This window comes from Psychrobacter sp. 1176_08, from assembly GCF_052850615.1.
In genome coordinates this window covers 461,374-519,044 of the sequence record NZ_VXCU01000001.1, presented here as the reverse complement: position 1 = coordinate 519,044, position 57,671 = coordinate 461,374, and the positions used below count along the sequence as shown (strand labels likewise).

Sequence of the window (57,671 nt, the reverse complement as noted above, 5' to 3'; positions counted from 1 at the left end):
CAATGGCAGCTGCGCCTTCATCAGCGCCTTCGATCCAATGCTCTGAGCCTCGGCACATATCGTTCCATTCCAGCTTAATGCCGTTGTAGCCTTCTTGACACGAGCGGAATTCTTCCAAATCGTCAGGCGTCGCCATGCCAGTGACGTTAAAGAAGTCTTCGTACTGACGAATGCGGCGCGTACGTGATTCGTCACTTTCGCCTTTTGGCGCGATACACCAAATGGTGACTTCAGTTTTATCAACGGCTAGTGGACGAAGCACGCGGATTTGCGAGCCAAACTGATCCATGATGTAGACGTTTGGATACAGGCATAAGTTACGCGACCGTCCAATCATCCAGTCCGCCATCGCCTCGCCATATTTGGCCACATAATCGTCACGATATGCATAGTTTGGACGGTCTTGTGGGTTTTCCCAATGTGTCCATAGCAGCATATGACCGTTTTCAAAAGAGTAAAACCCACCGCCTTGACGACCCCATTTCCCTGCATTCATGGCTTTGATGTTGTCCGCCTTTATCGCTTCTTGCTCTTTACGGCGCGCAGTCGTCGCCGCGTAGTTCCAATGTACGGCTGACACATGGTAGCCATCGGCACCATTTTCTGCTTGCAGCTTCCAGTTACCATCAAAGGTGTAGGTTGAGGTGCCACGTAGGACCTCGAGACCTTCTGGAGATTGATTGACAATCATGTCAAGAATTTTGGTAGAGCCGCCCAGCCACTCTTCGATAGGGGCAACGTCATCATTTAGGCTGGCGAATAAAAAGCCTTTATAATTGGCGAGCTTGACTGGTTTGAGATCGTGAGAGCCTTCTTTGTTGAAGCCTTCAGGGTAACCTGCGTGTCTAGGGTCTTTTACTTTGAGTAGTTTGCCTGAGTTATTAAAAGTCCAGCCGTGGAAAGGGCAGGTGTAAGTCGCTTTATTGCCTTTTTTGTGACGGCATAATTGTGCGCCGCGATGTGAGCACGCGTTGATCATACAATGCAGCTCACCTTCTTTATTACGGGCAAGGATGACGGGCTGACGTCCAATGTAGGAGGTATAGTAATCATTGTTATTTGGCACCTGACTTTCATGTGCCAGATAGACCCAATTGCTTTCAAAGATATGCTTCATTTCAAGCTCGAACAGCTCTTGATTGGTGAAGGCACTACGATGCAAACGATAAACGCCTTCTTCTTTATTTTCTTCTAAAAAATCATCAATGGTAATATCTGATCCTTCAGGTACTAGATTGATACGCTCGCTCATAATGGCCTTCCTTGTATAATAACGGTATGAAATAAGAGTAAGAGTCGACGCTTGATACGGCAGCTATGGACGTATCAAACGCAAAATGTGATGGTTTATTTATAGTCAATAATGAGTAGTCTTAAACGCTTGCTATTGAATGACACTATCAAGCGATCATTAACCTTGGGCGCGTCGGCGTTCGACTTCGCTGCCTTGGACGGATTGTTCGAGGTCTTTGACAAGATAAAAATCAAAATCAATACTGGCATAAGGCTTATCAACTTCTTTTTCTTCTAGCTTATCTGCATCTTCGACCATCGTGACTTCTGGTACTAAACCTTCACGGCTTGCAAAAGCGAAGTCATCCCATAAGTATTCATCGCCATCGATGTTGATCTGTGTGGTCAACTTGCGATAACCCTCTGCACTAGCAAAGAAGTGAATGTGGGCAGGGCGATGACCATGACGGCCTAGCGCACCGAGTACTTTTTGTGTCATGCCATCTGGCGGTACTGAGTACCCAAGCGGTACAATGCTACGAAACGCATACTTGCCGTTTTCGTCCGTGATGATACTGCGACGTAGGTTAAACGGTGTTTGTGACTCATCAAAGAACGAATAGTTGCCCAAGCTATTGGCGTGCCAGACTTCTACTTTGGCATTTGGTAGTGGCTGGTTGTCTTCACCATAAACCGTACCTTGCATAAATAACACGGTACCAATATCAAGATTCGTACCGTCATCTAGACGCGCAAAACCTTTTTCTTCTGGCGCACCAGCGACATAGAGTGGGCCTTCGATGGTACGAACAGTACCGCCATCCAGACCCGCTGCTTTTAAATCTTCTTCAATCATCAGATCCATAAAGTGATCGAAGCCAAGCCCAGGTGACAATAACCCTGCTTCTTTGCCCAAATCACCAATGAATTCCACACCAGACCAGTATTCATCGGCCGTGATTTTTAGATCGTTGATGGCTTGCATAAGGTCTGTGACGAGACGCAAAACGATCGCTTGTATGCGTGGATTGACTTGTTCAGGGAAGTCGATTTTGCCTTTGACGAATTGTGTGGCTAAAGCTTCAATTTGGCTGCGTTCCATGTCTCTCTCCTTGTTGAGGACTGTTTAAAAGGTCAGGTTATCGAGTATTCTTACTCAAATTTTGTTTGTCTGACTGACTGTTCGATCAAATTTTGGGTGATAAAGTACGCTTGGTCTCATATAGACCACGGCTGTTTAGTAATAAGAAATAAGAAGCTGTTAGTCAGCTGCGCTATTGAGGAGGTGTCTGGTTGTGATTACACCTATCGATAGCATTAGCAGTTATCAGCTATCGTCATCACGCACAGAAGATGGATGACGAAGTAGTGGCGTGATCTCAACTTTCATATAAGGATAAAGCGGCAAGGACATCATAATGTCGTGTAGCTCTTCATGACTCTCAACATCGAAGATGCTAAAGTTGGCATACTCACCAGCCAAACGCCAAATGTGACGCCATTTACCTTGCTCTTGTAGTTTTTGCGACAGGGCTTTTTCGGTGGTTTTAAGCTCATTGATCGTATCTGCATCCATATCGGTTGGTAGTAAAACATCCATTCTGACGTGATATAACATAGTTGTTTCCTTACATTTAATGAGGGGAGTGCGACTGATAATGGCTTTCTACCAGCCTTTATAGCTATTGGTATATTCTTATACCTGATAGTGCTCGGTTACACGGTCTCTCTATAAGCATTACTTGCATAATCTAACGACGATGACGTTGTTAGCATGGCTGCTGCCTGTTTGGCATAGTGATAGACTTTGTCGCTGTCAACTTCGATGCCCAGACCTGCACCTGTAGGGACATTTAGGCCAAAGTTTTGATAATCTAATGGCTGCGCTAAAACGTCTTCGGTCAATAAAAGCGGGCCGAACAGCTCTGTATCGAACCTTAAACTTGGATACGTTGAGAACACATGGGCTGATGCCGCTGTGCCAATAGGGCCCTCTAACATCGTACCGCCATACAGCTCCACGCCCGCCAAATGTGCCATTTGTCCAATCAGACAGGCTGCTTTTAAGCCACCTGCTTGGTTGATTTTTACCGCAAAAACATCTGCACAGTGGTCGGCGGCTAATTGAAACGCATTCTGTGGGTCTTGAACCACTTCATCGGCCATAATCGGCACATCAAAGTGATCGGTTAAACGTTTGAGCGCTGATTTATTACGCATCGAGATGGGTTGCTCGATAAGATCAACGCCGCCATTTTGTAATAGACTGATACCTTTCATTGCTTCAAGTTCTGTCCAAGCCTGATTGACATCGACCGTGATGCGGCAGTTGGGTAAGGCTTGTTTGATTGCCAATACATGTGCCACGTCGTCAAGTATAGGACGGCTGCCAATTTTTAATTTAAAAATGCGGTGTCTGTTTTGTGCCACCATTTGCTTGGCTTCATTGATATCGGTCGCGGTATTACCGCTGGCAAGTGTCCATGCCACTTCGATACGATCACGGACACGACCACCGATTAGCTCACTAACAGGCAGGTTCAGACGTTTGCCTTCAATATCGAGTAGTGCTGTTTCAATCGCGCATTTGGCAAAACGGTTGCCATTGATATGAATATTTAGCAATTGCATGGCTTTTGCTGCGCTAGCAGGCTGCTCTTTTAGTAATAACGGCGTAAAGTAGGTATCGATATTGGTTTTGATACTGTGAGGGCTTTCGTCAGCGTAGCTGAGACCACCAATCGTTGTTGCTTCGCCCCAACCTTCATAGCCATCTTCTGTTTGGATGTGTACGAGTACAAGTACTTGTTCGTTCATGACGGTACAAGCAAGCTTGTGTGCTCGGATAGTAGGTATTGGTACCAGCAAGGTATTAATTGAACGAATCATGACAGTCCCTAATTGATGAATGGTGCTTCCATATGCTTAATAAGAACTATAAATGTTAGATATCAGCATGTCTAAGACCTATTTAGTCTAATTTTAATACCTTTTAGGTATTTTGATATTCATCTTGCATCATGTTATGTTCTTTAGGTATGACGTCCATTATGTCTAATCTTACTCAGCTGGCATTGTTATCTATATCAAGGAAGAAAGAAGATGGAACTGAGGCACTTACGCTACTTTGTGGCAGTTGCAGAAGAAAAGAGCTTCAATAAAGCGGCAACCCGTCTGTTTATTTCACAGCCGCCGCTTAGTAGACAGATTAAGCAGCTAGAGGATGAGGTGGGTGTCACGCTTATTGATCGAGAAAATCGTCCGCTTAAGCTCACTGAGGCAGGCGAGTTTTTTTATGATCATGCCATTCAGATATTAAAAAAATCAGACGATCTGCGTGCGATGACCATTCGTAAAGGCAATTTTGATAATACGCTGTCTATCGGTTTTGTCTCATCGATTCTATACGGCATCTTGCCAAAGGTCATTGCCCATTTTCGTGAAGTCTATCCAAACATAGAGATCAAACTCTATGAGCTGAACTCTTGGCAGCAAACACAAGGATTGATAGAAGGGAAAATAGACGTTGGGTTTGGCAGACTGTTATTCGAAGATGCTTCTATCAGGCGGATGGTGCTTCGAGAGGAGAGCTTGGTTGTTGCGGTTCCTATTGGTCATCCTTTAGTAAAAGAAGGGCGCACCAGTCTCAGACTAATCGATCTGACCAACGAAAATCTATTGTTGTATCCAACCGCGCCGCGCCCCAGCTTTATAGATTACGTGCTGGAATTATTTGAAGCACGCAAATTAAAAGCCAATTATTTTACAGAAGTGCGTGAGTTGCATGTGGCGCTGGGACTGGTGGCGGCAGGTGAGGGTTTGACCATTGTGCCAAAAACGCTTGAACATTTGCGCAATCAAGAAGTGACTTATATCCCTTTTGAAGATGGATTGATTACGTCCCCAATTGTGATGAGCGTCAGACATTTCGACAAGTCGGAGCTATTAAAAACATTGCTAAATGTCACTTATCAAATCTACGATGCAGAAGGTTTTGATTATAAAAAAGAACGTATCTAGAGTCGTACAAGGTACAGTACATCAAAAATCTGCAATAAAGGTTTACCTAATAAAAACCCCTGACGACTCAATGATTGTCAGGGGTTTTTATTATCGTTCAGATGAGAGGATATTTTAAAACCAGCTGTTATTTAAAGACCATCACCAGTTAGAACCAGGCTTATAAATTTTGCTGAGCGTATTGGCGGCATCAACAATGGCTGGGGTAATATGCTGCTCAAAATGCTCCGAGGTAAAAGCTTGTACTGGAAAACTTACAGATAGGGCATATACCATTTTATTGGAAGACAAGTCCTTAATAGGTGCAGCACATGCAATCATGTCATTGTTGAACTTTTGCCAACTGGTTAAATGACTTTTGCCGCGAGCTCGCTTGACTGCTTGTAGTAATTCATCAAGGTTTTTAGGTGTTGCATCAGAGTAGACTTTCCAATCCGAAAAATCATCAAACCTTTTTTTAACTTCTTCATCTGGTAAATCACTTAAGAGCATTTGTCCAATGACAGTAGCATAAGCGGGCCATCTCAGTCCAGGTAGTATATTTGAGGTAAAACTACCCAAAGGTTGAATATTTTGTAAATTGACAATCTCTGTGCCATCTAAAGTAAAGAGATGTACGGCAGTACCCGTATCATCTCTGAGTTTTTCCATGACTGCATAGGCTTCTTGTTTGAATGAAATAGACGTAAGGTATGAGTGAGACAAATCGACCACTTTGATGTCTAACATGTAGTTTTTATTATGGTCTTTTTTGATGTACCCCATCTGTTCTAAGGTAAATAATAGTCTATATGCACTGGATTTATTGATGCCTAACTGTGCTGCTATTTCTGATAATGACATCTCCACGATCTCATTCTTGTTAAACAACTCCATCAACAAAAGCCCGTTTTTTAGGCTGTTTACCATATATTTATCATCAGGTAATGATTCGGACATTATATCGATCTCAAAAATTGGTTAGAAATATTCTATCATACAAGGTAATTTATCGCGTAGTCCACAAGACTTGATAATAAATAGACAATGGTGAGCAATTTATTGACCTATCTGCTTTATAATCCTCCCTGCCTCTGCATGTGCGAACAGTATTTTCTAACCAATTCTATAGATCAGTCATTCAAGTTATGCGGTTTATTGGTTTCAATCATGCGGCTACCGAACCATATCATTAATGTCGTCTTTGTTGTCTAAATCGTTCAAACCACGACTACTGATTTACTAATTTATAGGTCATAAAACGACTTTATCCACCTCAGTTACATTCCTCCTTTCTGCGTCAATTCGATAGTTTTTCTCCTACAAAAATGACGTCTGTTATTCTCGCCTTGCATCAAATACCTATAAATATTTTATAAATAAAAACTTTGTAAGTACAGGTAGTTGCAGATAAGTAACTGATTATAAAAAATATTTTATAGATTTTATTCATGTATGGGCTATTTAATCTGCAGTTGACAAGTGCAGAAAGTCTACGCTATATTAAGTTTTACACATTAAACAGTGTTTCATATACAAAACTAAGGACGGTTTACATGGATTGGTTACCCATATGCGATCTATCAGATATCAATGAAGATGAGCCTAAATCTGTAGAAGTGAACGGCAAGAAAATTGGGGTTTTTCAGATTGAGGACGCTTACTTTGCGCTAGAAAATGTGTGTCCACACGCGTATGCCTTGTTGACTGACGGTTTTATCGAAGATGAGACAGTAGAGTGTCCTTTACATGAGGCTATTTTTGATATCAAAAGTGGCAAGTTATTGAGTGGTCCTGCTGATCGCAACCTATGTACGTACGCTTTAAAAATCGAAGCAGACAAAATTTATATTCAAGACAAGGCTTAAAAAAATCTAAAGCAATGCGCCAAAAAGGAGAAAGAGGATGCAGCAATACAACGAAAGCTTGATCCGTTGGAAGCAACACAGTCCTAGCAAGGATGCAGGTATCAACAATATTCAAATGCCAGGGCAGCCAACATTGATGGTTTGGCAGACCCGCGATCATGAGCCGACAGACTATGAATTGTCTTTAGCAAAAAATTTAGTTATGGCATTTTCGTCTGGTGCTGAGACTGTAGAAGCAGTCGTCATCTCCCTGAATGAGCAAGGCATGCTTCATGGAGATGGCAGCGCTTTTACCACTGAGTCGTTTGAACGAGAAATGGCACGGTTGGGATATTAAAAAATCATCAAATAAGGAGTATAAGGCGATGAGACAGTTTCAGTCATTAGAAGAGTATTTGTCATTAGGACTAAGGAATCGCTGGCATCCAGTATTGTCTTCTTGGGAAATAGAGTCGAATCCAGTAGGTATCACGCGGTTGGGTGAAAACCTTGTGTTATGGAGAGATGAAGACGGCAAAGTCCATGCACTAGAAGACAGATGTCCGCATCGCGGTGCCAGACTGTCTTTAGGTTGGAATCTGGGTAACAAGGTTGCCTGCTGGTATCACGGGGTAGAAGTCGACAAAACGGGCACAGTAGTCGATGTCCCAGCGGTGAATGATTGCCCAATGAAAGGTCAGACCTGCGTACGGAGCTATCCAGTCGAAGAGTCAAATGGTGCCGTCTTTGTATGGTTTGGTTTAGAAGATGGTCAAGCGCCAACACCACTTGAATTACCAGAACAGCTAGCAAGTGATGATTGGAGTAGCTTTTTGTGCATGGCTGATTGGAAGGTCAATTATCAGTATGCCGTTGATAATGTGATGGATCCAATGCACGGCGCTTTTTTGCACGCGACTTCTCATTCCATGTCAGAGGGAGATAAACAATCTGATATGGAGTTCAGAAAAACCAAAGATGGCTTCGTATTCGAAAAAACAGGTCAAAAAGGCGTAAATTTTGACTGGGTAGAATATGGCGATACGGGTAGCCCTTGGTTAAGACTGTCTATTCCTTATAAGAAAGATTTTGGGCCTGGTGGTGTTTTCTGGATTGTTGGTTTTGCCACACCGATTGACGAGCACCATACCCGTGTTTTCTTTTGGCGCTGCCGTGAAGTGCAAGGCTGGCAACGTGATACGTGGCGCTTTATGTACCGTACTTATCTTGAAAAATTGCATTGGGATGTCTTAGAACAAGACAGAATTATTTTAGAAAATATGGCACCACAGGCTCAGGCTCATGAGTTTTTGTATCAGCACGACGTGGGGCTTGCTCGTTTAAGAAGAATCTTTCAAAAAGAAGGTAAGAAACAATTTAACCAGCTGCAAGCGTCAAAAGAGTTAAAAGAAGAGAAGGCCAGCGCTTAATTGGACTGCTTTTTAACTCTGGCATACGAGCAAAATACAAATTGAAAGGGAGTTTTAGCACTAATGAACAATCTATTACTCAATAAGAGAATTGTTGTATCAGGCGCGGCTCGTGGGTTGGGTCTGTCTTTTGCCACTTCTTGTGCCAAGCAAGGCGCAGACGTGGTCATGTTGGATATCTTGGCAGATGAGGTCCATAGTCAAGCCAACTTGTTAAAAGAGCAGGGGCTAAAGGCAACTGCTTGGCAGATAGATCTTGCAGAAGCATCAAACATCAAATCGACGGTTGATAACGTGATTGCTCAGAATGATCAAATTGATGGCCTAGTCAACTGCGGCGCATTAGCGACTGGGGTTGGCGGCAAAAACATGATGGATTATGACGAGAATCTGTGGGATCGAGTGATGCAGATTAATGTCAAAGGCACGTGGTTATTGAGTAAGGCATTGATTCCTTATCTCAGAGCTTCTACTGCGGGAAAGATCGTCAATATTGCCTCTGATACCGCGCTTTGGGGCGCGCCAAACCTGATGGCTTATACCGCGAGTAAAGGCGCAATCATCTCTATGACTCGCTCCATGGCGCGTGAGCTTGGTGAAGACAACATCTGTGTTAATTGTATTTTGCCAGGCCTTACCATCGTTGAAGCAACCGCTTATGTACCAAAGCAGCGCCACGATCATTATGTCAATGGTCGCGCGCTCAACAGAAAGCAATATCCAGAAGACATTGATGGTACTGCAGTATATCTATTATCTGATTTGGCCTCATTTGTCACAGGTCAAAACATTCCAGTAAATGGTGGCTTTGTATTTAACTGATGGTATTTAACTAGCAAGCTTGCGTCACAGCGAGTGACCAAAGCATTCCAATAAGGATTTCACATGATAAACGGAATTAAAACCTTAAAATTCGGTGTTGAAGACCGAGAAAAATGCCAAAACTTTGCAATTGACTTTGGGTTAGAAGCAGTCAGTTCAGAGATAGAGGGCACAACAAAATTTAGTATGGACAACGGTAGTGCTATTTATGTCTATGATAAAGATGATGCCAGACTGCCTCCTGCTTTTGAAGACGGCTCGACGCTAAGAGAAGTGACTTGGGCAGTCGATAATCAAGAGAGTTTTGACAAGCTAAAGGATAGCTTACAAGGTGTCGACGGTTATAAAGCAGAGACCGATATTTTGTATTGCTGTGATCCAAATGGACTGACGTTGTCTTTTGAAATCTGCGTCATGCAAACCAGCCTCGATAAAGCAAGCGCTGGCATCAATCAGTATGGTTCTATTAATAGAATCAATCAAGCCAGTCCAGTGTATGAACAAGCCTCGCCATTGGGTGTGGGTCATGTTGTTCTCTTTAGCCCCAATCTTGCAGCAGCACAAACATTTTACGAAAACAAATTAGGCTTTTATCTGTCGGATGCTTATAACAATCGAGGAGCGTTTTTACGATGTTCTGGCGAGGGCTGGCATCACAATTTGTTCTTATTAAAGCTACCTAATAGAGAAACGCCCGGTTTAAATCATGTGGCATTTATCGTGCGAGACATCCACGAAGTCATCGGCGGCGGCCTGCACATGAACCGAAAAAAATGGGATTCGTTTATCGGCCCTGGTCGCCATCCTGTGTCCTCCGCGTACTTTTGGTATGTCCATTCACCATTTGGCGGGGCATTTGAATACTACACCAACGACGATTACTTAACACCCGAGTGGCAAGCTCGTCATTATGATTACTCGCTGGATTTGTTTACAGAGTGGGCAGTCGAGGGTGGTATTGATGACACCACGAGACGGCAAATCAATAACATGTGAATGAACAAAGCTACATGAGTTATATGGAAAGAGATGGCACACAAACAAGGAGGTTTACCATGAATCAGATAGTCGTAATTGGTGCAGGTCAGGCCGCAATATGGGCGGCAAAAACCTTAAGATCTGAAGGTTATGCAGGTCGCATCACAATTATAGGTGATGAAAATCATGCCTTTTACGAACGTCCTCCTTTATCCAAACAAGTGCTATTGGGTGAAGCTACTCACGAGTCCTTAAAGATTTTTAAGGATGAGGTTGTCGATGAGTTCAATATTGAGTTATTAAAGCCAGTCAAAGTGACTCACATCGATCGTCAGAATAAGAAGGTCTATACCAATACTGACCAAGCAATTCCATACGATAAGTTATTGATTGCTACTGGCAGTAAGGCAAAAATCCCTGTTAAAGAATGGTCTTCTTTTCACAATGTTGTCAGCCTTCGCAATATTGAGGACAGTCTGCGCATTGAGGAAAAACTCAACCATATAAAAAAGGTCGGCATTATCGGTGGTGGCTGGATCGGCTTAGAAGTCGCCGCTTCTTTATCCAAAAGAAATATCGACGTGACCCTATATGAGATGAATGACAGATTGTGCGCCAGAAGCGTGAGTCAAGAGGTGTCAGATTATTTATTAGCGCTTCATGAGCAGCAAGGCGTCCATATCAGACTGTCTTGTAAACACCTTGACTTAAATCAATCAGATGAGGATCAAAGCGTCAGCATCCACGTTAGCAATGACACCGATACGGCTGTCTATGACTTGGTGTTTTTGGGCACAGGAGCGCATATCAATAAAGAGATTGCTGAAGTATCAGGGTTAGAAACGAGTGATGGCATTGTCGTTAATAAATACTGCCAAACCAGTGATCCTAATGTTTATGCGGCAGGCGATGTGGCGATTCACCCCAGTTTGGGATTCTGTATTCAATCTTGGTCAAATGCTCAACATCAAGGTGTTATTGCTGCCCAGTCTATGCTTTCTCAGCAGGTACCTTATGAAGAGACACCATGGTTATGGTCCGATCAATACGATAAAAACATTCAAATATTAGGTTCACCTGTCGATATCGACCACTGTCAATTGGTGGTTAGAGCAGATAAAGAGGGAGATTACTGCTTTTTTTATCTCGATCAAGAGAAAAAACTGCGTTACCTAGTCGCCGTCAACAACAACAAAATTGTCAAAATGGCCAAAAGGTGGATTAAGGCAGAATGGCCACTTGATCCAGATATGCTAAAAGACCAGTCATTCAATCTTATGAAGATAAAACCCAAATAGCTAATCACAGAAAATAGACCCTTATACATGCAGTGCTATTTTTTGAATAGGAAAGACGCTTCTACTAGACGATTTGAATGTTATTCAATCATTGATTGCATCATCAAATCTTAAGTCAATTCTCAAGGATGATAGAAATGGATATAACCGTAGACAATGTTGATGCTGTAGGCGCAAAAAGAAATAGACCGGGTGGTTTTAGATACTGGTTACCCGCCATTGTATTAATGATAACAGTGATACTGGCATTTTTTGACAAAATTAGTATCGCTGTCCTTTTCTCAGATCCTGCTTTTTTGTCTGACTTTGGGATTGCAGGCGATAAAACCAAACTGGGCTGGTTGATGAGTATCTTCTTATTGGCCTATGGTCTCTCATCCGTTTTTCTTAGCTTTGTGGGTGATATTTTTGGACCAAAAAAAATCCTACTGTGCGGTATTGCCAGTTGGGGCGTGTTGATGCTCCTGATGGGTTTGACCAATAATTTTTACATGCTCTTGTTCTACCGTGTGTTACTTGGCATTGCTGAAGGGCCGTTACTGGCACTCTGCTACAGCATTGTTAAGCAAAACTATACAGAATCTGAGCAGGCACGTGCGTCTACCTTATTCTTATTGGGTACACCGCTGGGTGCGGCGCTTGGATTTCCACTGACCGCGCTTATTCTACAAAACTACCACTGGGAAGCCACCTTCTTCTTCATGTCGTTTATCACCATATTCTTATTAATCCTCGTGTTTTTTGGCTTAAAGGGTATTACGTATGTGAAAGCGAATAGAAAGAGCGTTGACCATAAAACAAACTTCACAAAACTGTTAAGCAGTAAGCCGTTTTGGTTGGTTACCTTTTTCAATGTCGGGACGTTGGCCTACTTATGGGGTCTCAACAGCTGGATACCAACTTACCTAATAGAAGCAAAAGGCTTTGATTTAAAGCAGTTTGGTACTTTGTCCATGATTCCCTTCTTAGCCATGCTCGTAGGCGAAATCATTGGTGCCTTTAATTCAGACAGATATCCGCACAGAAGAGCACTGCAAGTCTTTGGTGGTTTGTTTGGCGCTGGCGTCACCATGTTCTTATTAATTTATCAACAAAGCGTGGTGAATGTCCTCATCTTTATGTCTGCCAGTGCTTTCTTATGGGGATTTAATGTGTCTGCCATTTTTGCACTACTTGCCAATACCACAGCAAAAGAAGTGGCAACGACTGCAGGCGGTATTTTTAATGGATTTGGGAATTTTGGTAGTGCCTTAGCACCCGTGATCATCGGCTATATTGTTGTTTATACAGGCAATATTGACTATGGAATCATGTTCTTAGCTGGTGTGGCTATCGTATCGTCTTTCTTCTTAGTGCCATTGCTTAAGAAATACTAGATGTAAAAAGAAAGAGCGTAAACAGCACAAAATTTTGTTAAATCAACCGATTAAATAGTGAGTGAAACCACAAGGAGTACAGTTATGAATACTAAAAACACTGAAACTTGGAAAAGACCAGAAGGCAGTACGCTAAAAGATTGGATATCAACCCGTGTCGCAAGATTTGAAAATCGCGAGTACGACTTTAGTGCGCTGAAGTTTCAAGCAGATTTTGATCCTAAATATAGACGCGCTCAAATGCGCTATATGGGAACAGGGGCGACTGGTATTTCTGGAGATAGCAATACCGTGCCAGCTGAAAACTTTACCTTTTCGACAATGTTGTTACCAGCAGGGTGTGAAGGCCCACCGCATGTGCATACAGATGCTGAAGAAGTCTTCTTCATGCTGCGCGGCTCCATTGAGTTGACGGTAGAAGAGAACGGTGAAGAAACTTCTTTGGTTTTGAATTATAGAGATTTGATCTCAGTACCGCCCAATGTTTATAGAGGGCTTAGAAATCATACGCAAGAAGATGCGCTGATGTGCGTCATGATTGGTAATCCAAAACCTGTCATTCCGACTTACCCAGATGACCATCCGTTGTCTAAGATTAAACGTTAGGTCTTGCGAACACGTCTTTGCTTCATCAATGGTCACGAGATGAATCGGCTCTGATTTTTGGATACATAAGGGAATCTGTATGAGAAATTTTGACAAAGAATATGACTCCATCAGTCGTATTGAGTTTATTCAAAATGATGGGCTGGGTGAGGAGACGATTGTCTTGTTACACGGTATCAGCTCAGGTTCTGATTCTTGGTCAAACCAAGTAGACGCCTTGGCAACTCACGCTTCTGTTTTAGCGTGGAATGCGCCTGGATATGGTAAGAGTGAGCAAATTGAACAAGAGATGCCCACTGCGCTTGATTACAGCCAGCGGCTATTGACGCTTCTCGAATCAAAAAATATCGATCGTATTCATCTCATAGGGCATTCCTTAGGTGCGCTTATCGCCGCAGGTTTTGCCTCCAAATACCCAGCTAAGGTAAATAAACTGATCTTGGTCAATCCCGCTCAAGGCTACGGAGAGTTTGAGGCAGTAAAGCAAGATGAGGTTGCCAAGATGCGTCCAAAACTATTAAGGACACTTGGCGGCGCGGAGATGGCAAGGCAAAGGAGTAGCGCTTTATTATTTGACGCCAGTGAGGACAAGGTCGCGCTGCTCGAAAAAATAATGGAACGCATTACGATAGAAGGGTTTGAAAAGTCATCACGGTTATTGGCACATGACAGTATTCACCATTATCTAGCAAAGATAGACAAACCTGTCGACTTAATCTATGGCACTGAGGATGGTATCACCACACCCAAGATTATGTTTGAGATTGCAGCGCGGCATAAAAATATCTCGTTGCATGCTATCGATGCAGCCAGTCATTTATCGTACTTGGATCAGCCAGCGCGTTTTAACCAAGTCCTTTTATCAATCATTCAAGGTGATGATTTATGAGTTTTAAAGTAAGAGATAAGGTAGTCATCATCACTGGTGGCTCCTCTGGTATAGGACTTGAATTGGTCAAGCTATTCCTAGCAGAAGGTGCCAAAGTCGCCTGGTGTGGTAGAAACCAAGAGAAACTTCAATCAACCTTTGACGCGTTGAGTACAGAATACGATGCAAATCAGATGTTCGTTCATCACTGTGATGTGCTCGACAAAGAGCAAGTAGCAGATTATGTCGCGTTAGTGATCAAAAAATTTGGTGCAATTGACATGCTTGTGAATAACGCCGGACAAGGCAAAGTGGCAGATTTTTTTGCCACCGAAGAGCAAGATTGGGTCCATGAGCTTAAGTTAAAAGTTTTTAGCGTGGTCAATATGATTAATGCGACGTTACCACATCTAAAGCAGTCCGATATTGCATCGATAACCAATGTGAACTCTTTGCTGGGTCTAAAGCCAGAAACTCACATGGTCGCAACCTCAGTTGCCAGAGCAGGCTTATTGAATCTAAGTAAAAACCTCGCTAATGAGCTGGTCAAAGAAAACATCAGAGTCAACTCTATATTGATTGGGTTGGTGGAGTCTGGACAGTGGCGCAGACGTTTTGAGGAACGATCAGACAAAAGCAAAAACTGGCAAGAATGGACAGCTCATGTCGCTGCCAAGAAGCAGATTCCACTTGGCCGTTTAGGCAAGCCAGAGGAGGCGGCTTATGCACTGTTGTTTTTGGCATCTCCGTTATCCTCTTATACCACAGGCTCGGTGGTTGACGTCTCTGGTGGTTTGAGCAAAGAAATATAAAAGATATAAATAGGAGTAAGGCATGAAAAGCGTGATGTTCATAGGCTACGGATCAATGGCAAAAAAAGTACATAAGATGTTGCCTGAAAATATCGTTTTATCAGCGGTAGTTGCCAGCCCTAAAAGCGTAGACAGTATCAAGGCGGAAATAGGCGAATCTATCGAGGTGATTACTTGCGTTGATGATTTGACTCACATGCCTGATTTGGCCATTGAGATGTCAGGCCAAAATGGACTCAAAGAACACGCCATCAAAATCTTGGAAAAATGTATCCCGCTTGGCATTGTCTCCGTCGGTGTGTTTACCGATGAAACGTTTGCTGTAGCACTTGCTGATACTGCACAAAGAAACGGGGTGAAAATCCATATCTTAGCAGGTGCCGTAGCTGGCATTGATGGTATCAATGCAGCAAGTTTGGCAGGACTCGATCGTGTGGTTTATCAAGGCAGAAAGCAGCCCGACAGCTGGAAGGGCAGTCATGCCGATCAGCTTATCGATTACGATCATTTAAAAAAAGCAACGGTCTTCTTTACAGGCACTGCGAGAGAAGCGGCGGCTTTATTCCCAGCCAATTCAAATGTTGCTGCCACCATCGCGCTGGCAGGTGTTGGTCTTGATAATACAACGGTAGAGTTAATTGCTGATCCAGCACTTGAACACAACATTCATCATATCACCGCTGAAGGCGTGTTCGGCAAGCTTGAGATCAGTATGACTGGATTACCATTAGCCGAAAATCCCAAGACTTCAAGTTTAGCAGCCTTTAGTGCTTTGCGCTTGTGCTGTCAGATCGACCAAACCTTACAAATATAAAGCGCCATTAATGTGAGAAACCTTATGAAAAAAATATTTATCGCTGGTAAGTGGAAGCTTGGTGGTGGCAAACCGACAAAAAGCTATTATCCAGCCGACCATTCAGAAAATGCGGAAATATCAACCGCAAGTTTGGATGATGTTGATGAAGCCATTTTAGCGGCTGATGCTGCTTGGAGGCACTCAGACTGGCGCGACACGCTACCCTCAGAAAAAGCCACCATCTTATTTAAAGTGGCTAACCTCTTAGAGGACAAAAAGACATTTTTAGCCAAATTGCAAACCCGAGATAACGGTAAGCCGATCTCTGAAACCATGGGTCTGGTAAATAGTGCGATCGCCACGACTCGGTATATCGCCAGTTGTCTTGAGACTTTAGACAACGAGCTGACCAATCAGCGCATCAAATCTGTCTTGACGTTCACCACTTATGAGCCGTTAGGGGTCGTTGCCGCGATCACACCATGGAACTCTCCAATTGCGTCAGAGATACAAAAAATTATACCTGCATTAGCAGGGGGCAATGCTGTCATTCTAAAACCTGCTGAAGCAACCTCTCTTATTGCCCTTGAGCTGGCGACGATACTTGAAGAGGCCGGCTTGCCAGCAGGCTTATTTAGTGTATTGACAGGTAGGGGTTCTGTCGTTGGAGAAGCGATTGTCAAACATCCGCTGGTACAAAAAATCTCTTTTACTGGCAGTACCAGTACGGGTAGACACTTAGCGCATGTGGCAGCTGAAAAGCTTATTTCTACGTCCTTAGAGCTGGGTGGTAAATCCCCTACGATTGTCTTTGAAGATGCTAACGTTGATATCGCAGTAAACGGTGTGATTTACGGCATTTTTAGCTCATCGGGCCAAGCTTGTATTGCGGGCTCAAGACTGTTTATTCATCAGAGTATTTACGACAAGTTTTTAGATGCTTTGATTGAGAAAACTAAGAAAATCATCGTGGGCGACCCAGAAGCATCCAACACACAAATGGGGCCTTTAGTTAGTGAAGCGCATCTTAATACGGTTGATGACTACGTCAAAATGGCTAAAGAGGAGGGCGGTAATGTCGTGACTGGCGGCTACAAACTCACTGGCGAAAACTTTGATAAAGGTTCTTACTACGCGCCAACCATCATTACAGGGTTAACCAACCAAGCCCAAGTTTGCCAAGAAGAGATATTTGGCCCCGTACTAGTTGTGATGCCATTCAGTGATGAAGACGCATTGGTGGCTGAAGCGAATCAGAGTGTCTATGGTCTTGCCGCTGGCATATGGACAGAGGATTACCGCAAAGCGCTTGATATGGCAAAGCGCCTTGAAGCTGGAACGATATGGATCAACACGTACAAGAAATTTTCTATAGCCACGCCTTTTAGTGGACATAAAGAAAGTGGCGTCGGTAAAGAAAAAGGACGTCTGGGTATTTTGGATTATATGCAAACAAAAAGCATATTTTTGAACCTCGATGAAACGCCAAACCCGTGGTGCGAAACCAAATAGCTATGTACTAAATAACTATATAGCAAGTACCCATGTACCAAAAACCATGTACCAAAAAACCATGTTTAACATGTTTATTAAGCAATCAGATGATACCTATAGACAGGGATGAGATTATGACAACCACGAAAACAACCAGCATAAAAACGACAGTGACCGTTGGTGAAGTAGTAGCGAGAGTCTTAGAAGAGCATGGTGTGAGCGATGTTTTTGGCTTGATTTCTATTCACAACCTACCGATTGCCGATGCCATTGGTCGAAGGAATAAAATCAGATTTATCTGCTCACGCGGAGAAGCGGGCTGCGTCAATATGGCAGATGCCTACTCTCGATTTAAAGGATTGGGCGTGGCCATTACCAGTACAGGTGCAGGGTCAGGGAATGCCATTGGTTCTTTGGTTGAAGCCTGTAACGCGGGTAGCCCGGTGATTCATATTACAGGACAAGTCGAAAAAGAATACTTGGATCGTGATGCAAGTTTTATCCATGAAGCGGCTGATCAGCTTGGTTACTTAAAATCCAGTAGTAAAGCGGCTTTTAGAATTTTGAGTCCTGAGCATGCAGTTGGCATGGTGAGAGAAGCGATTCGGGTAGCGACGACTATACCTAAAGGCCCTGTCAGTATTGAGATACCGATTGATGTGCAAGCAACGACGATTGAGCTACCGACTGAATTGTCGTATGTCGGTGCCATGCAACTGCCTGACGCCCCTAAGCAAGCTGTGGATTTTGTAGCTGAACAAATCAAATCTGCCAAAAATCCTATTTTATGGATAGGCGGCGGCTGTATCGAAGCGAGTGATGAGATCAAAAAATTGGCTGATATGGGTATACCTGTCGTGTCTTCCACTCATGCACGCGGTGTATTGCCAGACGCTCACCCAAGAAGCTTAAATGCGTTTCATAACTCATCCGCAGTCGAAGCGCTTATCACAGAGAGTGATGCCTGTATCGTTATTGGCTCTCGCTTACGTAGTAATGAGACAAAGACCTACTCACTAAAATTCCCAGAAAACCTAATACAGATTGACGCAAGCCCAATGGCGCAGCAAAGGAATTACTCGGTCAAACACTTTTTTTGTGCTGAAGCAAAAGCCTTTTTACAATGCGTGATTCAGCAGCTAGGGAATACTGATAAAACCGATAGCGACTATGATCAGCGCATCGAAGCAGCTAAAGACTTTGCCATTGATGCACTAGAGACTCAGCTAGGGCCGTATGCTGATCTGTGCTACTTGCTGCGTAAAGCCTTACCAGAAGACGGCATATTGGTGAGAGACATTACGATGTCGGGCAGCACGTGGGGCAGTCGATTGTTTCCAGTCAATAAGCCATTACAGAACATTCATTCTTTGGCAGGTGCGATTGGCTTAGGTCTATCACATGGTATTGGTACGGCAATCGCCAATCCAGATAAGAAAACAGTGGCACTAGTAGGTGATGGTGGTTTGATGTTGGGTGTAGGCGAGATTGCCACAGCCATACAGGAGAACGCCAATATGGTTTTACTGGTGATGAACGACGGAGGTTATGGCGTCATGCGTGGTATTCAAAAAGAGTACTTTGATGGCAGACAATACTATAACGAGCTGCACACGCCCTCTTTTGTCGCGCTTGGTGAAGCGATGGGCTGTAAGTCTTACAAAGCCAACTCTTTAGAAGAGTTTGATATCAAGATTAATGAGGCTATGAAACAAGACGGCATATGTCTGGTTGAGGTCAATATGAATGCGATCGGTCCGCTCAAGTTCGCAGGGCCACCGCAAAAGAAATTGTATTAAGTATTGCTATCGGTTGGTTGTATAAAAAGGATTTTTACTCATAGGATAATAGGAATGTGTCATGACCAAACTAATTTTCAAATCGTTCATGGTATTAGCCCCAGTGTTATGGCTACCAACAATCACCAGTGCTCAAGCCAAAGTCATTGAACTAAAAAGCGAGGATGGCAGCAAAGCGTTGAATGTGGGCGGTGTCATTAGATTTAACCAGCGTTATCAGAGCTGGGGAGACGATAAGTACAACTCTGGCTTAGGCGACCCTGATTTTGATATTTTTCGCTTGGATGTGGACGGAAAATATGATGATTTTTATTTAAATAGTAGTTATATCTTTCAAGACGATGATAAAACCTCAATCGAGAAGGCGTACGTTGGTTATAACGTCGATGAGCAAAACAGTGTTGAGGCAGGTTTGGTGTATAAGCCTTTTGCGATTTATCCTTACCCTCAAAATGGTTGGACCTATCATCTGCCTTTCTTTTTGGGTTACGGTAACAATATTGCTCCTGGTATAAATCTAAATCATGAAAGTACAGATTGGGACGTAAAGCTTGGATATTATCCTGAAATGTTGGCAGAAGATTTGCGGTATTCTCCTGAAAGCGGTGCTTATAGCGAGTTGGACAATACGTTCCCGTCCATGAGTCAATATGAGAACGAGAAGAAAAACCAAGTCAATGCGCGTATCGCTCGTAAGTTTGAAACGACAGCAGGCAAGCAGGAGATTGGTGTATCAGGTGCTTATTCGCAGCTAGAGAATGGTCTGACCAACGATGATGGCAACTATTATGCAGTTGGTCTTCACGCTAATAATAACTTCGATAAGTTCAATGTTCAAAGCTCGCTTATTCATTATGACTATGATGCCAAAAATCCTAGCGGGGTTGATGATAGTATGACATTGATGGGGGCAAATGGATTAACGCCAGCCTATTTTATTGCCTCAGAAGGAACGGTGGGTAGTGTGAATTTGGCATATACCATTCCGATGAAAGACATGGGGGCACTAAAAGCGGTCAAAGTATATAACGATTACAGTTATCTTAAAAAACATCATGATGACTGGTCTGACTCACAAATGAATACCATAGGTTTGATGTTCATTGCGCCGCCGTTTTTGGTTTGGTTAGACCATACTTACGGTAAGAACGCTAATATCATTGGGGGTGCGACTAATAGCACAGGCTTTACGTCAACGACGTCTGAAAATAGTGATAAATGGCTGTCACGGGTCAATTTAAATGTTGGATTTAGTTTTTAGCATCTATGAAAATAATTCATTAAGCTATGGCTTTAATATGACGAGTGATCCAATCAAGTAACCATTTAAATAACTGTCTAAAAACAAGTCTCCGTTACCTCAGCGTAAAGGAGGCTTTTTTCTACTTATTTTTTACTTTAATCTATTGATTTGTATTGAATCTCTGACGATACTCGCTTGGCGTCAATCCAACGATGCGTTTAAATATCTTACGAAACGCGCTGACGTCACTATAGCCAACTTTCCACGCAATTTGTTCAACGGCCAGCAACGAGAACTGTAAAAAGTCTTTGGCATTACCAATGCGCAATCGCTGACAGTATTCGGTTGAGGTCATGCCCGTGGCCTTATGAAAGCGACGTAAAAAAGTACGCTCCTCTAACTGCGCACAGTTTGCAAGTGTGGATAAATCAATATCTTGGGCCTCAGTTTTTTGCAGCCAATGTTGTACCTTTAATATGGCAGTATCACCATGGGTGAGTATTGGAGAAAACGCACTGTAATAACATTGTTCACGTCTTGAAGGATCAATCAATAGTGCACGAGCAGTCTCATTCATCACTTGCGATCCAAGAAAGCGATCTACCATTCTTAAACCCAAGTCTGTCCATGCCATTGCACCGCCCGCTGTCACAATATCACCATCTTCAATAATAATACGATCAATATCAAGTTCCACATCGGGGAAACGACGGTCAAAGCTTTCTACATAACCCCAATGTGTGGTCGCCTTGCGTTTGGCAAGTAATCCTGTTTCAGCCAGTAAAAAAGCACCAGCACACACAGAACACAGTATGACACCCTCTGAATGTTGTTCTTTAAGCCACGTTAGCCAAGGCTTTGCAGCTTCTACACCAATAGGCTCCTCTAACGTAGGCGGAATAATGATGGCGGAAATTTTTCCGAATACACTTGAATTGCTAGAAAAGCTAGGTGTCGGTTGCTGCCTAGTATTTTGTATTTCCCAATGACTCACTTGTAAGGAGTGGGCTGCATTGTCATGACGTTTGGCAGCAATTTTACTGGCAATGATCAGTAAATCAGTCAAGCCAAGTACGGCTGCCATTTGTGCCTTTTCATAAATCACCAATCCGATTTCTATAGGTTCTTTTTGTGTCATATGTCGTTATTAACCTCTTATGTGTCGATGCAGCCACTCGTTAGTGTAGCACAGCACTTGTAAACTGTACGCCTATACAGTTACTTTCATAAAAAAGAGGAATAATCATGAGCACACAAGCTCTTATCGTTGTAGACATCCAAAATGAGTATTTTCCAGCAGGTAAATTGCCACTTGTTGGTATTGAAGAAGCCACTGCTAATGCAGCTTTGGTGATTGAGTCGGCCCGACAAAAGGGTCATACCGTCATTCATGTGCGTCACGAGATGCCATCTGCTGAGGCACCAATCTTCACGCCTAATAGCAAGGGTGTAGAGATCAACGAGAGGGTAAAGCCAGTAGACGATGAAACCGTCATCGTGAAGCACTATCCCAATTCATTCCGCAATACGCCACTTAAAGACATACTTGATAACGCAGGTATCAAAGACATTACCGTGATGGGTGCTATGAGCCATATGTGTGTGGATGCTACCGTTCGCGCTGCCTTTGATTATGGTTATGGTGTCACCACGGTTGAAGATGCTTGTGCCACGATGGATTTAGAGTTCAATGATACCCAAGTGCCTGCAGTACAGGTTCATGCCACTATTATGGCGGCCTTCGAGTTTATGTATGGCGAAGTAGTTGATACGCAAACATGGCTTGCGCGTTAATTCTGAAGGTTTAATCAAACTCTCATGAAGCCGTAAAACAGACTCAGCAATAAGCATTTCATTAACAGGGTAGCAGATTATGAAAATATCGAAATTTTTAACAAGTACCACACTTCTAAGTGGCGTAATGTTTTTAACAGCATGTAGCACATTTGCCAGTCCTACGACTGATGTTAATGTCAATAAACAGACGGCTAATCACACGGTTGAATTTCAGCAAATCCGTAATGCAACCATTAAGCTTGGTTATGAAAATACTACGTTTTTGGTTGATCCGATGCTCGCTTCTAAAAACGCGTATCCAGGATTTGCAGATACAGTAAATAGTGAGACTCGCTATCCAATGGTCGACCTACCTCTGTCTGTTGAAGATGTGCTAAAGGCAGATGCCATTATCTTGACGCACCTACATGCTGACCATTGGGATCCAGCTGCACGCAACATAGTCCCTCGTGATATGACGATTTTTACTCAAGATGAAGCGGATGCTGTCATCGTGCGTAAAGATGGCTTTACCGATGTCAGAGTATTAACAGAACAAGGCATTGTGTTTAAAGGAACGAGAATTCATAAAACCATCGGTCAGCATGGTACTAATGCAATGTATCAAGTTCCAGCACTTGCGCAATCACTTGGTCGAACAATGGGCATGGTGTTCCAAAGACCTAACTACAAAACCGTGTAAGTAGCAGGTGATACGATTTGGAATAAGCAAGTAGAGAATGCGCTTAATCGCTACAAACCTGATGTCGTTATTCTTAACACTGGGTATGCAAAACTGACAACTTTTGATGATTCTATCATTATGGGTAAAGATGACTTATATCGCGCATATCAATTTGCGCCTGACGCCAAAATTATTGGTATACACATGGATACCGTCAATCATGCCACGCTCACCAAAGCAGAACTGCGCCGCTTTATTGAAGAAAAGCATCTGGATAAGCAGCGCGTACTGGTGCCGAACGATGGTCAGCGTTATAAATTCTAATGAATAATAGATAGAATTCTTGTAAAAGCCATGTCTAAACATCGTAATGCTAGACGGTGAGGGAATGCTTTTACAAGAGATCTATAATTCAAATTTAAACGTCTATCTCAGTCATTATCTACACACGCTCATCCTCTCGAAGCGTAAGCACTTCATAACCATCTGATGTGACCGCAATGGTATGCTCCCATTGTGCAGACAACTTTTTATCACCTGTAACCACAGTCCAACCATCGTTTTTCGTTTTAACTTTGGCCTTACCTTGATTGATCATGGGTTCAATCGTAAAGGTCATGCCTTCTTCTAGCACTAAACCTTTTCCCTCATGTCCGTAATGCAGCACTTCTGGTTTTTCGTGCATCTCACGTCCAATGCCATGTCCACAGTATTCTTTTACGATAGAGTACCCATGTTTTTCAGCATAAGTCTGAATCGCATGACCAACATCACCAAGCGTTGCTCCCGGTTTTACCATCCGTATGCCTTCCCACATGGCGTCGTAGGTTTTATCCACCAAACGTTTTGCTAGTGGTAAAACCTCGCCGATTAGATACATTTTGCTCGAATCTGCGATAAAGCCGCCTTGTTCTAAAGTGATGTCCACATTCACGATATCGCCTGATTTGAGTATTTGACTGTCTGAAGGAATACCGTGGCAGACGACATTATTGACGGAGGTATTTAGCGCATACTCATAACCATATTGACCTTTGCTCGCTGGACGTGCGCCTAGTTGATCGATGATATAACGCTCAGCAAGATCGTTAATCTCCATCGTAGAGGTGCCAACGATAATATTTTTATCGAGATAGTCAAAAACAGAGGCGAGTAGGCGTCCAGACTTACGCATGATTGCCAATTCTTCAGGTGTTTTTAAAATGATGTTAGCCATCGATAAGATTTCCTATGTTGATATCTGCTTTTCTCATCTCTTTATTGATAATTTGGGAATACGACAAGGTGGGGTTGGCCTCAGCAAGCATACCTATCTTCATCCAATACTCAGCTTGGGCGTTGATTGATCGCACCATCACAGTACTCGCTTTGCGAATCTCTTCATGTAAATCATCATCGATTTTTACGATACCCATGGTAAATTCCTAATATACGAAATGTATATGAATCGTATATCATTATCAAAAAAATGCAACAGTATTTTGTTAAATGAGAGTGGGAGTATTTTTACTGATAGGATGATAGCCAGTTTTTTTATGCTATATTTCTAAACAAAGTTCAAAACAAAACGTTAATACCAGTAGCACTGGATCGTTGGCTTCAATAAACCTTTTGGCCTTAATGAATACGTCTGTACTCAAAATATTTTTAACTACTTATCCCATAATAAGAACCGTACTATGCAAACATTCGAACGTATTATTAATATAAATGGCAAAAACGCCCGATATTATGATCTGTCTGACTTAGGGCAAAAAGCAAAAGATGCCAAGTCGACACCCGCACATTTTTATGGAGGTAATGGTTTTGCGACGGGGGTTTATATACCGCTATTAAGCAGGCTCAGTGAGCGCTTCGAGCTCAGTAGTCTGGCCATGCGTGGATATTGGCAAGATTTGCCAACGCTCAAAAAGCTGACCCGTGAGCAAGATGCAAATATGTTGATTGATTTTTTGGAGAAAACACAAGATAAGCCGGTGGTGGGTATTGGTCATTCTCAAGGCGCAACTGCGACAGCCATCGCTGCTGCCAAACGCCCAGAGCTGTTTTCACAGCTGTATTTGATAGAGCCGGTGACGTTTACCAAACCGCAAAAGCTTATGATGGATTTGATGCCAGCCAAATTAAAAATAAGTCATGAGCCATTTAAAAGTACACTCGCTAAGCAAGCAGAGTGGCAAAGTATTGAAGTGTATTATGACTATCTGCGAGCACATCGTGCCTTCAAACGTATTGATGATGACCATCTTTACGTTTTCGCAAAAAACAGCCTTGTTCAAGAAGAGCAGAAATATCGCTTACTGTTCACGCCTGAGCAAGAGCTGGCAAGCTACTTTGACACGCCATTCGTCAACGACGCACTAAAGACGCTTAATAACATAGCGCTTCCCTATACTATTCTTATGGGCAAGCCTTCTATCTTTATTAGCCAAAAAGTTCGCAAAGTCTGGAAAAATCTGGTTCCAACCACACAAATTATTGAGTTATCAGACAATGGGCATCTTTTGCCAATGGAAGCGCCTGTACAATGCGCGAATCTGATTGTCAAAACCTTTAATGATAGTGTGAGTGGTGCGGCATAACAGCCGCCAAGTGAGCGTTAGTTTAATGCCTGTGCCAATACCTCAAATATTTTGGCATCGTTTGCTTGGGCGACATTAAAACGCATAAAGCTTTCTGCATTTTTGGATTGGCTAAACGTATTTCCTGGAGCCAAGATCACGCTTTGTGCTAAGCAGTGGTTTGCTAACGCTGCGGCACTATTATTATCAGGCAATTTGCACCAAAGAAACATGCCTGCCTGCGGTATCAGCCAAGGCACAATACCCAGTTTGGTCAAGCGAGGCACTGTTTGGGCGCGGGCGCGTGCTAAGCGAGTATGAAGCGCCGCCATGTGCTTACGGTAGCCGCTATCCGTCAGTGCAGACAATACAACCGCTGCTGCTAGTTGACCGCCGCCGAAACCTGTGGCTATTTTCAAGTCCAATAAGCTCTCTACCCATTCATTAGGTGCAGCGATATAGCCGCAGCGCATGGACGCTGACAAGGTTTTAGAAAAACTGCCAATATAAAACACCTTTGATAACCCATCCAACGCCGCCAGTCTAGGCGCTGGTGTGTTCTCAAAATCGGCAAAAATATCATCTTCAATGATGTATAACCCAGCTGCTTGTGCCAACTGTAATACCCGATATGCCGTCGCTGGCGCTAAGGTTGCACCAGTGGGATTATGGATGGCGGCGTTAGTAATATAAAGGCGGGGTTTATGCTCGTTTAAGACCGATGCAAAGGCATCAACGTCTGGACCAGTTGGTGTATAGGGCACACCGACAACGTTCACCCGATGCGCTCGCAGTAAGGCATGAAAATTAAAGTAGCAAGGATCATCCACCACAACGGTGTCACCAGGCATCAATAAAAAGCGAAAAATTAGATCTATCGACTGAGTGCCAGATTCTGTCAATATCACCTGTGCGGGTTTTGCCTCAATACCCAAGCCCGCCATACGCCTTGTCAATAACTGGCGCAGCTCTAACAATCCTAATGGCGAGGCATACTCGCTGATTACTCTAGTATCTGCTTTGGCTACATAGCGTAAACCGCGGCGCATGCCTTCTACATATAACCAATCAGGCGGTAACCAGCCGCAACCAGGTTTTAAGGCTTCACTCGTCGTTTCAAAAGACTGTCTCGATACCCATAATGGGTCTATGGTTCGATCCAGATTTGGCCCTATTGCTGCCAAAGACAGGGGCGCTGTGATGTCGCAGACATAAAAGCCTGCACCGGGGCGAGAGGCGATGATGCCATCTGTTTGTAGTCGCTCATAAGCTTCTACCACCGTAGAGGGCGAGAATCCGTGATGTTTGGCAGTGGCGCGCACAGACGGCAGGCGCGTTCCTGGCAGGTAAGTGACTGTGGCTATTTTTGCCCTAACATCTGCCATTATGATTTCAATTTTGGTCATTTAGCTCATCTCAGTACACAATTGCTTAAAGCGGATTTTTAATCGAAGCCGACTATGGAAACTTATAGAGAGCCTGCTATCAAAGTTATAGCTAATCCTAAATAAAAAAGGTACAACAATAATGCTGGACTGCCAACGATATATTTTCGTCGCCTCTGTCTGCGAAGGCACAGCAAGCAAGAAAATATGACGTTGGCAGCACTGTGTTTATTTTATAGTGGAGTGGCTATAGTGCCCTCTTAATATTAAAAGAACTGTATGGGCAAATGACACCAAACAGTTCTGTCTTATTGTACGGTATTGTATATAGATAACCTATCACGCTTTTGGTGTAATCATGACATCAAACACACAGTGATATGATTATGAAAAAATTAACTAAAGGATGGATCAGCGGCCTGGTCGGCGTGGTTATTTTTGCAGGGTCCTTGCCAGCGACTCGCCTAGCGGTGATGGATTTTGATCCTATGTTTCTGACGGCGGTACGGGCCACGCTAGCTGCATTATTGGGTGGTATGGTTTTATTAATTTTAAAGCAACGTCTACCAACCAAGACAGATTTACCATCTCTATTTATTGTGACTTTGGGTGTGGTTGTTGGATTTCCTTTGCTAAGCGCCTTGGCTTTACAGTATGTCACCTCTGCTCACGCAACTGTATTTTTAGGCATCTTGCCATTATTTACCGCCATTTTTGCGGTTTGGCGAGGAGAGACGCGTCCACCAGTATTGTTTTGGTTTTTTGCTTTGTTGGGCAGCTCGTTTGTCGCAGGCTATGCCGCATTAAATAGCGGACATGCTTCACTAATAGGCGGGCTTTTGATGCTGGGCGCGGTGATGGCTTGTGGTCTGGGTTATGCAGAAGGTGGACGGCTGTCACGGACATTAGGCGGTTGGCAGGTGATCAGTTGGGCATTGGTGTTATCGCTGCCGATGATGGTACCGATGGTATGGTTGACGTGGCCAGAGTCTTTGGCAAAGGTGAGTATCACGGCTTGGGCAGGCTTGATTTATGTCTCTTTATTCAGCATGTTTATTGGATTTGTGTTTTGGTATCGTGGTTTGGCTTTAGGCGGTATTGCTGCCGTTGGCCAGTTGCAATTGATACAACCTTTTATGGCACTGGTACTGGCAGCTTTATTGCTTCATGAGATAGTCAGTACAGGTATGCTAATCAGCACGCTAGGCGCAGTGGCTTGCGTGGTCGGCGCAAAGAAGTATGCAGTTTAAGATGGAAATTAAAGCGCGTTTTGACTATACGCATTTGGCAAGTACTAGTTTGACAGTCAATATTTGACACGCACTAACTGTTCATAGACCATCATAATGAGATAAACCAAACCTGCAGCCACGGTCAAACTGCCAAACCATACCACCACAAAATAGCCTGTTTGGTATGAGGAATAGGTCAATAAAAACGCAATCGCTAATAGCGTGAATCCCAGCCAGCGTAGGCCTTGTCCTTTTGAAACAAATGGCAGTTTACGCTGAAATTTATCCTTATGTCTTTTACTGGTTATCATTAAGGCAATCATACCCAGCAGATTTACCAAAAATAGCAGCTCAAATAATACTAAATTCGACATATTATGAGATCTCTATCTGAGAGGCGACGCGACGTTTTGACTTCGTTTTTTGCTTAGGAGACATTTTCTTAAAACTGACAGCATAAGTGATGTAAGCAAATAGCAGCGCTAGTATAAAAAACATAACATCAAAGCTGATAAACAACGCATCACCACTCAAAACACTTTGGAGAAATCCACGCTCGGTAGTGAGACTATTGAGGAGTGGCGTGAATAAAAGAGATAGAGTAACCAATGACAATAATACGCGCCACGCATGACGACTAGAGAGTACCAACGTCAGTATAAAACTACCGGCCCATATTATAAAAAAACCGTCTATTTCCCATTTGGCGCGTGCAGTCATCTCTAAAGGTAACAGTCGGTTGAGCCATAACAGTCCTACCATAGCCAACGGCAATCCAGCCAGCGTAGCAATATTGAGTTTTTCCACCAGCCAAAATCCCACATAAGGTTTGTCCATGGTGAGCAATTGGCGACGACGTTTCACCGTCCAAAGTACTAATCCAGTCGCAATCATACCGCAACCTGCGCCGCCCAATAAAAAATACATCCAGCGTAGCCAGTAATCAGCAAAGCGTCCTGCATGCAGCCCTACCATCACCGTATGGGTAGTCACAGCAAGTGGTGGTGGCTTACTTTGCTCAAGGATGTCTCCTGTCTGCCCATCATAAATACGAAACGCACCGATTGTCGAGATTTGACGGTCGGCTTTGCCATCAACAATAATTTTACTATGGTCAGTATTGGGATGATTGATACTGACACTGGTAATCGCATAATTGGGATTGAGTTTTTGCCACTCTGATTGAGCCGTTGTTAATAGTGGGGAAATATCGACCATCGGTGCAGGTTGCAACTCAGTCGCATCGGCGGCTCGATAAGAGTAGATGCCTTCGAAAAGTTGCTCGGTATCAATATTGGCAACTTTGCCGCCCCATGGCATATACAGCGCAATCAACGTGATGATGCCAGTGAACGTAATCATGATATGAAAAGGCAGGGGTAGCACGGAAAAAGCATTGTGTGCATCAAGCCATGAACGTTGTCCTTTGCCCCAACGAAACGTAAAAAAATCGGTGAATATTTTTTTATGAACGATAATGCCTGCAATGATCGCAATCAACATCATCATAGATGCAATGCCGACGATTATTCTTGCCCATATCACACTCATATAATGCAGATCAAAATGCATACGATAAAAGAAATTACCACCCGCCGTGTCTCTTGGCATATATGTTGTTTGAGTTTGTGTATCAAATTGATAGCGTAGTCTTTCGTCGTCAGCACTGGTGGTGATATGTAAACGCTGCTCGTTACTCGTACTGGTCGGACCTTTGGTAATAAACCAGTTTTTGGCGTTTGCTTGAGTGGCTTGCAGATGGGAGATTGCCACACCAAAAGGCTCGGACGTCTGAGACTTGTTTGGCGAATTTTGCGATGAAAGGGGTAGGGCTGAGGGCTTAGAGACAGCAGTAATCTCAGGTTGCATCCATGCCGTCAGCTCATTATTAAAATAGCTGACTGTACCCATCAAAAAGATCGTGAATAACAACCAACCCAATAGTAATCCAAACCAAGTATGGACATCAGACATCAGCAGCCGATAGCCTTTTACCTTGGTTTTATCTTTCTGCTGACGTTTGGTCATCGGCACGGATTGGGTTTTAGTAGAGTCTGACATCAAAGATGACCTGATAATAAAAGTCTAAATAGTGGCATAACATATCAAGCCTAATATGCTTGATAGGCTCGCCACTACTGCCCATGCCAACCATAAGCGGCGTAATGAAAACACCAAAATAATCATAAGCGCACAGACCACGACACTTGTTATTTGCCCCCAATAAATAGCAGAAATGTCATCTATGGGTAACGCCAAAAACAGTAAGTCAGTGAGTACCGCGATGCCGTAGCTACCGCCAATCGCTAAAACAATACGACTGATAACGCTAAAGTCTGGTAGATAAAAACCGTGGCTACTACGGCGTTTACTCATGTAACGGCCTATGTATTCAAATAATTGGTATTAAAATTAAAAGCGATAGGTCAAGCGGCCTACCACATTTAATGGCTCACCATACGTCAGTTCACTGAAGGTGCTGCCAGCAAGATATTTTTGGTTGAATAAATTATTGACATTAAGCTGTGCTTCCAGATTTTCACTAACAGTGTATCTTGCCATAATGCTAGCAAGGGTCACATCATCTTGACTGTATTTTTCAGAGCGCTGGGTCACAGGGTTGGTAACGATGCCATAATAGCCATTTGACCAATCTATACCGCCGCCAATGGTGAAGTTGGGAATGATGTCGTCCATATCATAGGTGGCAAATAGGTTAAGCGTGGTATCAGCAAAACCAGTGTTAATGGCTTTACCACTATTGTCTTCAGCATTAAAATGCGTATACCCAACGCTTGCTTGTAGATTGTCACTAACCTTACCAGTGACTTCTAACTCTACGCCCTGACTGGTAGCACCTTCTGCTCCAAAATAAGCTTGTTCAGGAGGACTGGTACCTGGAATTTTATTACTACCGTCTGCTTGAGCAAGGTTGTCTTGTTCGATTCTAAAGATACTGATTTGGCTTTGTAAGGCACCGTTATCTGACTCGCTTTTTAGACCAATTTCATAGTTTTTACCTTCGATTGGATCGAGATAATTGCCATTGATATCACGCTGGGTTTGAGGCTTAAAGATATCGCTATAACTGGTATATAGGCTGTGATTTTTATCAATGTCAAACGTAATACCCGCATAAGGTGTCCAAATGTGATCAGATTTAGTATTCACATTTCGGCCATACTGCACACCTGAACGCTTATAATCAGACACGCGAGACCCCAAGATGACTGATAAAGGGTCCGTTAACTGGAGCTGGGTTGCAGCAAATACGGATTTTTCTTTAATGGTGACATCAGAGCTTCGAGTTCTGTCTCCCCATGCTGGTTCAGGGTAGCTGCCATCCCACTCAAAAAAGTTGGTCAGCGGAGCAAGGTCATCTTCAGCAGGTGGGGCATAAGTAAAGGTATCAAGGTCACTTTTGCTATAAGATCCGCCCACAATGAGTTTGTGCGTTCTGCCTAGCGCATCAAAATTACCCGTTAACTCAGTTTTAACATTGGTCTGTTTGCGTTCGGTATCTGCATGGAATACGTTGAAACCTAGTCCCAAGCCAGTGTCGACATTAAGTGGACCGCCAAAAAGGTAGAGTAGTTTTGGACTGCTGTCACTCTCATTGTAGCTGGCTTTGGTAGTCAGGTTCCAATCTTCGTTAAAATCATGATCGATATCAGCGAAGTAGTAGACATTGTCAGAATCCCAGTTTGTCCAATTGGCACTGCCATTTTTACTGGTATCCCAATCGGCTTTTGAGCCATCACTCAGGTAGTTTGGCAAACCACCCCACATGGTAGCTCTTGATTTATTGTGTTGACGGCTGGCACCGACACTGACTGTGGTGCTGTCGCTCACATCCGCATCAACCGTGGCATAAATCAGATTTTGACCCAATTCTTGACGATCGATGAAGGTATCACCATCTTGATAACTTGCGACGACGCGGCCCCGTATGGCACCGCTCTCACTCAATGGCTGACTACGGTCAATGCTAACACCGTAATTGCCATAACGATTGACATTGGCAGACAGCTCTGTAACAGGGATGTCGCTATCCGCACGTTTACGTATGAGATTGATATTGGCAGAAGGGTCGCCTGAACCACTCATCAAACCGGTAGCGCCTCGCACGACCTCAACATGATCAAACATAGCAGTATTGGCAGAGTATTCGCCCATCGCCGCTTGCTGAATAAAATTGGTGTTCAAGCCGTCAATTTGGAAGCTATTGATACCAAAACCTCTTGATGACAATCCATTACGCGCGCCATCAATGCTACTTACTTGAATGGCAGGCGATCGCTTAAGTACGTCTATTAGAGTATTAGAGTTTTGGTCTTTGATTTGTTGATTAGTGACGACGCTGGTAGCCTGCGGCGTCTCTCTTGCTGATAAGGCCAGCCCTGTGGCGCTACTGGCGACAGGGATGGTATAGCTATCTGTATTTTCTGTAATCTGTTTGTTTGTGTCTGCCGTGACTACGATAGTGGGTAGCGTAGTGCTTGGTTCTACTGTGCCGTCTGCACGGTTGATTTCGCTACCTTCATCTGTGGTCGTGGTTTGCTGTGAGGTTTCAGCATGAATCATCGAAGAGCTGACAGCCAAAGAAGCAATCGCTGAAAGATGCATGGTCTTTTTGACGAACCAACTTAACGTGCTTGGCTTATGTTGCTTTGTACTTTGTGCAATGATAAACATCAGATGATATCTCAATTAGAGTAATAGAAAAATTAGGGAGCCATTTCTCAATAAAGCGTTAGATGGCTGACCAATAAATAATTTGATAAGAAAATATACCGAGAAGCAATCTTAATTTTTGTACATGATAATGATAATTATTATGATTAGCAATACAATACAGAAATATTTTTGACACATAGTTTCTGGATAGAAGTTATAAGAGGGTTTACTAGAGAGGATGAATCGTAGAGTATTTATGAACAATGTTTTATATTTATAATTAGCTCATAATAATGAATTTACGCAATAGTAGCGCTTAATGGTAAATAGACATCTAGCAGTTGTTATTAACAAGAGTAGGGGGAAACGTATATAAGCGCAGTATTTCAAACAATACCGCGCTCATGGTTCGGCTTGATTTTAGCTCAATTTAATGCAGCATAGATATGGCATCGGCACTGGCACGCTGTCGTTCTTCAGCATTCAGCTCGATTAATTTACCTCGTTTCATCAACAGCAGTCGATCAGCATGTTCAAAATACCCATCATCGTGACTGATGATAAATAAGGTTTTGCCCATTGCTTTTAATTCAGGAATGAGCGTTTGGTAGAATACGCGGCGAAACGCAGGGTCTTGATCTGCAGCCCATTCATCAAGCAGTAAAATGTCTTTTTGTTCTGCCACAGAAATCAACATCGCCAAGCGTTTACGTTGTCCTTGCGAAAGCTTATCTGTCGATAAACGCTCGTCAGTCACGCTGACTTTGTCCTGTAGATTGAGTTTGTGCAGCCACGACGTTACCAACGTCATATCAGGATCATTGCCTTCGCGACCAACAAGCTGCTTAAACAGATGTTGATCGCTAAAAATAGCAGAAAATAGTTGCCTATAATCAACCACATTGGCATCCGAGACAACGTGCTCATCAACGCTTACCTGACCCATAGTTGGGGTAAAAATACCGGTAATGATCTTAGCTAAGGTAGATTTGCCGCTACCATTTGCGCCGATCAAAAAGATCACATCGCCACGTTTGAGCGTCAGATTGACATCGCTTAGTATATCGCCAGCCGTATCGTGTTTTTGAGTGGCGGCGTCTTGAGCATTGTTTTCGATATTTTGGTAACGATAACCAATATCGGTCAATGATATAGATTGCCAATTCTGTATGGCTGCATTGGTGGCAAATTCTGGATGATAATCACTGAGTTCTAGAGAGTGAATCTTATCCAATGCCACCTGAGCCGTTTGTATGGTGGGATAAGCACCGACTGCATGTAATAAAGGCGATTGCATAAATAAAATCGTTAAGGAAAAAGTTGTCGCAACCCCCATTGGTATATCAAGATAATTGGACAACGCGAACACCACCCCAATGGCGGCGAACATCATAATATTTGACCAGTTCACTGCTGATAAATGAAACGTATCGGCTTTGATCACAGATTTTTCATACGACTTAGCATGCGTCACAAAATCGGTTTTGTACAATTTTTCAGCACGGTGCTGATTCAAAGCCAGCTCTTTGCGTCCTTCGATAATTGATTGATAATCTTGATACAAAAGATCGTTGAGCTCTCTTAATCCCGTTAAATGCTGATAAACATGCTTCACTAAAATAGTACTGATCCAAATCGTCATTGCAATCCAAAACATGACAATCAAGAGTAATGGCAGCGAGAGCCAACCTAGATAAATTGCCACCCCAGTCGACAAAATTACCCCTTGCACCAATTCTGGCATGCGTACAAAAGCGACCGTAATTGATTGAATATCAGAGGATAGGCTAGCAATTAACCGCGCACTTCCTAGATTATCAATTTGCGGTACCTTGGTATCGATGATCTGTTTGACCAATTTGGTTCTTAGCTCATAGACAAATTTATGTCCCAAGCAGGTCAAGGTATACTGTGAGATAAAAGTTGTGACCAGTAGTAGTACTATTAAACCTGCAAAATAGCCCAAACTTAACCATGACAACGTATTAAAGACAGGCTGACTGATAAAGGTGTGGTTGATATAAGCAATAATCCCAACACTGACTGCCGCATTAACTAGGTTCAGTAAAATAACCTTGAGAAAAGGCAGGCGATAGTATGCCCAAATCATACGATACAAAGACGATGGAGTGCGAGAAGACATAATGGCTCAGTAATAGAATGAATGTTATGTATATTTGATGGCATAAAAGAGAGAGGAGAGATGTCCAATCGCTTTTTAGCATGTTATAAATCGTTTTAGGTGAGTAGGGGCGTCATTGACCCACAGTAAATATTTTTTATGCTTAGCTATTGATATCTAATGTTTGTTATTTACGCTCTGATACGGCGCATGAGATACAAGAAGTAGGCGCCACCAATGATGGCAGCAATGGTGCCAGCGGGTATCTCGTAAGGAAAAATAATATAACGACCAAGCCAGTCTGCGATTACCATCAAAGCGGCACCCAAGATGGCAGCCAGTTGCAGCTGACGTTTGAGCTGAACCGCGCCAAGCGTTGTCGCCAAATGAGGAATCATCAATCCCACAAAACTGAGTGGACCCACAGCCAATGTCGATATGGTACTAAGCGCTGCTACCAAGATTAATATCAAGCTTTGGAATAGTCTTAAAGAAACGCCAAGCTCACGCGCTATTCCACTGCCCAAACTCAATATCTCTAAGGGTCTTACTATCATAAAACTCAATAAAAAAAGTGCGGCAGCAAACGCCACAAGCAGCCAAGCAGTCTCAGGACTGGCAAGATAAGTAGATCCTGACAGCCAGCTGAGAACTGCTTGTAATCGTTGATCTCCGGATATCTTGACCAGACTTAACACACCGCCCATTAAGGCAGCAATCGCCACCCCCACCAATAATAAGTAAGCAGCATTCACTCTGCGAGCCAGCCACAAGATCAAACAAAGCACAATAGAGGCGCCCAATAATCCCGATAGTACGATGCCTGTATAGCCAAAGCTGGGTAGGAAAATAAACGCTAATACCACGCCTATTGCCGAGCCTGAACTGATGCCTAATACCTCGGGGCTAGCCATAGGGTTACGAGTCAACGTTTGTAATAATACGCCAGCAGTTGCCAGCATGACGCCCGTGGCCGCTGCACTCAAGGTACGAGGGAGTCTAAAATCAACAATTAAATCCCATACGGCATTTAGCTGCCAACCGTTGGCGGTAGCAGTAAATACGAGTATGCTGCCTATTAGCAAAACTAAAGCAATGCTCCAAGCAAGCAAGTGTGTCTCACGACGTTCTGAGACAAGCGTTGGTGCAAGCTCCTCAGTATGCTGGCGACTTTGCATCATAATCAGCCATATAACCAACGGCGCACCCAGTAACGCCGTCATCGCATCAGCAGGAATATTGAGAGACAGATAATGCTGTAGTATCGTTGTGACATTACTGGTAATCCATAATAAAAGCGCCCCAAACCCATATCCCAATAACAGACGATACCCGATATGTCTGACAGAAAACACATTGACGAGAGTTGCCGCGCCCAAACCAATAAATCCAATAGGGCCTACGCGACTGACAACAAGCGCTGTTAAAATCGCCACCAATCCTATTACCAATCCACGAATAAGATTGACAGGCACGCCCAAGCTTTTGGCTTGTCGATCATCTAGGCTCATGATTTCTAGCGGCTTTAACAATGGCATTAAGCTGATAAAAGCAACCACGCTAGCAATGGTCAAAGCGACAGATACTTGCCAATTATTTTGGGTAAGACTGCCTGCTGCCCATACCATAATATTCAGGGATTCTTCAGCATAATAGATTAATAATAAAGCCGCGATAGCACCCAGCAAAATATTGGTGACCAGCCCCCCTAGTACCAGTACCAAAGGATTCATGCGACTAGGAGCAGCTAGGATAAAGACGATTGCCATACTGCTGATAGCACCAATAAAAGCCACCCAAAAGCTGCCACCCAAATTGAAACTGGGGAAGAATAAAGTGACCAGCAGCAAGGCTATGTTTGCACCGCTACCGACGGCTAGGGTTGTGTCTGAAGCAAGCGTATTTTTTACCAGCTGCTGTAGCAACACACTGACTAATCCTAAGAGACCGCCAGCCGTTGATGCAACCAGCATCGTCGGTAAGATTTGTAGCTGGATACTCATGTCCGCAAGGGATAAGTCAAATGATGGGGTAAACAGCTCCATAAAAGGCAGGTTCCATAGCTGATGCACGACTGCATAACTACTGACCACCGCCATTACTATTAAAAAAACAACCATCAGATAGATACGGCTGGTAGACGAAAAAGTATTTTTAATCATAAGTCGGTATTGCCTACAAAAGTGGCATTCATGAGACGATCGGCCAAGACATTCATAGAGGCGACGCCACTATTGTTCCATGTGGCAGGTAGTACAGTAAGACAACGGCTTTTACCAGCGGATTTGGAGTTTTCGTGAAAAGAATATCCCAAGCGCTGCCACACTAGACTATCTTCTAACTCTAGCTTCAGAAGGTCACCGATAGGTTCAACGACCACAAGACACGTATCATCATCAAGCTGCGCTAAGTCGCCAAGCATGATGGGCATAAATCCCCATTCGTTACCATCTGCAAATGCGGTTAGCTCCAGACCCATGGTATCTAAAGCGGGTTGAAACAAACTGTTGTACGAAAACATGCGCAAATTATTGGTGTCAGCAAATTGTACGACTGCCATTTTTTTGATATGAGGATAGCGTTTATGAAACGTCTGGCCCGCTTGTGTTATCTGCTCTTTACTCTTATCTAAATACATTTGAGCGGCTTGCGGCTGATTGATGGATCGTCCTAATTCTAAGGTTGGCTCTATAAAATCTTCCCATTTTGCCATCTGATTTGGACTGGTCAATTCGATAGAATGAATAGGTAAGTCGCCGTACATAGGTTGCAGATGCTTATAAAAAGCGTTGTCTATCACCACATCTAAGTCAAGCTGAGAGAACATTTCAGGATTGGGCTGATAGCGTGTGCCCACATCGTAGGTATCTGTGGGTATCAGCGGTTTTCCGACCCATTCTTTATAAAACGTTTTGTCACCCATGGCAACTGGCGGATATCCCATACCCGTTAGCGTTGCAGCAATGCCCCAATCTGGAGTCATCACGCTGAGCGTCTTTTGAGGGTTTGAAGCGTTCAGTGCTGCTGGCGTCGCATCGGATGATTGGCAGCTACTCAGCAATAAGCTTGAGCATAGTGCCATACAGAGTCCAATCGAGGAGGGTATCGCTTTCATATAACCGCTACTTTGTGATTAGTGTCGGGATGAGTTAGCAAGGTAAAATCCACCCCAAATATCGACTGTAGTACTTCTTTTTGCATGGTGCTTGGGACATCACCCATATGGCAAAGCTGACCTTGTTTTAGCGCAATGAATTCATCACAAAATCTTGCTGCCAGATTGAGGTCATGCAAGATGATGACCACGCCCAAACCTTGCTGATCAACCAACTGCCGAATCAGTTTTAGCACCTCGACTTGATACACCACGTCAAGTGCTGCTAATGGCTCATCCAATAGTAAAAATTCTGTTTGTTGTGCTAAACACATTGCCAACCACACACGAGCGCGTTCGCCACCCGATAAGGTAGATACTTGACGGTCTCTAAAAGCCTCGACTTGAGTCAGCGTAATGGCTTTGTTCACATGTTCATGATCTTGCGCGCTCGGTTTTTGTAGCCATTTTTGATGAGGATAGCGCCCTAGCATGACCAGCTCATAGACCGTAAATGCACCAGCATCAGGTAGATTTTGGGGTAGGTAGGCGAGATTTTGCGCAAGCGCCTTGGCCGAAAAATCCTTTAGATTGTGCTCATTAATAAGAATGTCACCTTGAGTCGGTGTCATTTCTCCTGCCATCGCCTTGATAAGACTAGATTTGCCCGAACCATTATGACCAATCAAAGCATATAGCTTCTTCGGTTTAATTTTAAAAGAAATGGGTTGCAGCAATACTTTCTTTTGGCGTATCAAGCTTAACTTATTGATGTACATCATAGTGAGCAGTCTAAAGTAAATGAAGCATTCTAAATAAAAAGGACTTAATAATGCAAATGATTTTCATTTTTATTCACAATATGTTCTTGCTAAAAGTGTTTAGTAATATAAGTCATTACATTATTAAGTAGGTGTAGGTAGTAGAGAGAATAGGATAGGTTTCATATCGCAAGAAAATTCTCGTCATTAAGCGCGCCAATAGACTTGTATCGTCATGTCCTGACGTGATAGTCCAAGAACTGATTTTAATTGTGGTCTTAAAGATTTAATATTTGCGGCTTCAAGTGCGCCCCATACTTTGTCAATCTCGATTGGTGTGGTTGTCAATCTTGAATTTAGAGTAGTCATTATTTGTTCAGTAAGTGCTGTTGCGGGTGCATTGATAATATGTAGCAAGTTATCCTGTCTAAAACGCTCATCTTTGGATAAGCGCTCACTGAGTGTGATGTCATGTAGATAATTTATATCTTTTGAATCATTAGTAATGGCAATAACAAGTGGTGATAATGGATTTTGCCAGTTTTCTAAGAGATTGCCGACTGTGGGTAAGGAGGTTTCATCACAGATAAGCAGACATTGTCCATCAGTGAGGTGTTCTAGCTTTTCAGGGTATTCACGCACGCTTTTTATCTTCATACCTGTATCAAGTGATTTAGCCCAATTGCCACCTGAGGTATCACCATGAATATAAACATCTATCCAAGCATGAATAGACGAGCTATCAGCATCTTGCCATGCTTTTCTTAGCGAATAATAGCGATACACACCTTGTAACTCATCAGTGTTATCACTGTCATTCGAAACACTGCGTTCGCCTGAGTCAAGCTTTGAAGCAGCGAATGAGGCATTGAGATCAAACAAATAGGCGTAACCGGGCTGATTAAGTGGCGTATTGTCAGGAGCAGTGACTAACAGACGGTACATGTTAGGGCTGGCATAGTAACCATCCATGACCGTAAAGAACTGATCACGCAGTTTTATCGTACGTTTGCCAAGCTTGGTGGCGGCTCTTTGTAATAAGGTTATATATTGCTCTTGCAACGACGCCGCATCAACAACAGGAGAGGTAAAATGAACAAAGTATTGTTCAGTTGGGTGGGGCGCATTTTCAGGGTCGGTCTGATTACTGTCGATACTTGTCAATGCCAGCAGCATTCCATCAGAATACAGCTCAACTATAGATGGAACCGAATCTTCTCGTATGGACGCTTTAGTAAAAATATTGATAAACATTGCTAGCTCATCTTGATGCTCTTCGTTGACATGATCAATGAACAGTGTTTTATCAGCAACGTCTAAAGGGATTTTATCGATAGTATCTTGAACAAAAGGTTGAGCCATAAAATATTAATCCAATCTATAGAGGGTATAGCAAAGTGTTATCACGTCAGCGCTTTGTAGCGGAGTCATAGGTAATTTAAATCAAAGTGATGCTCATTAAAGCGGTAGAGAACTGGGTAGGAGATGTTAAATGAAGCATAGGCTTTGTGATTGATAATCATTATTATTTTGCTTATTGTTATACCTATTCAATGTTATGTCAATAGCTCACGCTCTATCAATGTGGATAACGGCGCATCAAACTGGCTTTGATATAATATAGTGAGAAAAAAATGTTATATTTGAGCGGATAAAAGTACGATAAGAACGATTACTTTTTAAACATCATTACAAAAACGCATCAAGGAGAAGTTATGCGCATCACAGCAAATTTTGACGCAGGTAATATCGACGTTATTGATTTAGAAAATAAAGCAGACATTCAACTGGCTATTCGTCCTGACGTCGGTGGTGAGTTTTTCCAGTGGTTTAACTTTCGTTTAGAAGGTCAGGTTGGGGAACAATACGTCCTTAATATTATGAATGCAGGAGAAGCCTCATACCTTGAGGGGTGGGAAAATTACCAAGCAGTTGCTTCTTATGATCGCCAGCATTGGTTTCGTCTACCCACTTCTTATAAAGACGGAAAGCTAACCATCATTGCCGATTTGGATTATGAAACCATTCAAATTGCGTATTTTGCGCCTTACAGTTATGAGCGTCATCAAGATTTATTAGCTGCTATACAGATTCACTCTTTGGTAACTTTAGAGTGTTTGGGAGAAACTATCGATAAGCGCGACTTAACCTTGGTCAAGATTGGTGATGATGACACGAGCAAACGGAGCATTTGGATTACGGCCCGTCAGCATCCTGGTGAGACCATGGCTGAGTGGTTGGTTGAGGGTTTGATGCATAGCCTGCTAGATAGTGATAATGCCACCGCTAAGCGGTTATTGGACAGCGCAAACTTTTATATTGTACCTAATATGAATCCTGATGGTAGTGTTCGCGGACATCTACGTACCAACGCAGTAGGGACTAACTTAAATCGTGAATGGTCAAATCCAAGCTTAGAAAAGAGTCCTGAGGTATTTTATGTGATCAATAAAATGGAAGAGACAGGTGTCGATCTATTCTACGATGTACACGGTGATGAAGCATTGCCTTATGTCTTCCTTGCAGGTTCTCAAGGAGCGCCAGGTTACAACGAGCGACTTGCGCGACTGCGGGATAAGTTTTCAGAAGTATTGACATTGGCCAGTGCTGATTTTCAATCTGAGGTCGGTTACGAGGTTGATAAATTTGGTGAAGCGAATATGACGCTTGCTACCAATTGGGTGGCAGAACGTTTCGATTGTCTTGCCAACACGTTAGAGATGCCTTTTAAAGACAATGACAATTTGCCTGACGCAGAGACAGGTTGGTCGCCTGCGCGCTCTGCAAGATTTGGCGAAGCCTCATTGATTGCTATGCTGGCGGTCGTTGATGATCTGCGTTAATTAAGATTATGCGTTGGTCGGCATTTAGGGCAGTTTCTTGATATGGTTTATCAATGGACTGCCATAAATGAATGGCTGTTATTAATCGGCTAGTCAGTGCTGTGTCTAACACTAGCACATCACACCGTAGTTATTGATCAATGGTTGAAAACTTTCGAATTGACAAAAATTATTTGTCATAAACAACAATACGATGCCTACAATCAATAAAATAGCCGCCCACAACAATAGCGTTAGAGGCCAATTGGTTAAATCTTGATGACCACATTGCTTACATTTCCAAACAGGATGTTCTAGTTTGGTGCCGCATTTCGGACACTGATTATGATCAATAAACAATGTGGCCTCCTATATATACAGACTTTCTAAAATTATATATTCAATTAACCAAGTAAGCAATTGTTTATTAAAGTATCAGTAAGGTAACAAGGTTTAAGTCAAGATTAATGCGTTTAAAGGTAATCAGTACTGAAAATGCAGATCCAGCAATCAATATCCCTCGGTTTCTTTCAGCTGTTCTTAATTGCTATTTAAGTCGATTGATTTTGCCAAGAGCTGCCATAATTTCAGTATAATAGGGTGCTGTGCTGATAAGCTTGCCTCAACTGGTTTTGTTTTGGCACATGGATAACGTTTGCACCGCTGCTCTTAACGACTGAACCGCTGCACTTAAGTTGACGTTATGATCCTTTTGATCGCTTCCACTTTAAATTCTGATTATTTAATGAATGAACAAAAATATTTAAATAGTTAAATTTGTACCACAATACACTTTCACTAAGAAGATTTATTATGCAAACAAAACGTCCGTTATACATTCCTTTTGCTGGACCAGCCCTATTAGAAACCTCTTTATTAAATAAGGGTAGCGCTTTTTCATCAGAAGAACGGGATAACTTCAATTTAACAGGTTTGTTACCTCACAACATTGAGACGATTGAAGAGCAGTCACTACGCGCTTATCATCAACTTCGTTCGTTTAATAATGATATGGACAAGCATATCTACTTACGTAATATACAAGACACAAACGAGACCTTGTTTCATCATTTGGTTGAGCAGCACATTGAAGAGGTGATGCCGCTTATCTATACGCCAACCGTTGGCCAAGCTTGTGAAAAATTCTCACAAATTTATCGCCGTAAACGTGGTTTATTTATCTCTTATCCTGAGCGTCATAACATCGACGACATGCTGCAAAATGCCACCAAACAAAAGGTAAAAGTCATCGTTGTGACCGATGGTGAGCGTATTTTGGGCTTGGGCGATCAAGGTATCGGCGGTATGGGAATTCCAATTGGTAAATTGTCTTTGTATACGGCTTGTGGCGGTATCAGTCCAGCTTACTGCCTACCGATTTTATTGGATGTAGGAACCAACAATCAGCAATTGCTTGATGATCCTATGTACATGGGCTGGAGAAATCCACGTATCTCTGGTGATGAATATAATGAATTTGTCGACTTGTTTATTCAAGCAGTGAAACGCCGTTGGCCAGAAGTGTTATTACAATTTGAAGATTTTGCACAAGAAAACGCGACACCATTATTGAACAGATATCGTGACCAATTATGCTGCTTTAATGATGACATTCAAGGAACCGCTGCTGTCTCAGTCGGTACACTGATTGCAGCGTGCTTAAATAAGGGTCAGAAACTGAGTCAGCAAAGAATCGCATTTTTAGGCGCAGGATCGGCAGGTTGCGGTATCGCTGAACATATTATTCGCCAAATGCAACGTGAAGGGTTAACAGAAGAGCAAGCTCGCAGCCAAGTGTTCATGGTGGATCGTTATGGCTTATTAACAGATAGCATGACAGAGCTACAAAAATTCCAAGTACCTTTGGTACAAAAAGAATCCGACATTGCACACTGGGATAAGAGTCAAAAACTTGGCTTGGCGCAAGTGGTTAAAGAAGGCAAAGTGACGGTATTATTTGGCGTCAGCGGACAAAAAGGTCTGTTCACCCAAGAAGTGATCGAAACCTTATGTATTAATACAGAACATCCAATCGTATTGCCACTGTCAAATCCAACGTCTCGTGTTGAAGCGACACCGCAGGAAGTGATGAACTGGAGTCGTGGTAAAGCGATTGTTGCCACAGGTAGTCCTTTTCCTCATACCACTTTTGAAGGGCAGACTTTCGAGGTTTCTCAATGCAATAACAGCTATATTTTCCCCGGTATTGGTTTGGGTGTTCTGGTATCGCATGCGACGGGTATCAGCGATAATATGTTAATGGCTGCCAGCCAAGCACTTGCAGACATATCTATGGAATATGAAAAAGCGCCAGGTGCAATATTGCCTTCTATTAACTTCATTCGAGAGATTAGTGAAAAGATTGCCTATGCAGTGGCGTTACAAGCGATAGAGGACAAATTGGCCTTACCAGTCACAGCAGAAAATTTAGAGCGTCGATTGAAAGCCAATTTCTGGTTGCCAAGATACCGCAACTATCGTCGCACTTCTTTCTAGCCGTTAGAAAGTAGCTGTAAAGTAACTAAGAAGTAATTAAGAAGCAGCTAAAAAGTATCAATAAAAAAGCCGAGTATTACTGTGAGCAGTGGTATTCGGCTTTTTCTATTTTCAGATTAGGCTTCTAAACTGAACGACTCTGAGGTTATTTATATGGATATGATAGGTGAGCGCTTAAAACCACTAAACCATCAATAGAGGTGTTAAACAAGTGTCAAGACATACAGATATCAATCTGCGAAATTTTCTATCCTTAGCCTAGAACATCAATGTGATACAGAGTCCTCGATTACTATTTTGACTTAAAATGTTCGCGGTAGCGTCATTCATAAAGACGTCAATACCTGCTTGCTCGCAGATTGATTTGACGATAGAGAGTCCAAGTCCAGTTCCTTCTACCGCTTGTGATTTCTGACTGGCACTATCTGATCTCGATTTATTGATATAATCACTGAGTTGCTCATCGCTATTTGATAACTGATTAAGCCGCACAAAAGGCTCGAAAGCATTTTTATACTCATGCGGATGAATACCTGCGCCTGAATCTATGATCTGTAATACCAACCTGCTCCCTGATGCTTTAGACAAATGCTTTAGTTTTCCAGAGTGAATGACATGGGTGCCAAAATTATTCAGCGTATCTACAGCGGATTTATGTGAGCTGTCTGAGTTTTGTTCAAGCTGATACAGTTTAACAATGACTTGACCATTAGCTGGCGTATAAATAATGGCATTTTGGATAAGGTTTTTGACGAGTATTAATAATGAGGTCTCATCTATATTTACGTTGCTATGAGGTTGCAAATCAACGGTCAGATCGATATGTTTATGATCAGCGATAGGAATGAGTAAGCCAATGACTTGCTCGACAATAAATGTGATGTTGGTTGAAGTGTGTTCATCTTCCAATGCGGTGTTAATATTGCCAGCTTGAGCGAGTGTTAATAGCTGCTCAACCAAGCTTTGATTACGTTTTAGACGGATCGACAGTTTATCTAAACCTTCTGACATAATCTTATCATTGGCAATACGCTGCAATCGTTGTAGCTGTAATGAGATGGCAGTCAGTGGTGAGCGCAGTTCATGGGCGGCATCTGCTATAAAGCGTTGTTGACGCTCGATGCTACTTTTCACTACCGCCAATAATCTATTTAAGGATTCTGCTAGTGGCAGCAACTCAGAGGGCAGTTTGTCAATCTGCAAAGGGCTTAGATCGTTCTCATTACGTGCGCTGATTTCATGATGTAATTGGCGCACCGGCTTCATCATTCGCCACATGATAAAAGGCAACAGAATTATCAAGAAGGCGATACCGATAATAAGAGGTAAAAAAGACTGTAGCGCACTGGCCTTAGCCAAATCGTCTTGGAGTTCTGTTTGTTGACGCAAGATGAGTGCGACCTTTTCATTAGTATCCAAGGATTTAATCTTCACGTCATTTCTATACGTTCGCCAAGAATGCCCGTCAATATCCTGATCGCTGATTCCTAGTGGAATATCAGAGAGTAATGCCATCGGTATAGGTTCTGAGTAATCATGCTCATCATCAGTTTCATCGTTCTGATAATCTTGTACTTTATTATCGAGTGGGGCGGAGAGCATGAGGATATCCACGGTAATAGCACCATCATCGTCATCGGTGTCAAAATGAATGTTGCTACGTGCTCGATTCTCATTGTCTGAAAGAGCTGCATCGCTATCCGAATTTCTATTACTTAAGCCACTATTACTTAGAACACTGATATCAAGTGACTGCTCTAGCAACGCGGCTGTATTTTTCAAGTTATCATCTTGAAAGTCGCTTATCTCATTATAGCTATACCAAAACCCATAGCCACCAGCGACGATAGCCAATAATAATAATGACAAAACAGACCAAAAGATGAGCTGAAATTGTAGGGAATTTAAAAGCTTACGGAGTTTAGGCATCTAAGTTCACTTCTAGCAATGATAACGTGTATTTTTGAGTGGTTTGCTTAACGTTAGACATTGCTGATATACCACCCAAGTCCCCGAACATTTTTGATTCTGTCTTGTCCGACCTTTTTACGTAAGCTATGAATTAAGAACTCAATGGCGTTGCTTTCAACTTCATCGCCCCAGCCATATAAAGAATCTTCTAGCGAATTTTTAGACATGACTTTTTCAGGAGATAGCATAAAGGTCGTGAGGAGCATATATTCTTTTGCGGTCAAATCGATAGGGTCGCCATCCATCATGACGCGTTTGTGTGCGGTATCTAGACTTAGATTGGCAACGGTAATGTGATTGTCAGCCATACCTTGAGAGCGTCGTATTAGTACCCTCATGCGTGCAAAGACTTCTCCCAATTCAAAAGGCTTGATGACATAATCATCAGCTCCTGAGTCTAATCCTGCAATTCTATCTTTTAACTGATCACGTGCGGTGAGTATCAATACTGGTGTCTCAATTTTAGCGTCACGGATAGCGTTCAATACGCCCATGCCGTCAACCTCTGGCAGACCTAGATCCAAGAGAATAATGTCATAAGGTTGTACTTTCAGCGTCAAAATAGCTTGACGACCATCCTTGACCCAGTCGACTGTATAGGCTTCATCCTGCAATGCTTCGCTAAGACTTTCGCCAATCATCAAATCATCTTCAACTACTAATACTCGCATTAAATATCCTGACCTATAAAGCATATATTAAAATCTGAGACGTTCGGCGCGACTATTTTAGTCATCGCTACCTAACTGGCTAATAATAACTTGACCTGTCGTACTATTGACAATTAAATCATATATCTGCGTGCTCTTAACATATGATATCGTTACGATGAATCTACTTTACATTAGATATATAAAACTATCTTAAATACGGGCATTATAATTTCTGACATGTTAGCGCTTTGATATGGCGTTACCGTTAGTGTTATCGCCTAGATGATGTATCAATAAAAAAGCAGCAACTAATATCTATTCTATTGAGATATCGGCTACTGCTGAGCATTAACGTTAATGTCTCGTTTAATCTTAATCGTCTCTATCAATCTGACTGCTCAAGATTTTACCCGTATTGGCGTCTATGCTCACATCATATTTCTGATTGCCTTTGACCACTTCAATATCATAAATAGACTGACCTCTTTCTAAATCGAATGTAGCCGCTATTACTTTACCATTCACGCTTTGAGTGGCTCTTTGTATAGCACTATTCATGGATACTTTGGCTTGCTTCATGGCGCTATATTCAGCCATGTCTTCAGTATCTAATCTCTCTTGTTCAGACTTAAGCACTTTGCCAGTATCAGCATCAATTTTTACTTCATAAGAAGTGCCGTTTGATACGAGCTTAACTTCATATTCATTGGTCGCATCGTCGTCATCATAATCAAACTCTGCACTAACAAGATCACCTTTAGCATTTTGTTTGGCTATAGCGATCGCTTGCGCTAGGCTAATTTTACTTTGCATGGCACTGACGGCTTCACTTGAACTTGTTGTTGCTCTGGTATTGGACATAGGTGCTGCGATAGCGGCTGCACTGACACCTACAACTGTAAGGGTAATGATTGCTGACTTGGTTAGCGCTGATAAATTTTGCATGAGGATCACCTTTATATTAAGTTTATGGCTGACAGTCTGTTTATTGATTTCGTCAGCTACCTTTTGGGTATAGGTCTATCATACGGAATAAGACATAGGAGAAACTTAGCGAGAACCAAGTGTTTTAAATCACTGATTATTTATAATAAATAGCAGTACTTTAAAGAGGGTGTTTTTGACTTAATAATTACTAGAGCGTGTTAAACATTGACTGGGTACTATTTGATTACTTTTTACATGCTGACGGAAACCAGCAGACAATAAAAAAGACCTTCAATTTCTTGAAGGTCTTTAATGGTATTGCTTATATATGGTGGGCCCAGTAGGACTTGAACCTACGACCAAAGGATTATGAGTCCTCTGCTCTAACCAACTGAGCTATGGGCCCTAACGTTAGACGCACAATGATACCTGATTTTTTTAATTTTTCAAGTAAAAGATAAGAAGTAATCAATAAAATTTTTATAAGCTTTAATGTTGATCAAATGCTACTACCAGCCAGCGTTAGACTACGACCTCCATCAATTGTGATAATCTCGCCAGTGATATAATGGGCCTCTACCAGATACAGCACGCTATGGGCAATTTCATCAGGTCTTCCTATCCGTTGCAGGGGAATTGAGCGAATGATATTTTGTTGTTGCTCATGATCAAGTGCTTGGTCGCTATCGGTTTCTGGTAGAATATTGACGCCAGGGGCGACACCATTGACGCGTATGTCTGGTGCCAGCTCTAACGCTAGCGACTGTACCATCATCCGATGCGCAGCCTTTGCCATGTTATAGACAGTATAGTTAACAAAAGGCTTATTATGGGCATGAATATCCAGCAGGCTGACAATACATCCTTTTTGCCTTTTAATATAAGGGGATAGGGCTTGGCTTAACCACAAAGGCGCTTTGGCATTGGTCAAAAACAGCTCATTCCATTGTGTATGACTAATGTCTCCAAGAGGACTTGGATAGAAACGGGAGGCATTATGAACCAGCACATCTATCTGACCAAAAGCATGTATGACTTCCTCGACGAAATCAGTTAATGAGTTAGCCTCTTCAATAATGGACAAATCAGCAACCACAACAGCGGCACTATTGGTGCGAGTGTTATTAAGTTTCTTTGCCAAGTCATCGGCTTCTTGCTCACTAGAGTGACAATGGATGATGACTCTATAGCCTTGGTGATGAGCCGCTTCAATAATGGCAGCGCCGATGCGTTTGGCACTGCCAGTCACCAGCATCACTGGCGCATCGCTATAGACTTTGTACGTATTAGGCTTTTGATTCATAATAATTGATTGTTTTATTTTTAAATATTGATATCAGTCGTGGTTTGCCTGCAAATGCTTAATTCTGGCTTGCTGCAAAGCGTCACTAATCGCAGGACCTTTTAGATTTGGCTGGATATCTGACATACCGATAGCATGAAAGCTACCTAACGCTATCATCATCTGACGGTGCTGGATTGCTAGCTGAAAGACATGACTGGTCACAAGCAGCTGTGATAGTTTATCAGGCTCTTTGTGAGCACCGCAAACTTGTATCAGCTCAATCTTCTCGGCAGCACTAAGCATATCTATTGCTGCTAATTTTTCGATCTGTTGGACGAATAGCTTGGCAAATTGGGTGTGTGCTTTTGGCACCTTAACCGTATTACCTATATCAAGAATTCCTTTGGTGATCATCGCTTCGTCAGGCTTTCGCTCTTTATATTTCAGATCAAATAAAGCGGGATTGAGACTGGCCATCAGTAAAGCCCAGCGCTGTGACAAGCTCAGTTGCATCTGACCTGAAAAGTAGAGCGCTGTTTGTATTGTTTCTCGGACATGAACACTCGTCCAAGCATGATGTAGAGGGTCAAAATACCCACTCAGTGCGCCAATATCGTACAGTTGCTGCCAGTATACTTGAGGTGATAGCTGCATGGTTGCATGACTCGATTCTTGCCAGACACGCTCTGCACTCAAATGCATAAGTTCTCCTGAGTCTACAAGCTGACGCATCAATCTCAACGTCTCATCAGCGATGGTAAATCCCAAATCATAATAACGGCTATAAAAACGAGCCGTTCGCAGTACTCTTAATGGGTCTTCACTAAATGCAATGGAGACATGGCGTAGAGTTTTGCCGTCTATATCATTCAGCCCACCATAATAATCAATCACTTCTCCTGTGATAGGGGAGTCGTCCATTAAGCTGGTGACTTCTATGGCCATTGCATTGATGGTCAAATCACGACGCTGCATATCGTCTTTTAAGCTAACGTTAGGGCTGGCATGGACACTAAAGCCTTGATAGCCGACGCCTTGCTTACGTTCTGTACGAGCCAGTGCGTACTCATCGTGACTGATAGGATGCAAAAACACAGGAAAATCTGCGCCCACTTGCTGGAAGCCTGCGTCCAGCATTTCAGACACTGTGGCACCAACCACAACGAAATCTTTGTCTTTAACAGGACGGCCTAATAGATGGTCACGAACAGCACCGCCAACGAGATAAACTTGCATAATACTCTCTTTTTTTGACCCAATTTTACTTACCCAGCTTGCACTGAGCAAAAAAAACCAGTCAACGCGATTTGAATGGCGTTGACTGGTTTTAGTATAGCAGACAGGTTCTATCAATAGATAACAGAACCCGCTTAATCATACTGTCATACGTTTATATTTGCATACTAGGTATGAGGTACTGCTAAATATGATGTATTACTGATTTTCGTTTTCTAAGTCTTGAGCTTCTGTCACCGTAAGGGCAGTCATGTTGACGATACCACGTGCAGTCGCTGATGGCGTTAGAATATGTACTGGCTTACAAGTACCGAGTAGGATAGGGCCAATAGAGGCACTACTGGTTGCTGTTTTGAGTAAGTTAAAGGCAATGTTCGATGCATCAAGGGTTGGCAAGATAAGCAGGTTTGCAGCACCTTTTAGCGGACTTGATGGCATTTGATTTGAGCGAATAACTTCATTAAGCGCTGCATCACCTTGCATTTCACCTTCAAACTCGAAGTCAACATTCATGTCAGTAAGTAACTGATGAACTTTGCGCATTTTGACCGCGCTGGCACGATTTGATGCACCGAAGTTAGAATGAGAGACTAGCGCAACACGTGGCGTGATACCAAAGCGGTGTAACTGCTCGGCAGCCAAAACAGTCATTTCAGCCAACTGTTCAGCGGTCGGGTCTTCATGAACATATGTGTCAGCGATAAAAATATTGCGATCTTGCATCAACACAGCATTCATGGCATAAAAATCATTGATGCCTTCTTTTTTGCCAATAACGTTTTTGACATACTCTAAATGCATCTGATAATCACTGAACGTACCACAAATCATGCCATCAGCATCACCGTTATCGACCAATAATGAGCCAATTAGAGTGGTTTTGCGGCGAACATCACGACGAGCAAGCTCAATACTGACACCGCGGCGTTTGTTTTTCTCATAATAACCCTGCCAGTAATCTTTATAGCGAGGATCATCGTCTTGATTAACGATAGTGATGTTTTCACCATCTTTTAAACGCAAGCCTAATTTTTTGATGTGGTCATTGATAACCGCTGGACGACCAACCAAGATAGGCTGAGCAAGTCCTTCATCAACCACAACTTGTACTGCTAGCAAGATATTGTTGTCTTCACCTTCACAGTATACGATACGCTTTGGCGCAGATTTAGCACGAGCAAAGATAGGCTTCATGACAAACGCAGAGTTATAGACGAACTCTGACAGACGTTGACGATAGGCTCTCATGTCTTCGATCGGTAAGGTTGCCACGCCTGAGTCCATTGCCGCTTTGGCAACAGCAGAAGCAATTTCAATGATTAGATTTGGCTCTAGCGGACCTGGGATCAGGTAGTCACGACCGAAGCTCTGAATGGTTTCGATGTTTCTAGCGCTGGTGGTTGGCGTGGCTTCAACGTGTGCCATCGCAGCGATTGCTTTGACACAAGCGACTTTCATTTCTTCATTGACCGTTGTTGCACCGACATCTAGGGCACCACGGAAAATGTAAGGGAAGCATAGCGCATTGTTTACTTGGTTTGGATAGTCTGAGCGACCGGTGGCCATAATGACGTCTGGACGAACAGCGTGTGCCAATTCTGGCATAATTTCAGGCGTTGGGTTCGCTAGTGCAAAGACGATAGGGTCTTTTGCCATACGGCGAACCATATCTTCTGACAACGTGCCTGGCATAGATAGACCTAAGAACATGTCAACATCGTCCATGACTTCTTCAATTGTCGTAGCAGTCGTATCACGAGCATAGCGCTGTTTGGTTTCATCAAGGTTTTCACGGCTGGTGCTGATGATACCGCGCGAATCTGAAACAAAGATATTATTTTTATTGACACCTAGGGCACAAATAATATCTAGACAAGAAATGGCAGCCGCGCCTGCGCCTGAACACACGATTTTAATCTCTTCAATTTTTTTGCCAGTAATCAACAAAGCATTAAGCATCGCCGCTGCAACAATGATTGAAGTACCATGTTGGTCATCATGGAATACCGGAATATTCATGCGATCACGTAACTCGCGCTCGATTTTGAAACATTCTGGTGCTTTGATATCTTCTAAGTTAATACCGCCAAACGTAGGCTCAAGAGACGCAACGGCTTCAATGAATTTGTCAGGATCATTTTGTGCAATTTCAATATCAAAAACATCGATACCTGCAAACTTTTTGAATAGAACGCCTTTACCCTCCATCACAGGTTTTGATGCTAATGGACCAATATTACCTAGACCCAGTACAGCAGTACCATTGGTAATAACGCCGACCAAGTTATTGCGCGCCGTATATTTGGCGGCCAATTTTGGATCTTTTGCGATTTCAAGGCAAGGTACGGCGACACCTGGTGAATAGGCAAGTGCTAAATCGCGCTGGTTAGCCAGCTGTTTAGTAGGGGTGACTGATATTTTACCTGGGCGTGGGAATTCATGGTAGTGTAAGGCAGCTTGTTCAAACTGCTCTTTTTCTGTACTAAGATTGTCCGTATTCAAACTGGTATCGTCATTCATAATAATGGCCATGGTTGGAATAAATTGTATTAAAGTAAATGATGGTAATTAATGTCATACGCTAAAAAGATCATTGAATGATGAAGATCAAAGCGTAAAATGACAAAGGGCAAACAATAATAAGCGATTGAATACCATATTAAAAAAACAGACTAATACAGGCTATCTTTCTAATATTACTGACAATCCACTACGTAGTTAGTAGCAATGGATGGCACGAATAATATACTAAAATGATATTCATTATTTCGCCACTTGATAATACTAAAGACTATAGGCCTTTATCAACCATAATCTCTACATTATTGTTATTATTATTGTTCAATATCGGCGTTTATGATGAGCAACTGATTGGGATTTGCGGTGCATTAGGATTAGGGGGTGTACTATCAAGATCAGTAGCAATATCCTGTATATCGTAAGGGGTTTTTAGCAGTTCAAACAAGCGATCCACTTCGTCAAATTGCCCTTGCTCTGCCGCCGTAATGGCGCGCTGTGCCATGCTATTACGCAAGACATAGACAGGATTGTGGGTTTTCATATCATTAATAGCTTGCTCAAAAGATACAAGCTCTATTTGTGCTAAATAACCAATTGACCAGTCTAGCCATGCTTTTTGCGCTTCCTGATTGAGCTCTGTCGTCATTATTGCCAGCAGATGTTGCTCGTAAGGATGCTCGTCTGGCGCGACAAGTCCCAATAATGCCCTGAAGCTATTGGTATAATCCAGCAAGTTGTCTTCGAGCAGCGTCAACCACTCAAAAGCCAAGGTTAAGCTGTCTCTTTCATGTGGCAGTCCAAGCTTACGGCACAGTCCTTGTTGATAATGCTGCATAAAGGTCGCTTCATAAGGTGCTAAGCATTCTGATAGCGTCTCACGAGTCACACCTTCTAAACGCATAAAATGCGGCAACCAGATATTAAGATTCCAATGACCGATGGCCGGCTGGTTTTGGTAGGCATAGCGTCCGGTATGGTCAGAGTGGTTATTGATCCAAGCGGGATTGAAACGCTCCATAAAGCCAAAAGGACCAAAGTCCAACGTACCACCTGTAATCGATAAATTGTCTGTATTCATCACCCCATGTGCAAAACCAATCAATTGCCAATCAGCGATCATCTTTGCTGTACGTTCAACCACGGCTGTTAAAAAAGCCAGTACCGGTGCTTCACTATCGCGGCATTCTGGATAATAAGTGTCAATCATATAATCGGTAAATTCACCAAGTAAATCCGGTGCGAAGCCGGCAATCCATTCAACATGACCAAGGCGAATATGACTGTCTGCCACGCGCATCAAGGCAGCGCCTGCTTCCATACGCTCGCGGCGTACTTTTGTGTCAGAGACAACAAATCCTAGCGCATTAGAAGAGGGGATACCGAGCTGATTGAGCGCATGACCACATAAGTATTCTCGTATGGTACTCCGCAATACCGCACGTCCATCCCCCATGCGTGAGTAAGGTGTCAGACCAATACCTTTCAAATGTAAATCTTGCAACTTGTCTTGCTTATCAATTACCTGTGCCATCAATAAACCGCGTCCGTCACCCAGTTGACCAGCCCATTGCCCGAACTGATGTCCTGCGTAAGCCATGGCAAGCGGTTCAAAATCAGCTGGTACATATTGACCAGCAAGAATATCAACCCAGCGTGTCATAAGATCTTCGTCATCTGTCCAGCCCAATTGCTGAGCAACTTGGTCATTAAAATGCCCAGCACGAGGATTCTCTAAAGGCGTTGGTGGCTGCTCATGATAGAGACGAGTGTCCAAATTAATATAAGTATTTTTATAACGCATACAGCCGCTCCAATTGCTTAATAAAATTAATGACTCACTATAGCATAGCCTTTACGATGCATCGTTTTACTATGTCCATCTCTTGTAATCTATGACGACTCAATCGTTGCCATAAAAAATTGCGATAATAAAATATTATGAAGCAACAAAAAAACCCCCTATCTTTTGCAGATAGGGGGAGGGAGAAACATCAAAATAAAATAGCTTGGTTACGAATGCATAATTAGCAATTAAGCGGCTTTGGTGTTTTGACCAATAGAACGAAACGCTGTTTTTAAGTTGCTATTATGTTCAAGTATCTTTTGCTCAATCTTGGCATAATCATGCTTCAATTTATCATCAACTTCATGCAATCGATCAGCAAACTCTGTTTTTTTCAGCTCAATCGTCTTCGCCTTGAGTGCTTGCCATTCTTCAACTGTCTGCGTGAATGCATCGTATTCAAACTTAATACGGTCTTGGAAAGCTTTCATTGCGTGCGGCAAATCAAGACCAGTACCAGTTGCTGTATCAATCTGCTGTTGCGCCTTTTTGAACTGCATTTGTACTTCAGCATGCTTGATGGTTGTATCATCAACCGTACGCAACTCACTGGTCAAGCCAAGTTTTGATAAACCAGCAATCAGCCATTTGGTTGGATCATATTGCCACCATTTGACACCATTACGATAGTCGTATTGGAAGAAATGATGATAGTTATGATAGCCTTCACCCCAAGTCACTAATGCCAAGAAGAAGTTGTCTCGAGCACTATTGGTATCGGTATAAGGGCGCGTACCAAACATATGGCATAAAGAGTTGATGAAAAAGGTAAAATGGTGCGTTAAGACCAAACGTAATAGGCCAACAATAACCAACGTGCCCCATACGTCACCAAGTAGCCAGCCAATCGCAGCAACCATACCGACGTTCAGCGCGACTACCCATAAACCATAATATTTATGCTGAATTTGTAGCGTTCTGTCTTTAGTCAAATCTGGGATATTTTTGTAGTCAAACTTACCACTAGGGTAGTTACGCAACATCCAACCCATATGACTGAACCAAAATCCGCGTTTTGCTGAATAAGGATCGTCTAAACGATGATCAACATGACGATGATGAGTACGGTGACCTGATACCCAATCAAATGCAGAACCTTGCACCGCTAGAGTAGAGCCGAGCAACAAAAAGTTTTTTACCACTGGATGTGCTTTATAAGCGCGATGCGATAACAGACGATGATAACCAGCGGTGATGCTGATACCTGTCCAAACCATAAAGGCACCGAATACACCCCAAACAGGTGCGCTTACTTCATGAGTAAACAAATACCATGGTGTAATGATAGCCGCAGCGATAGGCGTGGCTACCAGTATGGTTGCTGGAATCCAGTTGATTGGTGCTTTTGTAAACTCAAACTCACGCATATCAATACTGGCTTCTTTACCAGAAACCTCAGTTTGATCAACATCAGCGTAGTTGCGCTTGGCAACAGGCTGCTCATTGAGTGCGCTTTTCGTTTTATTCTCGTCATAACGTGTTTTAAAACGTGAGACTTGAACGCTGGCGGCCTTTACAAGCGTATCACCAGATTTGATAGCGAAACGTAAGCCTTTAAGCGGGAAGCCAAGTGCTTTTTTTGCAATCATATAATATCCCTAGCGGTATTAATTTAAGACCCTATAGTACCTGAAAAACATAATAAAGTGAACAGTTATGCACTATAAAAATATTGCTAAATAACAATAACTTGTATCGATTATAGAATGTATTTGCAAAAATAATCGGTCACTTATCAGGCGTTGGGTGAAAGTGTAAGAAACACGGTAAATATGTATGGTTTTGGGGGTAAAAGGTACAAAATGCAAGTGGGTCAATTTAAGAGCAGATAACTTGGAAAGTCCGTGATAATAACGTCAGTCTGCCATTTGATGAGTTGCTGAATACTATCCGTATCATTGACTGTCCAAGCGCTAACCGGTAAACCATAGCGATGGCTATGTTTAATAAAGGATTGACTGAGTAGCGGATGATAAACGCCCAATCGAGTACAGCCAAGGGTCATCGCCGTATTGGTAGCGACCATTAAGGACTCATGCGTACGAATCAATAAGCCGCGCGGGATATGTTTTAATAGTTTGCTGCGCTGTAGTCGTGCATGTAGCTCCACGTCGAAGCTGGTCAAGACAATAGGTAGGGAAGCCAAGGGACTATGTACCAAATCTTGTGCTAGTGCTGCAATTAATTTGGTGTAGTCGGTGCGAGCATGTGTCTTGATTTCAAGCTCAATATAAGTAAAGCCGTACAAAGCTGGCGCTATACTGGTCAATGTAACAATTTGATGGCCAAATTGTCGCTGCCGCTGTATTTCTTTGATATTTAGCTGATCGATGCGTGATTGCTGACCACACATACGCGCCAAGTCATCATCATGGAACACCACCAAACAACCATCAGCGCTTAATTGGACGTCAAACTCAATGCCAGTCAAACCACATGTCATCAAGCGCTGCGCATATTGAAAACCCGTTACAGTGTTTTCTAATGATTCACCACGAGCACCGCGATGACCCAATAAAAGTGTACGTTCAAAATTTATCATGGCTCACACAGTATTGCTATTTTTACGAGTAATCATATAGTGTCACTTGGATGGCGTCTAATGGTTTTTATGGATAGGTATTTTTTGATGACTGAAGGTTACAATCTGATTGATCGATATTATCCACATATGAGTTTGTTATGTTTTTGCAACTAAGTGTAGGTTTTAGGCCTAATAAGGGGCGCTATTTGTACATACAGAGGTTACAATAATGACCATGCCGTTCAGAAAGCAGACAGTAATAGGTTTTGTAGCCTACGAGAGTTAAAGGGACGGTTTGAACATCAATCACTGTCCATCAGTGGCGGTACGAATTAGTAATTTGGGAGCAAGAACAGCATGAGCGTAGCAAATAATAGTTTGAGCAAGTGGCACAAAGTTGCCGGAATTGGCATTGTATGTAGTTTGGCGCTTGCAGGCTGCGATCGCTCAGAGAAGGAAGATACTACTCAGACAGCAGAAGTAACGGAGCAAGAACCAGT

50 protein-coding genes and 1 tRNA gene (2 of these 51 only partly in view) are annotated in these 57,671 nt (G+C 42.8%); 23 read left to right on the top strand and 28 right to left on the bottom strand.

Going from position 1 to position 57,671, the window contains the following annotated elements; all coding sequences use genetic code 11:
* From benA to FW759_RS02075, 4 genes are all read right to left on the bottom strand, one after another.
* Nucleotides 1-1,252, bottom strand: the 5' portion of a protein-coding gene (gene benA / locus FW759_RS02090; RefSeq protein ID WP_062844783.1) for a benzoate 1,2-dioxygenase large subunit. Its footprint begins 122 nt before the window's first position; 1,252 of the gene's 1,374 nt are visible here — the first part of the coding sequence; its start codon is at nucleotides 1,250-1,252; its stop codon lies off the left edge, out of view.
* A gap of 159 nt (nucleotides 1,253-1,411) precedes the next feature.
* Nucleotides 1,412-2,335 carry a catechol 1,2-dioxygenase gene (gene catA, locus FW759_RS02085; protein ID WP_446442034.1) on the bottom strand — a complete coding sequence of 308 codons (924 nt, stop codon included), beginning with the start codon at nucleotides 2,333-2,335 and terminating at the stop codon, nucleotides 1,412-1,414.
* A 225-nt stretch (nucleotides 2,336-2,560) separates the two neighbouring features.
* Complete coding sequence (catC, locus tag FW759_RS02080; RefSeq protein ID WP_131397892.1) at nucleotides 2,561-2,851, bottom strand: muconolactone Delta-isomerase; 291 nt, start codon at nucleotides 2,849-2,851, stop codon at nucleotides 2,561-2,563.
* Between the two features lie 98 nt (nucleotides 2,852-2,949).
* On the bottom strand, nucleotides 2,950-4,122 hold the full coding sequence (locus FW759_RS02075; RefSeq protein WP_446442033.1) for a muconate/chloromuconate family cycloisomerase: 1,173 nt from the start codon (nucleotides 4,120-4,122) through the stop codon (nucleotides 2,950-2,952).
* Nucleotides 4,123-4,335: 213 nt separating this feature from the next.
* On the opposite strand from FW759_RS02075, the gene FW759_RS02070 reads away from it, so the two are divergent.
* A complete protein-coding gene (locus FW759_RS02070) occupies nucleotides 4,336-5,253 on the top strand; it encodes a LysR family transcriptional regulator (RefSeq protein ID WP_446442032.1) in 918 nt (305 codons plus the stop codon).
* A gap of 141 nt (nucleotides 5,254-5,394) precedes the next feature.
* Here the strand turns inward: FW759_RS02070 and FW759_RS02065 are convergent, their stop codons facing one another.
* On the bottom strand, nucleotides 5,395-6,192 hold the full coding sequence (locus FW759_RS02065) for an IclR family transcriptional regulator (protein ID WP_446442031.1): 798 nt from the start codon (nucleotides 6,190-6,192) through the stop codon (nucleotides 5,395-5,397).
* A 596-nt stretch (nucleotides 6,193-6,788) separates the two neighbouring features.
* Here FW759_RS02065 and FW759_RS02060 point away from each other — a divergent pair.
* The 14 genes from FW759_RS02060 to FW759_RS01995 all read left to right on the top strand — a co-directional run bounded on the left by FW759_RS02060 (nucleotide 6,789) and on the right by FW759_RS01995 (nucleotide 20,619).
* The gene (locus FW759_RS02060; protein WP_443508418.1) at nucleotides 6,789-7,100 is read left to right on the top strand and encodes a non-heme iron oxygenase ferredoxin subunit; all 312 of its coding nucleotides are present in this window, start codon (nucleotides 6,789-6,791) and stop codon (nucleotides 7,098-7,100) included.
* Nucleotides 7,101-7,137: 37 nt separating this feature from the next.
* On the top strand, nucleotides 7,138-7,437 hold the full coding sequence (locus tag FW759_RS02055) for a recombinase-like helix-turn-helix domain-containing protein (RefSeq protein WP_446442030.1): 300 nt from the start codon (nucleotides 7,138-7,140) through the stop codon (nucleotides 7,435-7,437).
* Between the two features lie 28 nt (nucleotides 7,438-7,465).
* Complete coding sequence (locus FW759_RS02050; RefSeq protein WP_443508419.1) at nucleotides 7,466-8,509, top strand: aromatic ring-hydroxylating dioxygenase subunit alpha; 1,044 nt, start codon at nucleotides 7,466-7,468, stop codon at nucleotides 8,507-8,509.
* A gap of 63 nt (nucleotides 8,510-8,572) precedes the next feature.
* Entirely contained in the window at nucleotides 8,573-9,331 is a 759-nt protein-coding gene (locus tag FW759_RS02045) for an SDR family oxidoreductase (protein WP_446442029.1), read from the top strand.
* 63 nt (nucleotides 9,332-9,394) lie between these two features.
* A complete protein-coding gene (locus tag FW759_RS02040; protein WP_446442028.1) occupies nucleotides 9,395-10,327 on the top strand; it encodes a VOC family protein in 933 nt (310 codons plus the stop codon).
* 59 nt (nucleotides 10,328-10,386) lie between these two features.
* Nucleotides 10,387-11,607, top strand: a complete 1,221-nt coding sequence (locus FW759_RS02035) for an NAD(P)/FAD-dependent oxidoreductase (protein WP_446442027.1) — start codon at nucleotides 10,387-10,389, stop codon at nucleotides 11,605-11,607.
* Nucleotides 11,608-11,744: 137 nt separating this feature from the next.
* Nucleotides 11,745-12,983 (top strand): MFS transporter, encoded by a 1,239-nt coding sequence (locus FW759_RS02030; protein ID WP_446442026.1) that lies wholly within the window; start codon nucleotides 11,745-11,747, stop codon nucleotides 12,981-12,983.
* 84 nt (nucleotides 12,984-13,067) lie between these two features.
* Nucleotides 13,068-13,589 (top strand): cupin domain-containing protein, encoded by a 522-nt coding sequence (locus tag FW759_RS02025; protein ID WP_446442025.1) that lies wholly within the window; start codon nucleotides 13,068-13,070, stop codon nucleotides 13,587-13,589.
* Nucleotides 13,590-13,668: 79 nt separating this feature from the next.
* Nucleotides 13,669-14,478 (top strand): alpha/beta fold hydrolase, encoded by an 810-nt coding sequence (locus FW759_RS02020; protein ID WP_446442024.1) that lies wholly within the window; start codon nucleotides 13,669-13,671, stop codon nucleotides 14,476-14,478.
* Complete coding sequence (locus FW759_RS02015) at nucleotides 14,475-15,269, top strand: SDR family oxidoreductase (RefSeq protein ID WP_446442023.1); 795 nt, start codon at nucleotides 14,475-14,477, stop codon at nucleotides 15,267-15,269. Before FW759_RS02020 ends, FW759_RS02015 begins: the two co-directional genes overlap by 4 nt.
* Nucleotides 15,270-15,291: 22 nt before the next feature.
* The gene (locus FW759_RS02010) at nucleotides 15,292-16,083 is read left to right on the top strand and encodes an aspartate dehydrogenase (RefSeq protein ID WP_446442022.1); all 792 of its coding nucleotides are present in this window, start codon (nucleotides 15,292-15,294) and stop codon (nucleotides 16,081-16,083) included.
* A 24-nt stretch (nucleotides 16,084-16,107) separates the two neighbouring features.
* Nucleotides 16,108-17,577, top strand: coding sequence for an aldehyde dehydrogenase (locus FW759_RS02005; RefSeq protein WP_446442021.1), 1,470 nt, complete (start codon nucleotides 16,108-16,110; stop codon nucleotides 17,575-17,577).
* Between the two features lie 140 nt (nucleotides 17,578-17,717).
* Nucleotides 17,718-19,358, top strand: a complete 1,641-nt coding sequence (locus FW759_RS02000) for a thiamine pyrophosphate-binding protein (RefSeq protein ID WP_446442126.1) — start codon at nucleotides 17,718-17,720, stop codon at nucleotides 19,356-19,358.
* Nucleotides 19,359-19,431: 73 nt separating this feature from the next.
* Complete coding sequence (locus tag FW759_RS01995; protein ID WP_446442125.1) at nucleotides 19,432-20,619, top strand: hypothetical protein; 1,188 nt, start codon at nucleotides 19,432-19,434, stop codon at nucleotides 20,617-20,619.
* A 142-nt stretch (nucleotides 20,620-20,761) separates the two neighbouring features.
* Here the strand turns inward: FW759_RS01995 and FW759_RS01990 are convergent, their stop codons facing one another.
* The gene (locus tag FW759_RS01990) at nucleotides 20,762-21,739 is read right to left on the bottom strand and encodes a GlxA family transcriptional regulator (RefSeq protein WP_446442020.1); all 978 of its coding nucleotides are present in this window, start codon (nucleotides 21,737-21,739) and stop codon (nucleotides 20,762-20,764) included.
* 107 nt (nucleotides 21,740-21,846) lie between these two features.
* On the opposite strand from FW759_RS01990, the gene FW759_RS01985 reads away from it, so the two are divergent.
* The 3 genes from FW759_RS01985 (at nucleotide 21,847) to FW759_RS01975 (ending at nucleotide 23,386) form a co-directional block, all read left to right on the top strand.
* Nucleotides 21,847-22,395, top strand: a complete 549-nt coding sequence (locus FW759_RS01985) for a cysteine hydrolase family protein (RefSeq protein ID WP_446442019.1) — start codon at nucleotides 21,847-21,849, stop codon at nucleotides 22,393-22,395.
* A gap of 79 nt (nucleotides 22,396-22,474) precedes the next feature.
* Nucleotides 22,475-23,080, top strand: a complete 606-nt coding sequence (locus FW759_RS01980) for an MBL fold metallo-hydrolase (RefSeq protein ID WP_446442018.1) — start codon at nucleotides 22,475-22,477, stop codon at nucleotides 23,078-23,080.
* A 120-nt stretch (nucleotides 23,081-23,200) separates the two neighbouring features.
* Complete coding sequence (locus FW759_RS01975; protein ID WP_446442017.1) at nucleotides 23,201-23,386, top strand: hypothetical protein; 186 nt, start codon at nucleotides 23,201-23,203, stop codon at nucleotides 23,384-23,386.
* 118 nt (nucleotides 23,387-23,504) lie between these two features.
* Here FW759_RS01975 and map read toward each other — a convergent pair whose 3' ends face one another.
* Together map and FW759_RS01965 are read right to left on the bottom strand one after the other, a co-directional pair.
* Nucleotides 23,505-24,278, bottom strand: a complete 774-nt coding sequence (gene map, locus FW759_RS01970) for a type I methionyl aminopeptidase (protein ID WP_446442016.1) — start codon at nucleotides 24,276-24,278, stop codon at nucleotides 23,505-23,507.
* Entirely contained in the window at nucleotides 24,271-24,477 is a 207-nt protein-coding gene (locus tag FW759_RS01965; protein WP_062844777.1) for a ParD-like family protein, read from the bottom strand. The genes map and FW759_RS01965 overlap by 8 nt, the downstream gene beginning before the upstream one ends.
* A gap of 264 nt (nucleotides 24,478-24,741) precedes the next feature.
* On the opposite strand from FW759_RS01965, the gene FW759_RS01960 reads away from it, so the two are divergent.
* Complete coding sequence (locus tag FW759_RS01960; RefSeq protein ID WP_131397884.1) at nucleotides 24,742-25,644, top strand: alpha/beta fold hydrolase; 903 nt, start codon at nucleotides 24,742-24,744, stop codon at nucleotides 25,642-25,644.
* Nucleotides 25,645-25,661: 17 nt separating this feature from the next.
* Here the strand turns inward: FW759_RS01960 and FW759_RS01955 are convergent, their stop codons facing one another.
* Entirely contained in the window at nucleotides 25,662-27,008 is a 1,347-nt protein-coding gene (locus FW759_RS01955; RefSeq protein WP_446442015.1) for an aminotransferase-like domain-containing protein, read from the bottom strand.
* Nucleotides 27,009-27,394: 386 nt separating this feature from the next.
* On the opposite strand from FW759_RS01955, the gene FW759_RS01950 reads away from it, so the two are divergent.
* Nucleotides 27,395-28,258, top strand: a complete 864-nt coding sequence (locus FW759_RS01950) for a DMT family transporter (RefSeq protein ID WP_446442014.1) — start codon at nucleotides 27,395-27,397, stop codon at nucleotides 28,256-28,258.
* 56 nt (nucleotides 28,259-28,314) lie between these two features.
* Here the strand turns inward: FW759_RS01950 and FW759_RS01945 are convergent, their stop codons facing one another.
* The 9 genes from FW759_RS01945 to FW759_RS01905 all read right to left on the bottom strand — a co-directional run bounded on the left by FW759_RS01945 (nucleotide 28,315) and on the right by FW759_RS01905 (nucleotide 40,256).
* Nucleotides 28,315-28,614: a DUF3325 domain-containing protein gene (locus FW759_RS01945; RefSeq protein WP_446442013.1), complete on the bottom strand. Its 300-nt coding sequence runs from the start codon at nucleotides 28,612-28,614 to the stop codon at nucleotides 28,315-28,317.
* 1 nt (nucleotide 28,615) lies between these two features.
* Nucleotides 28,616-30,301 (bottom strand): PepSY-associated TM helix domain-containing protein, encoded by a 1,686-nt coding sequence (locus FW759_RS01940; protein ID WP_446442012.1) that lies wholly within the window; start codon nucleotides 30,299-30,301, stop codon nucleotides 28,616-28,618.
* 24 nt (nucleotides 30,302-30,325) lie between these two features.
* Nucleotides 30,326-30,616, bottom strand: a complete 291-nt coding sequence (locus FW759_RS01935) for a DUF3649 domain-containing protein (protein ID WP_131397872.1) — start codon at nucleotides 30,614-30,616, stop codon at nucleotides 30,326-30,328.
* A gap of 36 nt (nucleotides 30,617-30,652) precedes the next feature.
* Nucleotides 30,653-32,935 (bottom strand): TonB-dependent siderophore receptor, encoded by a 2,283-nt coding sequence (locus FW759_RS01930; protein WP_446442011.1) that lies wholly within the window; start codon nucleotides 32,933-32,935, stop codon nucleotides 30,653-30,655.
* A gap of 412 nt (nucleotides 32,936-33,347) precedes the next feature.
* Nucleotides 33,348-35,060 (bottom strand): multidrug ABC transporter permease/ATP-binding protein, encoded by a 1,713-nt coding sequence (locus FW759_RS01925; protein ID WP_446442010.1) that lies wholly within the window; start codon nucleotides 35,058-35,060, stop codon nucleotides 33,348-33,350.
* 170 nt (nucleotides 35,061-35,230) lie between these two features.
* On the bottom strand, nucleotides 35,231-37,201 hold the full coding sequence (gene fhuB / locus FW759_RS01920; protein WP_446442009.1) for a Fe(3+)-hydroxamate ABC transporter permease FhuB: 1,971 nt from the start codon (nucleotides 37,199-37,201) through the stop codon (nucleotides 35,231-35,233).
* Nucleotides 37,198-38,154 carry an ABC transporter substrate-binding protein gene (locus FW759_RS01915; protein ID WP_446442008.1) on the bottom strand — a complete coding sequence of 319 codons (957 nt, stop codon included), beginning with the start codon at nucleotides 38,152-38,154 and terminating at the stop codon, nucleotides 37,198-37,200. Before FW759_RS01915 ends, fhuB begins: the two co-directional genes overlap by 4 nt.
* Nucleotides 38,151-38,915: an ABC transporter ATP-binding protein gene (locus FW759_RS01910; protein ID WP_095570475.1), complete on the bottom strand. Its 765-nt coding sequence runs from the start codon at nucleotides 38,913-38,915 to the stop codon at nucleotides 38,151-38,153. The genes FW759_RS01915 and FW759_RS01910 overlap by 4 nt, the downstream gene beginning before the upstream one ends.
* A 186-nt stretch (nucleotides 38,916-39,101) precedes the next feature.
* On the bottom strand, nucleotides 39,102-40,256 hold the full coding sequence (locus FW759_RS01905; protein ID WP_446442007.1) for an SIP domain-containing protein: 1,155 nt from the start codon (nucleotides 40,254-40,256) through the stop codon (nucleotides 39,102-39,104).
* A 353-nt stretch (nucleotides 40,257-40,609) separates the two neighbouring features.
* On the opposite strand from FW759_RS01905, the gene FW759_RS01900 reads away from it, so the two are divergent.
* The gene (locus tag FW759_RS01900) at nucleotides 40,610-41,737 is read left to right on the top strand and encodes a M14 family metallopeptidase (RefSeq protein ID WP_446442006.1); all 1,128 of its coding nucleotides are present in this window, start codon (nucleotides 40,610-40,612) and stop codon (nucleotides 41,735-41,737) included.
* A 792-nt stretch (nucleotides 41,738-42,529) separates the two neighbouring features.
* A complete protein-coding gene (locus tag FW759_RS01895; RefSeq protein WP_062844761.1) occupies nucleotides 42,530-44,212 on the top strand; it encodes an NAD-dependent malic enzyme in 1,683 nt (560 codons plus the stop codon).
* Between the two features lie 258 nt (nucleotides 44,213-44,470).
* Here FW759_RS01895 and FW759_RS01890 read toward each other — a convergent pair whose 3' ends face one another.
* The 10 genes from FW759_RS01890 to FW759_RS01845 all read right to left on the bottom strand — a co-directional run bounded on the left by FW759_RS01890 (nucleotide 44,471) and on the right by FW759_RS01845 (nucleotide 57,189).
* Complete coding sequence (locus FW759_RS01890; RefSeq protein ID WP_446442005.1) at nucleotides 44,471-46,081, bottom strand: sensor histidine kinase; 1,611 nt, start codon at nucleotides 46,079-46,081, stop codon at nucleotides 44,471-44,473.
* Nucleotides 46,082-46,194: 113 nt separating this feature from the next.
* A complete protein-coding gene (locus FW759_RS01885) occupies nucleotides 46,195-46,854 on the bottom strand; it encodes a response regulator (RefSeq protein ID WP_446442004.1) in 660 nt (219 codons plus the stop codon).
* Nucleotides 46,855-47,208: 354 nt separating this feature from the next.
* Nucleotides 47,209-47,781: a PepSY domain-containing protein gene (locus FW759_RS01880; RefSeq protein ID WP_446442003.1), complete on the bottom strand. Its 573-nt coding sequence runs from the start codon at nucleotides 47,779-47,781 to the stop codon at nucleotides 47,209-47,211.
* Between the two features lie 311 nt (nucleotides 47,782-48,092).
* Nucleotides 48,093-48,169, bottom strand: a tRNA-Ile gene (locus FW759_RS01875).
* 93 nt (nucleotides 48,170-48,262) lie between these two features.
* On the bottom strand, nucleotides 48,263-49,066 hold the full coding sequence (locus tag FW759_RS01870; RefSeq protein WP_446442002.1) for a pteridine reductase: 804 nt from the start codon (nucleotides 49,064-49,066) through the stop codon (nucleotides 48,263-48,265).
* Nucleotides 49,067-49,099: 33 nt separating this feature from the next.
* Complete coding sequence (locus FW759_RS01865) at nucleotides 49,100-50,284, bottom strand: tRNA nucleotidyltransferase (protein ID WP_446442001.1); 1,185 nt, start codon at nucleotides 50,282-50,284, stop codon at nucleotides 49,100-49,102.
* A 198-nt stretch (nucleotides 50,285-50,482) separates the two neighbouring features.
* Entirely contained in the window at nucleotides 50,483-52,804 is a 2,322-nt protein-coding gene (locus FW759_RS01860) for a phosphate acyltransferase (RefSeq protein WP_131397848.1), read from the bottom strand.
* A 334-nt stretch (nucleotides 52,805-53,138) separates the two neighbouring features.
* The gene (locus FW759_RS01855) at nucleotides 53,139-54,605 is read right to left on the bottom strand and encodes a protein adenylyltransferase SelO family protein (RefSeq protein WP_131397846.1); all 1,467 of its coding nucleotides are present in this window, start codon (nucleotides 54,603-54,605) and stop codon (nucleotides 53,139-53,141) included.
* 230 nt (nucleotides 54,606-54,835) lie between these two features.
* A complete protein-coding gene (locus FW759_RS01850) occupies nucleotides 54,836-56,014 on the bottom strand; it encodes an acyl-CoA desaturase (RefSeq protein ID WP_179288407.1) in 1,179 nt (392 codons plus the stop codon).
* A 446-nt stretch (nucleotides 56,015-56,460) separates the two neighbouring features.
* The gene (locus tag FW759_RS01845) at nucleotides 56,461-57,189 is read right to left on the bottom strand and encodes a glycerophosphodiester phosphodiesterase family protein (RefSeq protein WP_131397844.1); all 729 of its coding nucleotides are present in this window, start codon (nucleotides 57,187-57,189) and stop codon (nucleotides 56,461-56,463) included.
* 339 nt (nucleotides 57,190-57,528) lie between these two features.
* On the opposite strand from FW759_RS01845, the gene FW759_RS01840 reads away from it, so the two are divergent.
* On the top strand, nucleotides 57,529-57,671 hold the 5' end (the start) of the coding sequence (locus tag FW759_RS01840; protein ID WP_131397842.1) for a hypothetical protein. It continues 808 nt past the right edge of the window; the window shows 143 of its 951 coding nt (coding positions 1-143); its start codon is at nucleotides 57,529-57,531; its stop codon lies off the right edge, out of view.

What these genes read in the sequence shown, in the direction of transcription:
- FW759_RS01980 (WP_446442018.1), top strand. Translation starts at nt 22,475, where the DNA reads ATGAAAATATCGAAATTTTTAACAAGTACCACACTTCTAAGTGGCGTA.
- FW759_RS01945 (WP_446442013.1), bottom strand. Translation starts at nt 28,614, where the DNA reads ATGTCGAATTTAGTATTATTTGAGCTGCTATTTTTGGTAAATCTGCTG.
- FW759_RS01955 (WP_446442015.1), bottom strand. Translation starts at nt 27,008, where the DNA reads ATGGCAGATGTTAGGGCAAAAATAGCCACAGTCACTTACCTGCCAGGA.
- FW759_RS01925 (WP_446442010.1), bottom strand. Translation starts at nt 35,060, where the DNA reads ATGTCTTCTCGCACTCCATCGTCTTTGTATCGTATGATTTGGGCATAC.
- FW759_RS02010 (WP_446442022.1), top strand. Translation starts at nt 15,292, where the DNA reads ATGAAAAGCGTGATGTTCATAGGCTACGGATCAATGGCAAAAAAAGTA.
- FW759_RS01900 (WP_446442006.1), top strand. Translation starts at nt 40,610, where the DNA reads ATGCGCATCACAGCAAATTTTGACGCAGGTAATATCGACGTTATTGAT.
- catC (WP_131397892.1), bottom strand. Translation starts at nt 2,851, where the DNA reads ATGTTATATCACGTCAGAATGGATGTTTTACTACCAACCGATATGGAT.
- FW759_RS01870 (WP_446442002.1), bottom strand. Translation starts at nt 49,066, where the DNA reads ATGAATCAAAAGCCTAATACGTACAAAGTCTATAGCGATGCGCCAGTG.
- FW759_RS02030 (WP_446442026.1), top strand. Translation starts at nt 11,745, where the DNA reads ATGGATATAACCGTAGACAATGTTGATGCTGTAGGCGCAAAAAGAAAT.
- FW759_RS01865 (WP_446442001.1), bottom strand. Translation starts at nt 50,284, where the DNA reads ATGCAAGTTTATCTCGTTGGCGGTGCTGTTCGTGACCATCTATTAGGC.
- FW759_RS02070 (WP_446442032.1), top strand. Translation starts at nt 4,336, where the DNA reads ATGGAACTGAGGCACTTACGCTACTTTGTGGCAGTTGCAGAAGAAAAG.
- FW759_RS02035 (WP_446442027.1), top strand. Translation starts at nt 10,387, where the DNA reads ATGAATCAGATAGTCGTAATTGGTGCAGGTCAGGCCGCAATATGGGCG.
- catA (WP_446442034.1), bottom strand. Translation starts at nt 2,335, where the DNA reads ATGGAACGCAGCCAAATTGAAGCTTTAGCCACACAATTCGTCAAAGGC.
- FW759_RS02005 (WP_446442021.1), top strand. Translation starts at nt 16,108, where the DNA reads ATGAAAAAAATATTTATCGCTGGTAAGTGGAAGCTTGGTGGTGGCAAA.
- FW759_RS02045 (WP_446442029.1), top strand. Translation starts at nt 8,573, where the DNA reads ATGAACAATCTATTACTCAATAAGAGAATTGTTGTATCAGGCGCGGCT.
- FW759_RS01855 (WP_131397846.1), bottom strand. Translation starts at nt 54,605, where the DNA reads ATGCGTTATAAAAATACTTATATTAATTTGGACACTCGTCTCTATCAT.
- FW759_RS01860 (WP_131397848.1), bottom strand. Translation starts at nt 52,804, where the DNA reads ATGAATGACGATACCAGTTTGAATACGGACAATCTTAGTACAGAAAAA.
- FW759_RS01880 (WP_446442003.1), bottom strand. Translation starts at nt 47,781, where the DNA reads ATGCAAAATTTATCAGCGCTAACCAAGTCAGCAATCATTACCCTTACA.
- FW759_RS01915 (WP_446442008.1), bottom strand. Translation starts at nt 38,154, where the DNA reads ATGAAAGCGATACCCTCCTCGATTGGACTCTGTATGGCACTATGCTCA.
- FW759_RS01930 (WP_446442011.1), bottom strand. Translation starts at nt 32,935, where the DNA reads ATGTTTATCATTGCACAAAGTACAAAGCAACATAAGCCAAGCACGTTA.
- FW759_RS01940 (WP_446442012.1), bottom strand. Translation starts at nt 30,301, where the DNA reads ATGTCAGACTCTACTAAAACCCAATCCGTGCCGATGACCAAACGTCAG.
- FW759_RS01905 (WP_446442007.1), bottom strand. Translation starts at nt 40,256, where the DNA reads ATGGCTCAACCTTTTGTTCAAGATACTATCGATAAAATCCCTTTAGAC.
- FW759_RS02020 (WP_446442024.1), top strand. Translation starts at nt 13,669, where the DNA reads ATGAGAAATTTTGACAAAGAATATGACTCCATCAGTCGTATTGAGTTT.
- FW759_RS02055 (WP_446442030.1), top strand. Translation starts at nt 7,138, where the DNA reads ATGCAGCAATACAACGAAAGCTTGATCCGTTGGAAGCAACACAGTCCT.
- FW759_RS01850 (WP_179288407.1), bottom strand. Translation starts at nt 56,014, where the DNA reads ATGCGTGAGTTTGAGTTTACAAAAGCACCAATCAACTGGATTCCAGCA.
- FW759_RS02050 (WP_443508419.1), top strand. Translation starts at nt 7,466, where the DNA reads ATGAGACAGTTTCAGTCATTAGAAGAGTATTTGTCATTAGGACTAAGG.
- FW759_RS01910 (WP_095570475.1), bottom strand. Translation starts at nt 38,915, where the DNA reads ATGATGTACATCAATAAGTTAAGCTTGATACGCCAAAAGAAAGTATTG.
- FW759_RS02025 (WP_446442025.1), top strand. Translation starts at nt 13,068, where the DNA reads ATGAATACTAAAAACACTGAAACTTGGAAAAGACCAGAAGGCAGTACG.
- FW759_RS01975 (WP_446442017.1), top strand. Translation starts at nt 23,201, where the DNA reads ATGGGTAAAGATGACTTATATCGCGCATATCAATTTGCGCCTGACGCC.
- map (WP_446442016.1), bottom strand. Translation starts at nt 24,278, where the DNA reads ATGGCTAACATCATTTTAAAAACACCTGAAGAATTGGCAATCATGCGT.
- FW759_RS01960 (WP_131397884.1), top strand. Translation starts at nt 24,742, where the DNA reads ATGCAAACATTCGAACGTATTATTAATATAAATGGCAAAAACGCCCGA.
- FW759_RS02065 (WP_446442031.1), bottom strand. Translation starts at nt 6,192, where the DNA reads ATGTCCGAATCATTACCTGATGATAAATATATGGTAAACAGCCTAAAA.
- FW759_RS01965 (WP_062844777.1), bottom strand. Translation starts at nt 24,477, where the DNA reads ATGGGTATCGTAAAAATCGATGATGATTTACATGAAGAGATTCGCAAA.
- FW759_RS01985 (WP_446442019.1), top strand. Translation starts at nt 21,847, where the DNA reads ATGAGCACACAAGCTCTTATCGTTGTAGACATCCAAAATGAGTATTTT.
- FW759_RS01990 (WP_446442020.1), bottom strand. Translation starts at nt 21,739, where the DNA reads ATGACACAAAAAGAACCTATAGAAATCGGATTGGTGATTTATGAAAAG.
- FW759_RS01885 (WP_446442004.1), bottom strand. Translation starts at nt 46,854, where the DNA reads ATGCGAGTATTAGTAGTTGAAGATGATTTGATGATTGGCGAAAGTCTT.
- FW759_RS02075 (WP_446442033.1), bottom strand. Translation starts at nt 4,122, where the DNA reads ATGATTCGTTCAATTAATACCTTGCTGGTACCAATACCTACTATCCGA.
- FW759_RS01845 (WP_131397844.1), bottom strand. Translation starts at nt 57,189, where the DNA reads ATGATAAATTTTGAACGTACACTTTTATTGGGTCATCGCGGTGCTCGT.
- FW759_RS02015 (WP_446442023.1), top strand. Translation starts at nt 14,475, where the DNA reads ATGAGTTTTAAAGTAAGAGATAAGGTAGTCATCATCACTGGTGGCTCC.
- FW759_RS02040 (WP_446442028.1), top strand. Translation starts at nt 9,395, where the DNA reads ATGATAAACGGAATTAAAACCTTAAAATTCGGTGTTGAAGACCGAGAA.
- FW759_RS01935 (WP_131397872.1), bottom strand. Translation starts at nt 30,616, where the DNA reads ATGAGTAAACGCCGTAGTAGCCACGGTTTTTATCTACCAGACTTTAGC.
- FW759_RS01950 (WP_446442014.1), top strand. Translation starts at nt 27,395, where the DNA reads ATGAAAAAATTAACTAAAGGATGGATCAGCGGCCTGGTCGGCGTGGTT.
- FW759_RS01895 (WP_062844761.1), top strand. Translation starts at nt 42,530, where the DNA reads ATGCAAACAAAACGTCCGTTATACATTCCTTTTGCTGGACCAGCCCTA.
- FW759_RS02060 (WP_443508418.1), top strand. Translation starts at nt 6,789, where the DNA reads ATGGATTGGTTACCCATATGCGATCTATCAGATATCAATGAAGATGAG.
- fhuB (WP_446442009.1), bottom strand. Translation starts at nt 37,201, where the DNA reads ATGATTAAAAATACTTTTTCGTCTACCAGCCGTATCTATCTGATGGTT.